The sequence below is a fragment of the Polaromonas sp. YR568 genome (assembly GCF_943371715.1).
Taxonomy (GTDB): Bacteria; Pseudomonadota; Gammaproteobacteria; order Burkholderiales; family Burkholderiaceae_C; genus Polaromonas.
The window spans coordinates 1-57671 of the sequence record NZ_CALRVW010000021.1; the positions used below are offsets into that span (position 1 = coordinate 1).

At 61.6% G+C, this 57671-nt stretch carries 52 protein-coding genes; 10 read left to right on the forward strand and 42 right to left on the reverse strand.

All coding sequences use genetic code 11. From position 1 onward, the window contains the following. The 24 genes from AAG813_RS14640 to AAG813_RS14755 form a co-directional block, all read right to left on the reverse strand. Positions 1-1412: methyl-accepting chemotaxis protein (locus AAG813_RS14640; RefSeq protein WP_341916359.1), on the reverse strand; the 1412-nt coding region annotated here is incomplete at its 3' end. A gap of 85 nt (positions 1413-1497) precedes the next feature. Beyond that, positions 1498-2253, reverse strand: coding sequence for an RNA polymerase sigma factor FliA (locus tag AAG813_RS14645; protein ID WP_341916362.1), 756 nt, complete (start codon positions 2251-2253; stop codon positions 1498-1500). A 55-nt stretch (positions 2254-2308) separates the two neighbouring features. Beyond that, positions 2309-3007, reverse strand: coding sequence for a hypothetical protein (locus AAG813_RS14650; protein ID WP_341916366.1), 699 nt, complete (start codon positions 3005-3007; stop codon positions 2309-2311). A 10-nt stretch (positions 3008-3017) separates the two neighbouring features. Next, on the reverse strand, positions 3018-5417 hold the full coding sequence (gene flhF, locus AAG813_RS14655; RefSeq protein WP_341916368.1) for a flagellar biosynthesis protein FlhF: 2400 nt from the start codon (positions 5415-5417) through the stop codon (positions 3018-3020). Further along, positions 5414-7504: a flagellar biosynthesis protein FlhA gene (gene flhA, locus AAG813_RS14660; RefSeq protein WP_341916370.1), complete on the reverse strand. Its 2091-nt coding sequence runs from the start codon at positions 7502-7504 to the stop codon at positions 5414-5416. Before flhA ends, flhF begins: the two co-directional genes overlap by 4 nt. Continuing rightward, complete coding sequence (flhB, locus tag AAG813_RS14665) at positions 7501-8643, reverse strand: flagellar biosynthesis protein FlhB (protein ID WP_341916372.1); 1143 nt, start codon at positions 8641-8643, stop codon at positions 7501-7503. Before flhB ends, flhA begins: the two co-directional genes overlap by 4 nt. A 130-nt stretch (positions 8644-8773) precedes the next feature. Further along, the gene (gene cheZ, locus AAG813_RS14670) at positions 8774-9415 is read right to left on the reverse strand and encodes a protein phosphatase CheZ (RefSeq protein ID WP_341916374.1); all 642 of its coding nucleotides are present in this window, start codon (positions 9413-9415) and stop codon (positions 8774-8776) included. A 1-nt stretch (position 9416) separates the two neighbouring features. Beyond that, complete coding sequence (gene cheY / locus AAG813_RS14675) at positions 9417-9815, reverse strand: chemotaxis response regulator CheY (RefSeq protein ID WP_300512389.1); 399 nt, start codon at positions 9813-9815, stop codon at positions 9417-9419. 78 nt (positions 9816-9893) lie between these two features. Next, a complete protein-coding gene (locus AAG813_RS14680; RefSeq protein ID WP_341916474.1) occupies positions 9894-10973 on the reverse strand; it encodes a chemotaxis response regulator protein-glutamate methylesterase in 1080 nt (359 codons plus the stop codon). 2 nt (positions 10974-10975) lie between these two features. Beyond that, positions 10976-11635, reverse strand: a complete 660-nt coding sequence (cheD, locus tag AAG813_RS14685; RefSeq protein WP_341916378.1) for a chemoreceptor glutamine deamidase CheD — start codon at positions 11633-11635, stop codon at positions 10976-10978. Continuing rightward, positions 11632-12501 (reverse strand): CheR family methyltransferase, encoded by an 870-nt coding sequence (locus AAG813_RS14690; RefSeq protein ID WP_341916380.1) that lies wholly within the window; start codon positions 12499-12501, stop codon positions 11632-11634. Before AAG813_RS14690 ends, cheD begins: the two co-directional genes overlap by 4 nt. Positions 12502-12694: 193 nt before the next feature. After that, positions 12695-13891, reverse strand: a complete 1197-nt coding sequence (locus AAG813_RS14695; RefSeq protein ID WP_341916382.1) for an HDOD domain-containing protein — start codon at positions 13889-13891, stop codon at positions 12695-12697. 280 nt (positions 13892-14171) lie between these two features. Beyond that, a complete protein-coding gene (locus tag AAG813_RS14700; protein ID WP_341916383.1) occupies positions 14172-15626 on the reverse strand; it encodes an HDOD domain-containing protein in 1455 nt (484 codons plus the stop codon). A 39-nt stretch (positions 15627-15665) separates the two neighbouring features. Continuing rightward, positions 15666-16868 carry an HDOD domain-containing protein gene (locus AAG813_RS14705; RefSeq protein WP_341916385.1) on the reverse strand — a complete coding sequence of 401 codons (1203 nt, stop codon included), beginning with the start codon at positions 16866-16868 and terminating at the stop codon, positions 15666-15668. Positions 16869-17204: 336 nt separating this feature from the next. Further along, positions 17205-18788, reverse strand: a complete 1584-nt coding sequence (locus AAG813_RS14710; RefSeq protein WP_341916387.1) for an ATP-binding protein — start codon at positions 18786-18788, stop codon at positions 17205-17207. Positions 18789-18983: 195 nt separating this feature from the next. After that, the gene (locus tag AAG813_RS14715; RefSeq protein ID WP_341916389.1) at positions 18984-19625 is read right to left on the reverse strand and encodes a response regulator; all 642 of its coding nucleotides are present in this window, start codon (positions 19623-19625) and stop codon (positions 18984-18986) included. Positions 19626-19741: 116 nt separating this feature from the next. Continuing rightward, entirely contained in the window at positions 19742-24433 is a 4692-nt protein-coding gene (locus AAG813_RS14720) for a PAS domain S-box protein (protein ID WP_341916391.1), read from the reverse strand. A gap of 239 nt (positions 24434-24672) precedes the next feature. Further along, on the reverse strand, positions 24673-25113 hold the full coding sequence (locus AAG813_RS14725; RefSeq protein ID WP_096667458.1) for a response regulator: 441 nt from the start codon (positions 25111-25113) through the stop codon (positions 24673-24675). Positions 25114-25260: 147 nt separating this feature from the next. Next, positions 25261-26274 (reverse strand): SprT family zinc-dependent metalloprotease, encoded by a 1014-nt coding sequence (locus AAG813_RS14730; protein WP_341916393.1) that lies wholly within the window; start codon positions 26272-26274, stop codon positions 25261-25263. A gap of 41 nt (positions 26275-26315) precedes the next feature. Beyond that, positions 26316-27071: a lysophospholipid acyltransferase family protein gene (locus AAG813_RS14735; RefSeq protein ID WP_341916395.1), complete on the reverse strand. Its 756-nt coding sequence runs from the start codon at positions 27069-27071 to the stop codon at positions 26316-26318. A gap of 48 nt (positions 27072-27119) precedes the next feature. Next, positions 27120-27713 carry a D-glycero-beta-D-manno-heptose 1,7-bisphosphate 7-phosphatase gene (gene gmhB / locus AAG813_RS14740; RefSeq protein ID WP_341916397.1) on the reverse strand — a complete coding sequence of 198 codons (594 nt, stop codon included), beginning with the start codon at positions 27711-27713 and terminating at the stop codon, positions 27120-27122. Between the two features lie 14 nt (positions 27714-27727). Then, positions 27728-29863 carry a glycine--tRNA ligase subunit beta gene (glyS, locus tag AAG813_RS14745; protein WP_341916399.1) on the reverse strand — a complete coding sequence of 712 codons (2136 nt, stop codon included), beginning with the start codon at positions 29861-29863 and terminating at the stop codon, positions 27728-27730. Between the two features lie 2 nt (positions 29864-29865). After that, complete coding sequence (glyQ, locus tag AAG813_RS14750; RefSeq protein WP_341916402.1) at positions 29866-30771, reverse strand: glycine--tRNA ligase subunit alpha; 906 nt, start codon at positions 30769-30771, stop codon at positions 29866-29868. A gap of 67 nt (positions 30772-30838) precedes the next feature. Beyond that, positions 30839-31456, reverse strand: coding sequence for a recombinase family protein (locus tag AAG813_RS14755; protein WP_341916404.1), 618 nt, complete (start codon positions 31454-31456; stop codon positions 30839-30841). Positions 31457-31706: 250 nt separating this feature from the next. On the opposite strand from AAG813_RS14755, the gene AAG813_RS14760 reads away from it, so the two are divergent. Beyond that, positions 31707-31940, forward strand: a complete 234-nt coding sequence (locus tag AAG813_RS14760; RefSeq protein ID WP_341916406.1) for a hypothetical protein — start codon at positions 31707-31709, stop codon at positions 31938-31940. Between the two features lie 54 nt (positions 31941-31994). On the opposite strand, the gene AAG813_RS14765 is transcribed toward AAG813_RS14760, so the two are convergent. From AAG813_RS14765 to AAG813_RS14815, 11 genes are all read right to left on the reverse strand, one after another. After that, positions 31995-33329, reverse strand: coding sequence for a type II secretory pathway, component PulD (locus tag AAG813_RS14765; RefSeq protein ID WP_341916408.1), 1335 nt, complete (start codon positions 33327-33329; stop codon positions 31995-31997). Next, complete coding sequence (locus tag AAG813_RS14770; RefSeq protein WP_341916410.1) at positions 33326-34381, reverse strand: zonular occludens toxin domain-containing protein; 1056 nt, start codon at positions 34379-34381, stop codon at positions 33326-33328. The genes AAG813_RS14765 and AAG813_RS14770 overlap by 4 nt, the downstream gene beginning before the upstream one ends. A 2-nt stretch (positions 34382-34383) precedes the next feature. Continuing rightward, positions 34384-34680 carry a DUF2523 domain-containing protein gene (locus tag AAG813_RS14775; protein ID WP_341916412.1) on the reverse strand — a complete coding sequence of 99 codons (297 nt, stop codon included), beginning with the start codon at positions 34678-34680 and terminating at the stop codon, positions 34384-34386. A gap of 2 nt (positions 34681-34682) precedes the next feature. Further along, positions 34683-35852 carry a hypothetical protein gene (locus tag AAG813_RS14780; protein WP_341916414.1) on the reverse strand — a complete coding sequence of 390 codons (1170 nt, stop codon included), beginning with the start codon at positions 35850-35852 and terminating at the stop codon, positions 34683-34685. 361 nt (positions 35853-36213) lie between these two features. After that, positions 36214-36543 (reverse strand): hypothetical protein, encoded by a 330-nt coding sequence (locus AAG813_RS14785; RefSeq protein ID WP_341916416.1) that lies wholly within the window; start codon positions 36541-36543, stop codon positions 36214-36216. A gap of 62 nt (positions 36544-36605) precedes the next feature. Then, on the reverse strand, positions 36606-36890 hold the full coding sequence (locus tag AAG813_RS14790) for a hypothetical protein (protein WP_341916418.1): 285 nt from the start codon (positions 36888-36890) through the stop codon (positions 36606-36608). 74 nt (positions 36891-36964) lie between these two features. Further along, entirely contained in the window at positions 36965-37339 is a 375-nt protein-coding gene (locus AAG813_RS14795) for a hypothetical protein (protein WP_341916420.1), read from the reverse strand. 73 nt (positions 37340-37412) lie between these two features. After that, on the reverse strand, positions 37413-37754 hold the full coding sequence (locus tag AAG813_RS14800; RefSeq protein WP_341916421.1) for a hypothetical protein: 342 nt from the start codon (positions 37752-37754) through the stop codon (positions 37413-37415). Further along, complete coding sequence (locus AAG813_RS14805) at positions 37738-38973, reverse strand: phage/plasmid replication protein (protein WP_341916423.1); 1236 nt, start codon at positions 38971-38973, stop codon at positions 37738-37740. Before AAG813_RS14805 ends, AAG813_RS14800 begins: the two co-directional genes overlap by 17 nt. Next, positions 38967-39320, reverse strand: a complete 354-nt coding sequence (locus AAG813_RS14810) for a hypothetical protein (RefSeq protein ID WP_341916425.1) — start codon at positions 39318-39320, stop codon at positions 38967-38969. Before AAG813_RS14810 ends, AAG813_RS14805 begins: the two co-directional genes overlap by 7 nt. Before the next feature lie 310 nt (positions 39321-39630). After that, a complete protein-coding gene (locus tag AAG813_RS14815; RefSeq protein ID WP_341916427.1) occupies positions 39631-39771 on the reverse strand; it encodes a hypothetical protein in 141 nt (46 codons plus the stop codon). 428 nt (positions 39772-40199) lie between these two features. Here AAG813_RS14815 and AAG813_RS14820 point away from each other — a divergent pair, with 428 nt between their 5' ends. The 4 genes from AAG813_RS14820 (at position 40200) to AAG813_RS14835 (ending at position 43593) form a co-directional block, all read left to right on the forward strand. Continuing rightward, the gene (locus tag AAG813_RS14820) at positions 40200-40412 is read left to right on the forward strand and encodes a hypothetical protein (protein ID WP_341916428.1); all 213 of its coding nucleotides are present in this window, start codon (positions 40200-40202) and stop codon (positions 40410-40412) included. Positions 40413-40665: 253 nt separating this feature from the next. Further along, entirely contained in the window at positions 40666-40929 is a 264-nt protein-coding gene (locus tag AAG813_RS14825; protein ID WP_341916431.1) for a hypothetical protein, read from the forward strand. 47 nt (positions 40930-40976) lie between these two features. Next, a complete protein-coding gene (locus AAG813_RS14830; protein WP_341916432.1) occupies positions 40977-41852 on the forward strand; it encodes a bile acid:sodium symporter family protein in 876 nt (291 codons plus the stop codon). Continuing rightward, entirely contained in the window at positions 41833-43593 is a 1761-nt protein-coding gene (locus tag AAG813_RS14835; RefSeq protein WP_341916434.1) for an amidohydrolase family protein, read from the forward strand. The genes AAG813_RS14830 and AAG813_RS14835 overlap by 20 nt, the downstream gene beginning before the upstream one ends. On the opposite strand, the gene lnt is transcribed toward AAG813_RS14835, so the two are convergent. The 4 genes from lnt to AAG813_RS14855 all read right to left on the reverse strand — a co-directional run bounded on the left by lnt (position 43573) and on the right by AAG813_RS14855 (position 48679). Then, positions 43573-45201, reverse strand: a complete 1629-nt coding sequence (gene lnt, locus AAG813_RS14840; protein WP_341916436.1) for an apolipoprotein N-acyltransferase — start codon at positions 45199-45201, stop codon at positions 43573-43575. The two genes, AAG813_RS14835 and lnt, sit on opposite strands and share 21 nt — an antisense overlap. Before the next feature lie 23 nt (positions 45202-45224). Next, entirely contained in the window at positions 45225-46079 is an 855-nt protein-coding gene (locus tag AAG813_RS14845; RefSeq protein WP_341916438.1) for a transporter associated domain-containing protein, read from the reverse strand. Between the two features lie 250 nt (positions 46080-46329). Then, complete coding sequence (locus AAG813_RS14850; RefSeq protein WP_341916440.1) at positions 46330-47664, reverse strand: sulfatase-like hydrolase/transferase; 1335 nt, start codon at positions 47662-47664, stop codon at positions 46330-46332. Between the two features lie 4 nt (positions 47665-47668). Beyond that, positions 47669-48679 carry a Bug family tripartite tricarboxylate transporter substrate binding protein gene (locus AAG813_RS14855; protein WP_341916442.1) on the reverse strand — a complete coding sequence of 337 codons (1011 nt, stop codon included), beginning with the start codon at positions 48677-48679 and terminating at the stop codon, positions 47669-47671. Between the two features lie 82 nt (positions 48680-48761). Here AAG813_RS14855 and AAG813_RS14860 point away from each other — a divergent pair, with 82 nt between their 5' ends. Further along, positions 48762-49301 carry a MarR family transcriptional regulator gene (locus AAG813_RS14860; RefSeq protein ID WP_341916444.1) on the forward strand — a complete coding sequence of 180 codons (540 nt, stop codon included), beginning with the start codon at positions 48762-48764 and terminating at the stop codon, positions 49299-49301. An 8-nt stretch (positions 49302-49309) separates the two neighbouring features. On the opposite strand, the gene AAG813_RS14865 is transcribed toward AAG813_RS14860, so the two are convergent. Together AAG813_RS14865 and AAG813_RS14870 are read right to left on the reverse strand one after the other, a co-directional pair. Beyond that, on the reverse strand, positions 49310-50035 hold the full coding sequence (locus tag AAG813_RS14865; RefSeq protein ID WP_341916446.1) for a GNAT family N-acetyltransferase: 726 nt from the start codon (positions 50033-50035) through the stop codon (positions 49310-49312). A gap of 249 nt (positions 50036-50284) precedes the next feature. Next, positions 50285-50758 carry an Lrp/AsnC family transcriptional regulator gene (locus AAG813_RS14870; protein ID WP_300560062.1) on the reverse strand — a complete coding sequence of 158 codons (474 nt, stop codon included), beginning with the start codon at positions 50756-50758 and terminating at the stop codon, positions 50285-50287. A gap of 126 nt (positions 50759-50884) precedes the next feature. On the opposite strand from AAG813_RS14870, the gene hppD reads away from it, so the two are divergent. The 4 genes from hppD (at position 50885) to AAG813_RS14890 (ending at position 54471) form a co-directional block, all read left to right on the forward strand. Further along, the gene (gene hppD / locus AAG813_RS14875; protein WP_341916450.1) at positions 50885-52021 is read left to right on the forward strand and encodes a 4-hydroxyphenylpyruvate dioxygenase; all 1137 of its coding nucleotides are present in this window, start codon (positions 50885-50887) and stop codon (positions 52019-52021) included. Between the two features lie 87 nt (positions 52022-52108). Further along, positions 52109-52960, forward strand: a complete 852-nt coding sequence (gene phhA / locus AAG813_RS14880) for a phenylalanine 4-monooxygenase (protein WP_341916452.1) — start codon at positions 52109-52111, stop codon at positions 52958-52960. Positions 52961-53274: 314 nt separating this feature from the next. Then, a complete protein-coding gene (locus tag AAG813_RS14885; RefSeq protein ID WP_341916454.1) occupies positions 53275-53760 on the forward strand; it encodes a hypothetical protein in 486 nt (161 codons plus the stop codon). Between the two features lie 45 nt (positions 53761-53805). Continuing rightward, entirely contained in the window at positions 53806-54471 is a 666-nt protein-coding gene (locus AAG813_RS14890; RefSeq protein ID WP_341916455.1) for a class I SAM-dependent methyltransferase, read from the forward strand. Here AAG813_RS14890 and AAG813_RS14895 read toward each other — a convergent pair. After that, on the reverse strand, positions 54468-57659 hold the full coding sequence (locus AAG813_RS14895; RefSeq protein WP_341916457.1) for an AAA family ATPase: 3192 nt from the start codon (positions 57657-57659) through the stop codon (positions 54468-54470). The genes AAG813_RS14890 and AAG813_RS14895 overlap by 4 nt on opposite strands. Positions 57660-57671: the final 12 nt, after the last annotated feature.

The following is a 57671-nucleotide window of genomic DNA, read 5'->3' on the forward strand; positions in this document are numbered from 1 at the left end:
TCCTGGCTGGCCGCCGTGATCTCGGCCATGATGTCGGTCACGCGTTTGACGCTGTCGACGATCTCGTCCATGGTCTTGCCGGCCTCGGCCACCTGTTTGCTGCCTTCTTCGACTTTGTCGACGGAGTCGCCGATCAGGGTCTTGATCTCTTTGGCCGCTGCCGCACTGCGCTGGGCCAGGTTTCTGACTTCGGCAGCCACCACCGCAAAACCTCTTCCCTGTTCCCCGGCTCGGGCCGCTTCGACGGCGGCGTTCAGGGCCAGGATGTTGGTCTGGAAGGCGATGCCGTCGATCACGCCGATGATGTCGACGATCTTTCTGGAAGAAGCATTGATGGCGCCCATGGTGCCGACCACTTCGGCAACCACGCTGCCGCCCTTGACGGCCACGCTGGAGGCGGTGACGGCCAGCTGGTTGGCCTGGCGGGCGTTGTCGGCGTTTTGTTTGACGGTGGACGTCAGCTCTTCCATCGACGCTGCGGTTTCTTCCAGGGAGCTGGCCTGCTCTTCGGTGCGGGACGACAGGTCGTGGTTGCCGGCGGCGATTTCAGTGGCGGCCGTAGCAATGGAACCAACATTGGCACTCACATCGGACACCACGGCCACGAGATTGGCGCTCATCTGATTGAGCGCACGCATCAATTGCCCGGTTTCATCGGTGGCCGCCGTCGGAAATTTGAGAAGCAAGGCGCCACCGGCAACGGCACGCGCGACCCCACTGGCCTTGTCCAGGGGTTTGAGGATCGTCTGCACAATGAAATAGCCGAACCCTGCCAATGCAAGCGCAGCCAGGCCGCACGCTGCTGCGATCAGCACCGGCAACGAGCTGGGCTCACCTGCGGCTTTCACCAGCGCGCTTGCCTGCCACCACCCCCATACCCCCAGAAGCAGCGCCCATGCAGCGCCCATGCCCGTGGTCCATGCGATCCGCTTCCGGATCGAAACAAGCCTGACCAAGGTGAGGGCATCACGCCAGCCACGCCGCACCACGCTGCCCTGCCTGACGGTCAAATGCGCAGATGAGCCTTCCTTGATTTCCCGGTACATCTGCTCAGCTTCAAGGATCTGGCTCCGCTCCGGTTTGCTGCGCACCGACATAAACCCCTGTGTCCTGCCGTCGACCTGAATGGGTGTCACGTTGGCAAGCACCCAGTAGAAATCGCCGTTTTTGCGCCGGTTTTTGACGAGACCGGTCCAGGGGAGTCCCTTGCCCAGCGTTGTCCAGAGATCCGCAAATGCTTCTTCCGGCATGTCGGGATGGCGCACGAGGTTATGCGCGCTTCCAATCAGCTCTTCTTTGGTGAAATCGCTAACTTCCACAAACGCGGGATTGGCATAGGTAATGCGCCCCTTGAGATCTGTCCTGGAAACCAGCGTGGCATCCTCGGGAAGTTCATACTCGGTCGTCGTCACGGGAAAATTACTGCGCACTATAGGCCTTTCTTTGACATGCACTCGGGAGGGTTGATGGGTTATTCGCAGACCGCTCGCAGCCTGCTTAAAGGGCGTTCTTCAGCGAATCCAGCGAGTCGCCCAGACTGGCGCGCAGGCGGCTGATGGCCTGGCTGTGGAGCTGACAGACGCGCGACTGCGTCACCTCCAGCACAGCGCCAATTTCCCGCAGATTAAGTTCTTCGTCGTAATACAGACTGAGCAACAGGCGTTCTCGCTCGGGCATGAGTTCGATGGCTTCAATCAGCTGGCGGCGAAAGTCGCCTCTGAGCAGCTGTGTCAGCGGTTCGTCGGCCAGGCTCTGGCCGCCCAGGGCCTGCCGGTCCAGAAAACTGTTCTCCTGATCGCCCTGGTCAAAGTCGTCGTAATACACCAGCTGGCAACCCTGGATCTCCTGCAGCAGGTGTTGATAGGCGTCCAGCGAAAGCTCCAACTCCTGGGCGATCTCGCCTTCAGTGGCCGGCCGACCCAGTTTTTGTTCCTGGGCCTGGACCGCCCGGGCAACACCGCGGGAGGACTGCCGCAAACCACGCGACACCCAGTCATTGGCCCGCAGTTCGTCGAGCATCGCACCGCGGATGCGCTGACTGGCATAGGTTTCAAATTTCGCCCCCTGATCGTCCTTGTAGCGATTGCCGGCATCGAGCAGTCCCATCATGCCTACCTGGATCAGGTCGTCCAGTTCGACGCTGGCCGGCAGCTTGGCGATCAGCTGCAGGGCCAGGCGCCGTACCAGCGGCGCGTACTGCATCAGCAAGTCAGACGGGCCGGACTTGTCGATTTTTCCCTGGGATGTGTACATCGAGGAAGCCTCCTGCATTTTTAACACTCGTGAAACTCGGAATTCGGCAGCTGCATCAATGCACCTCCAGCATGGGACTTTCGCCCTGCATGACCACTGGAGCGCGTGCCAGCCATGGCGCCTGGCCACCCCGTGGCGGCTGGGGCCAATGCAGAAAATCAGATGCGATCTGGCGAAAATCCATCGCAGAAGGACTCGTCGGAAATGCTTCAACGACAGTCAGGTTCAGTCGCTGCGCCTGGGGCAGACGCGGATCCGCCCTGACACACCCGGCGGGCTCCAACGCCACGGCAAGATAGCGGCTCCCGGTCAACGCGAGGTTCGACAAAATGCGCTGCGCCTCTGCCGCACCGGTCACATGGTTCACCAGCACGCGCAAGCGTTGCAGCGCATGCGCGTGGCAAAGCCTTTTGATACAAACATAGGCTGCCGTGATGGACGCCACATTGGGCTGCAACACCACGAAGACATGGTCTGCCTGGGCGGCCAGCGGCGAGAGTGCACCATCCTTGTCAAGCACGGTGTCGATCAGTACCAGCCGTCCCTGGCGCTGGGCCGGGGTTGAATCCACTGCGCTGCGCTCGTCGAGCAGCAACACATCCTTGCCCTGCTGCATCAGCGCCGCAGCCAGATTCAGTGCGACGCTTGTGGCGCCCACCGCCGGCCCGCTGCCGACCACAGCCACCAGCCGTCCGATGCTGCCAGCCATCAGACGGCGCAACCCATCCGCCTGATCGGCGATCACTTGCTTCACTGTGGATTCCTCATGCCTGCGCCGTTGCCCTGTGGGACTGGGGCGAGAGATCGGCGCCGTCGGACTCCAGCGCGTCCAGCAATACAAAGAATTTGCCCAGGCCTTCCAGCAGTACCGGGCCCGGCACCGGTCGGCCCGGGCGCACAGATCGACCGGCCAGCCGCGCCAGCACCTTGCGTGCCGCGTCAGCCCAGGGATCCTGCGCATATTGCAGGCGAAACACCGTGGTTGAAGCCTGCCCCGCAATCAGCCATTGCTTGCGCATGGATGCGTCGTCTGGCGGGACATCGCTTGCGAGTTGCACAATGCCCTGCTTGAGCAGTTTGAAATACGGCTCGGCTGCGGTCCGCCAGCCAGGCCACTGGACCATTTGTAGTGCTGCCACCTGGATACCGGTACTGGCCAGCAGATAGCTGTGCGCGATCGGCTTGCCGCTGTCTGCGTCGACAATACGCCGCACCACACAGCGCAGTCTGGAGACCTTCCTGTGTGCGTCGGACGTGTCGTCTCCGGCGGGAGGCCGGACAACGACCTGCGCTTCCGCCACCGACACCCACGCGGGTTTTCTGCGATATGTCGTCGCTTGCGGCGTACTGAAGTTGAGCCCAGCGGCCATTTTGGCGAGCGTTCCCGGCGTGCCATTTCCAGTGTCCAGAATGCGAAGGGCTGCGGTTGCAGATGCCGCCCACTGGATGCCGCTGGACCGCCACTGCTCGATCAACGCGAATGCAGGGAGACGGGCCAGCAAATGGACAACCGGTTTTCCGGATTTCTGGATCCAGTCACCCGGCAGCGACACCCCCGCCTGGGATGAATCGGCCAGGATCTGCTGCGGTGCAGCGAAGGGTCTGCCCGTCTGGTCCGAAAGCAGCACGGTGCTGGTGAGCACCCGCGGATCTGCGTCGTCCTCGCCTGTGAGGCTGGTATCGCCAGTCAGCGCCAGGACATAGTCGCTGCAACCGGCATGAATGTCGGCCAAAGCCTGAGCGCGCAATGTCTGTGCAAGCGCCTCCTCCCCAAGCTTGGCGTCGCAAAGCTTGCGCCAGAGTACGCGGGTTTCCTCAAAGCCGATCTGGCCACTGGCAAGCGCGCTGGCATTCGACGCCAGTTCCTGGGCGTTGTGGGTCAGTGCCCGAATCAGTTGCTGGCATTGCGCACGCAAGCGTTCGTTGATGGCCTCTGCCGCGGCCACTTCGGCCTCGTTGCCCAGAGGCGTTGGGCGCTCTTCAAGGTCTGCCTCACCGGGCACGAACAAGGCGCTTCGGCTTTTGGCATGGAACACGCTGTCCACCAACGCCGGGCGATCAACCAGCATCAAGTGCTCGGGAACCTTCTGTCCGCTGGAGATGTAGTGCACTGGCAGCTGGTGGCGAATGGCCATATCCAACAGCACACCGGGATGGGTAGCCTCGTCCACCTTGGTGAAAATGCAACCCGCCAGGTCGGCACCCTTCGCCGCCTTCCCGCCGTGGCGATAGGCCTCGACCACCTCATTGAGCGTATCGCCATGGCTGGAGGCATTAAGCAGCAGCAGGCGCTTGACCGGCCGGCCGGCACTGCAAAGCATGGCGATCTGGTCGGACACGGCCCGGTCGCGCTGACTCATGCCCACGGTGTCGATCAGCACCATGTGTTTGTCGCGCAAGCCTGCCAGCACATGCGCCAGGTCAGCCGCATCCTTGACGCCATGCACCGATACACCGAGGATCTGGCCATAAATACGCAGTTGCTCGTAAGCGCCGATCCGGTAGCTGTCGGTGGTCACCAGAGCCAGCTTGTCCGCACCGAAACGCAGGACGCAACGTGCAGCCAGCTTGGCCGTCGTGGTGGTCTTGCCGACGCCCGTCGGGCCCATCAGGGCATAAACGCCCCCCTCGTCCATCAGTGCATTTTCGTCTTCGAGCACGGGCAGGCGGCGTGCCAGTTCCGCCTTGGCATGGTCCATGCCGCAGGCATGGCTCAGGCCGGTTGGCAGGTTTTCCAGAATGTCCTTGGCCAAGCGTGCACTGAAACCTGCGCCCAGCAGCGTGCGCAGCAGGTGCCCCCGCACCGGGTCACGCCTTTGATGCTCGTTCCAGGCCATGCCGGCAAGCTGCTCTTCGATCATTCCGCGCATGGAGTGGATTTCCCGCAGCAGGCTGTTGCCGTCGTCCACGGCCGGCAGCGGCGCTACCGCCTGCAGGGGAAGGGCCGGAGGCGGGATCGGTACCGGTAGTGGCGCCGCCGGGGCGGCTTCCCTGGCAACGGGGACATCCATGGTCGCCACCACTTCAACGCCGCCCGCCGTCACGCGGTTGGACAGGACCATGGCGTCGGGCCCGAGTGTCTCGCGGACCAGACGCAGCGCCTCACGGCTGGATGGCGCTGTAAAACGGTAGTTCGAGGTGCCGGGTGTCAGATGGATCGTCATGCTTTTCCTCCAATGGTGGCCGTCACCTTGATGGTGCGGGTGTCGGGTATCTCAGCGTGGGAAAGCACCTTGAGCTGCGGCAGGCTGCGGCGCAGAAAGCGGGCCAGCAATACACGCAGCGGGTGCTGGACCACCAGCACGGGCGCCAGACCCAGCTGTGACTGGCGGTCCATGGCCAGCTGGGTTTCCCTCAGCAGGCTGTCAGCCAGGCCTGGCTCCAGTCCACTGCTGTTGGTCAGGGCCTGCAGCAAAACACGATCCAGCGAGCTGTCGAGGCCTATCACTTGCAGTTCCTCGTTGCCCGGGAAAATCTGCTGGACAATCGCACGGCCCAGCGCCAGCCGGATCAGCGACGTCAGCTCCGTGGTGTCTGTCACCGTCGGTGCGTGCTCGGCGAGCACATCCAGAATGGTGCGCATGTCGCGGATGGGAACGCTCTCGTCGAGCAGGTTCTGAAGCACCTTCTGCAGCGTCGTCAGGGTCAGGGTTTTGGGAACCAGATCCTGAATGAGCATGGGTGACTCTTTCCCGATGCGATCAAGCAGTTGCTGGACTTCCTGCCGCCCCAGCAGCTCCGCCGCATGCGCGTGAATCAGGTGATTGAGGTGGGTGGCGACGACCGTGCTGGCATCCACCACCGTGTAGCCGTAAATCTGCGCCTGTTCGCGCAGGCTGCTGTCGATCCAGATCGCCGGCAGGCCGAAGGCGGGGTCCCGCGTCTGCGTCCCGGGAAGCGTGGCACTGACCTGACCCGGGTTGATGGCCATCCACTGCCCGGGGGAAGCCTCGCCCTGGCCGATCTGTACGCCCTTGAGCTTGACCACATACGCGTTCGGTTTGATTTCAAGGTTGTCGCGGATGTGAACCACGGGCACCAGAAAGCCAATGTCCTGCGCGAATTTTTTACGTATGCTTTTGATGCGCCCCAGCAATTCGCCGTTCTGGGTTTTGTCCACCAGGGAAATCAGGCGGTACCCCACCTCGAGACCTAGCGGATCCACCAGCGCCACATCGTCCCATGTTGCTTCCTGCGACTCCACGGGATTCACCACCTGCGCAGGCGCCGCCACCGCGGCATCAGCGTTCTTCACGCCGCCTCGCATGACACGCCGGCCGAGCCAGACCAGGCCACCCGCAATGATCAGGAAGGCGAGGTTCGGCATGCCGGGAATCAATCCCATCAGACCAATCACGCCCGCCGTCAGGAACAGGACCTGGGGATTGGCAAACAGCTGGCCGGTGAGCTGCCCGCCCACATCCTCGTCAGTCGTCACGCGCGAGACGATGACACCCGCCGCGGTTGAAATGACCAGGGCCGGGATCTGCGCGACCAGGCCGTCACCAATGGCGAGCAGGGTGTAGGTCGTGCCAGCCTCCGAGAACCCGAGACCATGCTGGGCCATGCCGACAATCAGGCCGCCAATGATGTTGATCACCAAAATGAGAAGGCCTGCAACGGCGTCGCCGCGGACGAATTTGCTGGCGCCGTCCATCGACCCGTAAAAGTCGGCCTCCTGTGCCACTTCGGCACGGCGCTTGCGCGCCACGTCTTCGCCAATCAGGCCGGCATTGAGGTCGGCGTCGATCGCCATCTGCTTGCCCGGCATCGCATCGAGCGTGAAACGAGCGCCCACCTCGGCAATGCGCCCGGCGCCCTTGGTGATGACCATGAAGTTGATCACGACCAGGATGATGAACACCATCACACCCACGGCAAAGTTGCCCCCGACCAGGAAATGCCCGAACGCCTCGATCACCTTGCCGGCGGCGTCCGGACCGGTGTGGCCCTCCATCAGCACCACGCGGGTGGACGCGACATTGAGTGACAGCCGCAGCAGCGTGGTGAACAGCAGCACGGCGGGAAAAGCCGCAAAATCCAGCGCCTTCATGGTGTACATGCTGACCAGAAGCACCATGATCGACAGCGCGATATTGAAGGTGAACAGCAGGTCCAGCAGGAACGGCGGCAACGGCAACACCATCATGCTGAGAATCAGGATGATCAGGATAGGGCCGACCAGCCCCTTGCCCTGGTTGCCGGCCAGCATCTGCCTGGGCAGGCGCAACAACGAATTCGTCAATGTCATGCGGGATTTCCAAGGGGATCGAGTGATTCGGGGACCGGCAGGTCACGCGGGGGGCGCGGCAGCGCGCCACCTTCCGTGCCGGCGCGGTTCAGCTGGTAAGCCCAGGCCAGCACTTCGGCCACGGCCGCATAGAGGGCGGCCGGGATTTCATCGCCCAGCTGGGTGTGACGGAACAGTGCCCGGGTCAACGGCGGCGCCTCCAGAACCGGCACCTTGTGTACTTCGGCCATGGCGCGGATACGCAAGGCCACCAGGTCGGAACCCTTGGCAACCACGCGTGGTGCACGCATGTCCTTGTCGTGGTATTTCAGCGCGACCGCAAAATGGGTCGGGTTGGTGACAATGATGTCGGCCTTGGGCACCTCGGCCATCATGCGCCGCCTGGCCATTTGCTGCTGCTGCCTGCGGATCTGGGCCTTGACCTGCGGATCCCCGTCGCTTTCCTTCTGCTCCTGGCGCAAATCCTCGCGCGACATGCGCAGCTTGCGGGCATGGCTCCACAGCTGGTAGGGCACATCGATAAGCGCCACCAGCAGCAGTGAAGCGATGATCAGGGCACAGCTGCCTGCCACCAGATGCAGGGCATGCGGCAACGCAGCCCGTGCCGGCTCGTTCATCAAGGCCATGATCGCATCGAGCTTGCCCGAGATGACCCACCAGGCCACGCCACCGACCAGCAGCGACTTGACGATGGTCTTGACCAGTTCGGCCAGTGACTCGGCCGAAAACATGCGACCGATGCCTGCCACGGGATTCAACTTGGAGAAATTGGGCGCCAGTGATTTTCCCGAGAGCAGCCAGCCGCCCAGCATCATGGGAGCAACCAGCGCCGCCAACAGCATCATGAGAAGTACCGGCATCAGCGCCTGCATCGCGTGGAGGACGGCCGTTCCTGCCTGCACCATCATGTGTGACGCATCAAAGGCCGACGCACGTTCGAATTGCAGGCCATTGCGCAGCGCGCTGTCGAAATGCCCGCCCATCATGTCTCCCAGAGTCCAAAGGGCGCCAACGCCCGTGGTCAGCATGACAAAAGTCACCAGCTCCCGGGACCGGGCGACCTGCCCCTCCTCGCGCGCCTTTTCCAGACGCCGGGGCGAGGCCGGTTCGGTTTTTTCGAGATCACTTTCTTCCGCCATCAATGCTCCGGAGCGACAGACGCCGGAAGGCGCCTCATCTCGAAGATTATTGGGGAAAGCCCCCTGAACTGATCAGGCAAACAGGCCGGGGATAGGCCTGTTCCTTGGGCAATCAGCCGTCTGCCGCGGGTTAGAAACCGAGGCTGGCCAGCAGGTCATCGACCTGGCCCTGGTCGTCCACCGCATCGGTGTTGCCCAGCTTGATCTGGGGTCCATTGAGCAGGCCGTGGCCGGCCTCCTGCCGCTTGTCAATGGGGGCGTTGTCAATCAGCAGCTGCAGCAGCTGCGTCTCCATGTCCTTGATCACGTCCATCATTTTCTTGATGACCTGACCCGTCAGGTCCTGGAAGTCCTGGGCCATCATGATTTCCATGAGCTGCGCATTGGTCGCGCTGGTCTGCTGCGGGACGTCCGCCAGGTAGCTGCGCGTGTCTCTCACCAGCTCACGCGCATCGTCCAGCTCCAGTGGACTGGCAAACCACACGTCCCAGCGCTGTGACAGGCTGACGGCCTGCTTCGAAAGATTGTCCTGGATGGGCTGAGCCACATCGATTGCGTTGAGCGCCCGTTCCGCCGCACGTTCGGTCATCTGGGCGACATAGCTGAGGCGGTCACGTGCATTGGGAATGGCTTCGGCCGCCCGGGCAATGCCCTTGTCCAGACCGAGCTCGCGCATGCCCTCGCGCATCTGGCGCGTCAGATGCCCGATGCGATTGACCAGCTGTTCGGTCGAGTCGCCCACGGCTGCAGAGGAAGTTGTGTCGTGAGCCATGTCAAGCACCTTCTTTTTCTATTTTTTCGAAAATCTTGGTGATCTTTTCCTCCAGCGTGATGGCTGTAAACGGCTTGACCACATATCCGTTGGCCCCCGCTTTGGCTGCTGCAATGATGTTTTCCTTCTTTGCTTCTGCTGTCACCATCAGCACCGGCAGCTTGGCGAACGAGGGATCAGCGCGAATGGCCTGCAACATCGCCAGACCGTCCATGTTCGGCATGTTCCAGTCAGAAACCACAAAACCGTAGTTGCCGTTGCGGACCTTTTCCAGGCCCACAGCACCGTCTTCGGCTTCATCCACGTTAACGAACTCCAGTTCCTTGAGCAGATTGCGAACAATCCTTCGCATGGTCGGGAAATCGTCCACGACCAGAATCTTGATATTTTTGTCGATCACGTTCACTCCAAATTTTGACTACCAACACACATCCGCGGGGGGCTCGCAAGGCGCCACCCAAGCGCTCTTCCACTTCGCCTACACCCGATTGCTCCGCGCACCGAGGGACCTTAGGTAGGTCATCACGCGCTGGCTCATTTCCTGCAACGGGGCGACCTCACTCACGGCGCCGATGGCAATCGCCTCGCGCGGCATGCCAAAAACCACACAACTGGCTTCGTCCTGTGCCAGCGTATGGGCACCGGCCTGCCGCATGCGCAGCAGGCCTTCGGCACCGTCACGCCCCATACCGGTCAGAATCACGCCGATGGCGTTCTTGCCGGCGTGTATTGCAGCCGAATCAAACAGCACATCCACCGATGGGCGATGCCGGTTCACAGGCGGCTCCTGGTGGACCTGAGCCACGTAATTGGCGCCACTGCGCGTGAGAGACAAATGAAAACCACCCGGCGCGATGTAGGCGTGGCCGGGCAGGATTCGCTCGCCATGAATGGCTTCCGACACGGCGATGCGGCACAGGCTGTTGAGGCGTTGCGCGAAGGAATTCGTAAAGCCTGCAGGCATGTGCTGCGCAATCATGATGCCCGGACTGTCGGGCGGCAGCGGTTGCAGGACCTCGCGGATCGCTTCGGTTCCGCCGGTTGATGCACCAATAATGATGAGCTTTTCAGTACTCAGCAACGGGCTGTGCAGCGGCAGCACTTCCGCCGTGGTCTCCATGCCTGCTGGTGTTGCGGCCCGCTTCGCCGGCAGCAGCCGGGCCGTGGCAGCGATGCGGATTTTCCCCGCGATCAGGTCGGTGTAAGACAACAGGCCGTCGCGGATGCCCAGACGTGGTTTGGTGACAAAGTCAATCGCCCCCAGCTCCAGTGCACGCAGCGCGGCCTCCGAGCCGCGCTCTGTCAGCGAGGACACCATCACCACGGGCATGGGCCGCAGGCGCATCAGCTTTTCGAGAAATTCGAGTCCGTCCATGCGCGGCATTTCGACATCCAGTGTCATCACGTCGGGGTTGTGCAGTTTGACCAGGTCACGGGCAACCAATGGATCGGAGGCGGTCGCCACCACCACCATGTCGGGCTGGCTGTTGATGATTTCCGTCATCAAACTGCGTATCAGCGCCGAGTCATCGACACACAACACCCTGATTTTTGGCACGTTCACAAAGCCCACGCATTCTTGTTGGCAGCGTCACGGGCGACGTCCCTGTCAAAGAGTTCCACCTTGTTGCGTGCTTGTCGTCCTGACAAGGCCTGCGCCAGGGCCTTTTCGCTGCGATCGACCTGCGCAACGTCGTCCTGCTGGCTGAGCTTTCGCATGGTGACCTTGCCGGTCGCCGGGAAATAGTTGATGCGGCGAGGCAGCTTTCCCCGCAGATCCTGGGCCGCTATCCGGACCTGCTCCATCTGGAGGTAACGCAGCACAAAATCGGCATTGCGCTCGCCGATATTGAGCATGGTCATATTGGCCAGGACCGCTCCGCCGCCGAAGACCTTGGCCTCCAGTCGCTCACGCCTTGCACCTGCCTTGAACAATTCATTGAGGAGCATTTCCATGGCGTAGGCGCCATAACGCATGGCCGAGGCTGCGCCACGAGACTTTGGGTCGGCATCCTCCGGCAGCATGAAGTGATTCATCCCACCCACGCCAGCTGTGCTGTCACGCACGCAAGCGGACACGCACGACCCCAACACGGTTGTCAGCACCATGTCGCTGGACGTGACGAAGTACTCCCCGGGCAACAACTTCACCGCGGAGATGCCGAACTCACGGTCGAAATAATGGTGGGTGGCGACCGTTTCCATGTGCGCCAAACTCATGTCGCCGCCTTGGTGCTGTTGCCGACCAGCTCATAAATTGTCTGCCCGCGCAGCCGGAAAGTCTGGCTGGCGAAGGAAAAGTTCTCCGAATGTCCGGCAAACAAAAGGCCATGCGGTTTCATCAGGGGCGCAAACCGCTGCAGGATTTTTCCCTGCGTGGGTTTGTCGAAATAGATCATCACATTGCGGCAGAAAATTGCATCGAACGGATCCTTGAGTGCCCACTTTGGATCGAGCAGGTTGAGCCGCTCGAACTTCACCATCGCCGCCACTTCCGGCCGCACGCGAACCCTGCCCTCATGCGCCCCCGTGCCCTTGAGGAAAAACCGCTTGAGGTAGGTAGGCGGAAGCTTGCTGACCTGTTCGGCGGTGAATACGCCCGTCGCCGCCTTGGCAAGGACCTGGGTGTCGATATCGGTGGCCACAACACTGGCAGCGCCGGCCCGGGAACCCAGCGCGTCGATCAGCGTCATTGCGATCGAATAGGGTTCCTCCCCCGTGGACGCAGCCGAACACCAGACCGTCAGCGGCTGCGGGCATTTTTTGGCATGCGCTGCCAGCACCGGGAAGTGGTGCGCCTCACGGAAGAACGCAGTGAGATTGGTGGTCAGCGCATTCGTGAACAGCTGCCACTCGTCACCGTCCGGATTGGCTTCCAGGACGCCAAGGTAGGTGGAGAACTCCTTGAGCCGCAGCTCGCGCAAACGTCGCGCAAGGCGGCTGTAGACCATTTGCCGCTTCTGGACGCTCAGCGCTATTCCCGCACGCTGATGGATCAGCTCGCGTATTCGCGAGAAGTCGTGGTCAGTCAGAAGAAAGTCCGGTCCGACCGGCGCTGCTGTTGCGAAATCCGTGTTTGTAGTCATGTTGTTTGATGCCATCGCGCGCGCCAGGTAAATCCCCTGTGCATCGTGCCAACGGCATACGCTTCAATGTATCCAGCCCCCGCCGGTATCGATGCACGGAAAAGCGCTCCAAACAGCCTGCTCTTTTTGGTATGCCGGAGCAATCCGCAACACGAAGGCGCCCCATGGCGGGCGAACGCGGATTGGCCGGAAACTAAAGCTTTATGTTCTGCGCCCATGCCAATGCCGCCACATGCGCCTGATTCACGTCCGCGGCCGTCATGAAGAGGGCATCTGCGTGAAGGGCTGCGCACCCGTTCTCCTGTTCGCAGGCCTCCACCAGCGCAAGAAACGGTCCGTACGCACCCTCACGGGCAAGCAGGGCCTGGACCACCGCTTCAGGCAGGAGGATTCTGCTCAGCACCTCCTGCATGGGGATTCCCAGCAACCGGTCCAGCAGGGAAAACATACCGACAAAAAAGAGGTTTTCCGCCTCGCTTTTCGGGAGTGTTCCCCGGCCGAGCAATTCTGCAAAGTGCCCGCGGACAATCGCGGCCTGCATCAGCGCCGGTGAAAATCCAGTGCTGCTGGTTGCAGCCAGCAACAGCGAGAGCCAGCGAAACAGCGGCCTGTAGCCGAGCATGGCCACCGCCAGCCGAAGCGATTCGATCTCGACCTCGATGCCGAAACCAGCAGAATTGATATAGCGGAAAAGCTTGTAGGAAATGGTTGCATCGTGTTTGAGAACCTTTTCCAGCTCACGTACGTCGGCATTGTCCTGAACCATTTTCATCAGCTTGAGAATCAGCGCCGTTTGGGGTCCCAACTCTCCGCGCGGGTTCGACTCGCGAGCTGTCAGGCACAGATTCGGAAAAAAGCCGTTCAAGCCCAGTGCCGCGCACGCGTCAAACTCCCTCCATCCCGGGAACCGACTCACGATCACGGAAAACGACGACTCGCTGATCTGGGACAGCCGGCCTATTGCCGCCAGGTCCGGGTGATCGGACGCGACCTCCACCTGCGTGGCAATGGCAAGCAGGGCGGGGTTCGAGGTCAGGCGTGCAAGATCTGCATCCTGCAGCGCGACGCCAAAACCACGCTCGATCAATGACGAAACCAGGGTCAGATGCCCGGCGTCCAGCAGGTCGGCTTGCTTGAGAACCAGCACCGTCGTGGCCGGGGAAATGGTTTTCAGCGCCTCGGCGGACAGCAGCGCAGGAACGGCATCCACATACAACAAGCCCAACCGGTCTGCGGCATGCTCGCCGACAAAAGCCATCAGTTGACGCAGGTCGGCCTCGCTGGGCGAAGCGTTGTTTTTTTCCTTCTTCTGCCATCCGAGCTTGTAGCCCAGGACATTTTGCCGAGGATCAAGCAAGGGAGCGCGCACAAGGTATTTGGTTTCAAACATCAAGCTTCTAACCAGGTGGGAGGATGAAGATAAACCCGCCTTTCGTCGGCAGTGCCGACAGTGGGTTTTTCCTGAGGTAACTGTAAGGACAGCTGGCGGGATTGATTCCTGAAAGAAGACAAGAAATCATCCCTTTGTTTTTTGATTTCAAAAACTGCGGTTGCCTCCAAAATCCGGACAACCGTTTTTTATTTTTTGTCCGGACCAAGTGCTCGCTCTGCAGGATGCTCCCGGCACCGGTGGCCTGCAGCCCCGGCATCAAGTGCTTTGCGGGAAAACTCTAGAGCTTGATGTTCTGCGCCCAGACCGTCGCCGCGAGATGCGCCTGATTGACACGCTGGGCGTCCATGGACAGCGCACTGGCCAGCGCCGCCGCCTCCCCCTCGTCTCGCTCACACGCCTCTGCCCGCGCAAGAAACGGCCCGTCCACCCCTTCGCGGGAGCGCAGCGCCAGCGCGACCGGCTCCGGCCACCCCACCTGACGGAACACCTCGTCGACAGGAATACCCAGCAACTGATCCAGCAGGGAAAACGTACCGACGACAAACAGGTTGTCGGCCTCACTCTTGTGAAGCAACCCTTGGCCGAGCAGCTCGATAAAGCGCCCGCGAATAATGGCGGCCTGCAACAATGCAGGAGAAAGCCCGGATTTGCTGGTGATGGCCAGCAGCAGCGACAGCCAGCGAAACAGCGGTTTGTAACCCAGCATGGCTACCGCCTGGCGCATGGACTCGATGCGGCCGTCCAGACCGAACCTTGCGGAGTTCATGTGATGGAGCAATTTTTCGGCAATCGTCGCATCCTGGTTCAGGATTTTCTCGAGATGGCGAATGTCGGCGTTGTCCTGAACCAGCTGCATCAGCTGCAGAATCAGCACGGCTTGCGGGCTTGGTTTTTCTGCCGGGTTCGGCGGGCGCGGTGTCAGGCAGATGTTTCCAAAAATCCCATTCAAGCCCATGAGGGCGCAGGCATCAAACTCCCGCCATCCGGGAAAACGGTTCACCACCACAGAAAGCGGGATTTTCCTGTTCCTGGCGAGCTTGCTGATCGCTGCCAGCTCCGGGTGATCCGCGCCGAGCTCGACATGGGTGACCAGAGGCAGCAGGGTCTCGTCAGACTCCAGGCAGGCGAAATCTGCATCACGCAGTGCCAGACCAAAGCCTCGCCTGCGCAGCCCTGCGGCCAGCGCCACATGGCCCTCGTCCACCAGGTCGGCACGGTTCAACACCAGCACCGTGCTTGCAGGCGGCAACGACTGCAGCGCCGCGGCAGACAACACGGCGGGAATGGCGTCGAGAAAGACCAGGCCCAGCCTGGCATCGACCACATGTTCGGCTACCAGGGTCAATAGTTGACGCAACTCCGCCTCACCGGTCATGTCGCCGCTTTCGCCAGTTTTCTGCCATGCGAATTTGTAGCCAATGACCTTCTGCTTGGGATCAAGCAGGGGGGCGCGAACAAGGTAGCAGTCGGCAGCCATCAGACGCCAGGCCTCGCTGACACAAACCCGACCCAGCACTGTTTCATAACGGTCTTTTTCATTTTTTGACTGTAAGCGGCGAGAGGCACTGCCGATTGCCGGAGAAGAATGAAAATTCCCCCTCATTTTCCCGATTGGGCAGAGAAAACGACCGATCCCTTGGCCAACGCATGCCGGCGCTGATAGCGCAGCTTTTCCCGGCCAGCAAGGCGCCGGACTCTGGCGGTTCCGCGACGATGATTCCGGGTGGTGCATGTCAGGAGCGGCGCCCGGGACGCGTGCTCACCGTGCAGGTTAAAGCTTGATGTTCTGCGCCCAGGCAAGCGCCGACAAATGCGCCTCGTTCACATGGGTTGCCGTCATGGACAGGGCTTCCGCAAAATGTGCGGCGCGGCCATCCATCTGCTCGCTCGCTTCGACCAGCGCCAGCACCGGCCCATACACACCCTCGCGCGAGAGCAAGGCCTGCGTCACTGTTTCGGGCAAGGTCAGCTGCCTGAGAACTTCCTGCACTGGAATTCCCAGCAAATGATCGAGAAACGAAAACATGCCAACGACAAACAGGTTTTCGGCCTCTCTCCTCGAGAGAAAGTCCTGTCCCAGCAGTTCTGCAAACCTCCCGCGAACCATGGCGGCCTGCATCAGTGCAGGGGAAAACGCAACCGTATTGGTCCTCACCAGCAGGAGCAGAAGCCAGCGAAACATGGGTGCATAACCGAGCATGGCGACGGCATGTCGCGGCGAATCGATTTCGAACTCCAGACCAAAACCCGCCGAATTGATATACCGCAGCAATTTATAGGAAAGGGCAACGTCGCTCTTGAGTACCTTTTCCAGGTGGCGTATGTCGGCATCACCCTGAACCATGTGCATCAGTTGCAGAATCTGTTGCGCTTGAGGACCCAGTTTCCCCGGCGAGCTCCTCTCCCGGCGAGCGGCACACAGATTCCGGATGATGCCGTGGACGCCGGAACCAGTGCAGGCATCAAACTCCTGCCAGCCTGAAATGTGATCCACGACCAGGGCCATGTCCGGTTGCCTGCGTCGGGTCAGAGCGGCTATATCAACCAAGTCGGGATGACCGTGGGGGAGAAAAATGTAGCTCAGGTGAGAAAGTAGTTGCTCGTTTGCCTTCAGAAAGGCAAGGTCGGCATCGCACAGCGCCAGCGCACCGCCCTTGTCCCGAAAGCAGGCTGCCAGAGCAAGCTGGCTTTCATCGATCAGGTCCCGCGGCTTGAGAACCAGCACCGTGGCTTGAGGCGACAGGGTCTGCACTGCTTCCTCAGACAGCCCCGCGGGACCCATTTCCATAAAAAACAGGCCCGACTTGATTTCGCCGGAGCGCCCCGCCAAAAGGGCCCGCAGCTGATCCGCACCAGCCCTGCCAGAGATTTCGCTCGCTGCTCCGTCGCTCTGGCACGCCAACCTGTAGCCAATGACGTGTTGCTTCGCGTCAAGCAGCGGTACTCTGAAAAGAAAGCTATTTTCGCGTGACAATCTCGGGCGCCAGGTGGAGAGAAGAAGAAGGTATTCGCGTCTTTGATCTATCGCGCAGACAGCGGGTTTTCCAACCGAAACTATAAGCTTGGGAGACGAACCTGATCACCCAAGAAAGCCTGGAATCATCCCTCTGTTTTCCGGATTCAAAACCGAAATGCCGCGCACCGTCGGAATACGGATTCACAGAGGCGAAACGGGGACACCACTCGCCAGGAACGGGGCACCCCACCAACTGCTTCATCCAGTTGAAGCCGAAAGCCGTGCCGAGGGGCTCATCGCACGGCCGGACCGTGCAGAGTCGGCGTTTCCCGTATTCTTGCCGGCCAGGGAGGGTCAGGCTGTCGGCGGTGACCCACCGACCGGTTCCGAGTTTTGCGGCAGGGACATGAAGAAGCTGGCGCCGCCCTTGTCAGCAGCGATAGCCCAGACGCGACCGCCATGCAGTTGGGCAACACGTTTGACAATCGCCAGACCCAGCCCGGTACCGGGAAAATCCACCGCCGAATGCAGGCGCTCGAAGGCAGTAAACAGTTTGTCGGTGTAGGCCCTATCGAAACCGGCTCCATTGTCAGAGACAGACAAAACGATCTCTGCAGGGCCTTCGCCCGGCATGAGGCCCACCCTGATCCAGCTTTGCTCTTTCCGGGAGGTGAACTTCCAGGCGTTGTCGAGCAGACAGGCCAACGCAATGCACAGCTGGTCCTTGTCGCAGACGAGCGGCAGCGCAGGCTCCATCTCAAGCACCAGGTGCCGGGCCGGCTCGCGCTTGTGCAGCTCGTCCATCAGGCGCTGGCACATGGGGACCAGGTCCACCCTTTGCGGCGCCATGGGCATGCTGGGCAAATAGGTCAGGGTGCGCAAGTCATCGATCAGTCTGGCCAGCTGGAGGCTGCTCGCCTGAATGCGCGAGAGGTAATGCTGGCCTTGCGCATCGAGCGCTGCACCGTGGCGCTCTGCCAGGGTGGCGGCAAATCCGTCAATGACATGCAGTGGTGCCTTCAGGTCGTGCAGCATCGCGCTTGTGAACGCCTTCAGTTCACCCTGGCTGCTCTGCAGTTCAGCGGTGCACTGCGCGATGCGCATCTCAAGCTCTTCATTGAGCCTGGACAGATGGGCATCGGCAAGGTGGCGCGCGCCAACGTCGGTCACGCTGACCAGCACGGCCGGCCGCAGCGCCCACTGCACGCTGGAGCAGGCCAGCTCAACAAGCATGAGCTCGCCGTCGGCCTTCTTCTGGGTGCACAGCCGCATTTCCTGCTCGAAGTCACCCGGCGGCAGGGAGTCCAGCAGGGAGGCCCCGTCACCCTCGGGAAAAAGCGATTCGACGAAAAGCCCCACCAGCGCCTCCGGGGCCACGCCATACACGGCAGCCGCCGCGTTGTTGACTGCCAGCATCTGCCGCGAGCCGGTATCGAACAACCACATCGCCTGGGGGTGGGCATCGAACAGGATCTGATTGCAGGACTCGCTGTAGCGCAGCGAACGCGAGGCCTGATGGATGGTGCTGACATCCTTGAGTGTGACCAGCGCGCCGTCGTCATGTTGGCGCAGGCCGTAGTCGACCCACTGGTTCTCAAACGCATGCCAGACGACAAAGTTGTGGGTTCCCGTTTCCAGCAGCGCCTGCTCGGTGGCGCCGCGGTGCTCATCTGCGATTTCTTCAGGTACCGCCTCCCAGAAATCAGCACCCCGGAGATTGCCGAGCACGGAGTGCATGAGCGACTGGGCACAACTGTTCAAGGCCACTATCCGGCCGGCACTGTCCAGCAGGACAATCCCGTCAGATGACAGGTCGAGGCCGGCCTGCAAGGCCTCTGCGCTTGCAGCCGCCTGTCCGGCAGAGAACCCGGGAAGCGACGCCCGCCTGCTTCCCCTCCACGACTTCAGCCATTTCTTGAAAAGGGTGAGCGGAGCCAAGACCAGGCTTCTTCAAACGCTGGGGTAACGCAGACCTGTTGCTTCGTTCCAGGAATGCCTGCCCACGATGAAATCGATTGATTCGGGCCCGGGGACGGGCATCCACCCCAACCGCAGACGCCGTCCTGGCCAGGATTTACCTGGGACAGGAGAGCGAAGGTAGGCCTTCATGTATCGACAGGTCCGGGCGGAGTCCTAGCGCCACTTGCGGTTGGCCACCAGCAGTGCCGTGACGTACCCATGCAGCCAGTCGAAGTTGATCGGCTTCTCAAGGTAGTAGGAGTTGGGGGGCAGGCCGCCTCTTTCCATGATGGACTCGCGGGGCAAGCCGCTGATCACCAGGATCTGCATGGCCAGCAGCTGCTGGTTGCGCTTGAGGGCGCGCAGCATTTCCATGCCGTCCACGCCGGGCATGTTCAGGTCGGTGATCAAGAGGTCCGGGCGCATGCTGGCAATGTCCATCAGGGCCTCGAGGGCAGACGGCATGAAGCTGCAGTCCACCGCCATGTCCCATTCGTCAAAGTGGGCCTTGTAAAGCTCGCAGGTGGCCTCGTCGTCTTCGACCACCAGCACGCTCAGGCGATTGCGTGGATCCGCGTCCACCTGGGCACGTTGCGGACTGTTTTTCTGCAAATAGGCATTGATGGCTCGCAGGGAAAGCCGGCGGTGGCCTCCCAGGGTTTTCCAGGCCTCGATCTCGCCCTTCTCGACCAGTGACTGAACGGTGGCGACCGACAAGCCCAGCAGTTTGGCGGCATAGGTGGTTCCGCAATAGTCATCGCTGGAAAAGTCGCTCACAGTGATGGCGTTTTCAAAGGTCTGGGGTTCGCGGGGCATAAAAAGGGCCTAACAAAAATTACATCTGCAATTTAAACAATTTCATGAATTTAATCAATTGGATTTATTAACTATTAATTCATACACATTTTTTACAACTGGCCCCTGTGCCGCCTTCAAGCGGGGGCCCCGCTGCCGGGCAGGGTGAAAAAGAAGGTGGCCCCCTTGCCGGGTTCCGCCTGCGCCCAGACCTTGCCGCCATGGCGTCCAATCACCCGGCTGACAGTGGCCAGCCCCACACCGGTTCCCGGAAACTCGGTCACCGCATGCAGGCGCTGAAAAGTATTGAAGAGCTTGTCAGCATAAGCCATGTCAAAGCCCGCGCCGTTGTCCTGAACAAAAAACACCGCCAACCCGGCGGCGTCAATCGTGCGCCCGACGCGGATATCGGTATGGGCCTGCCCGGAAGAAAATTTCCAGGCATTGCCGAGCAGGTTTTCCATCACCACGTGGATCAAACGCCCGTCGCCCTGGGCCTGCAAGTCCTCTTCGATGGTGATGCGGGCCACGCGCTCCGGATTGCGCCCCTGGCATTCGCCGGTTATTTCCCGCGCCATCACGCTCAAGTCCACCGTTTCATGGCGCAACTGCATGCGCGAAACCTGCGCCAGGGACAACAGATCCTCGATCAACCGCCCCATCTGGGCCACACCCGCATGGATGCGCGACAGGTAGTGCTGGACTTTGGCGTTCGGGCTGGCGGCGCTGAGCTGCTTGGCCAGCAGCCGGCTGAAACCGTCCACCGTGTTCAAGGGTGAACGCAGGTCATGCGAAACCGAGTAGGAAAAGGCTTCGAGTTCCTGGTTGGACAGGCGCAGGGCTGCTTCAATGTCCTTGATTTCCGTCACGTCGGCATCAATGCCGACCCAGAACAGCACCTTGGCCTGATCGTCCAGCACCGGGGAAGCCCGGTAAGACATGGTGTGGTAGGTGCCATCCGCCGCACGCAGCCGCCGCATCCCGACGTAGGAGGTCAGGTTCTCGCGGGACATCTTCCATCTGGCGGACATGTCAGCGAGGTCGTCCGGGTGCACCACCGCGGTCCACTTGTAGCCCATCCAGTCCGCCGGCGTCCCACCCATCAACTCGTACCACTTGCGGTTGAAGTAGGTCACCCTGCCGTCGACGTCAACATTCCAGATGATCTGCGGGGCCTGCTCGGCCAGCGCCCGGAACAGGGCCTCCTGCCGCGCCAGGGCGGCGGTCCTTTCCACGACTTTTTCTTCCAGCCCCTGGTTGAGCCGCTGGACCTGCTCAAAAAGCTGGGTGTTTTCAATCGCGATGGACGCCAGTTGCGCGAGCTCGACACCCACATACTGGTCCTGCAATGTGAACTCGCCATCGTACTTGTCGCTCAATTGCAGCAGCCCGATGTTCTCGCCACTCTGGCCGGTCAGCGGCACCGCCAGCCAGCCCCGCATGGACGGCGCTGCCCCGGCCTCATCGCCAGCACTGACCCAGCGCGGGTCTGCCTCCAGCGCGGACTGGGTCAACCGCATGGGCCGGTTGGTTTCGCAGACGACGGTATCCAGGCCACAGGCATGGGTCAGTCGCACCAGATCGCGACAGTGGGCATATTTGTCCGAGTGCGACACGGCGTTGACAGTCCGTGCCTGCTCTCCGGAGACCGTCAGGCTCACCACGGCCTGGTGGGCGCCCACCACGGCCCGGACCTGGTCCACGGTTTCCTGCAGGGTTGCCTCGACGGTGCGGTGGCGCGTGATCGCGTGGGTCGCGTCGGCGGCACGCTGCAGCGTGAACAGATAGTCCTGTACTTCCTTTTCGGCCCTGACCTGTGCGGTGATGTCCAGCGCGACCGCGAAACGCGCATCCCGGCCCATGTAGGTGATGGCCCGGGCCACGGTCTCCACCGGAAATTCCACACCGTCCTTGCGCAGGTGCAGCCACCGGCTCGGCTGGCCGGTGACGCCCTGGGCAAGATGCTGCCGCAACCGGGCCTGCTCCCCCTCGGGCCGGATATCGAAGAGCGTCAGCTGCAAAAACTCTTCCTTTGAATAACCATAGTTCGCGATCGCCGCCTCGTTGACCGCAAGAAACCGGGAGGTCTCGGTATCGACGATCCACATTGGTACCGGCGCGGCCTTGAACAGGGCCGCATAACGCTGCTCGCTGTCAAGCATGGCCTGCTCGGCGAGTTTGCGCCGCGTGATGTCGCGCTCGATGGCAACGATGTGGGTGACCCGCCCCTGCGTGTCGGCGATCGGCACCATGTCCAGGTCCAGCCAGATCTCTTCACCGCTTTTTTTATAGTTGATCAGCTCCGCGCGTACGGACTCCCCCTTGCGCAGCGCCGACCCGATGCGATCGAGCTCGGCGCGCTGGGTTCGCCGCCCCTGCAGGAAACGGGGTGACCGGCCCAGCGCTTCCTCGCGGCTGTAGCCGGTGCGCCGCTCGAACGCGTTGTTGACAAACACGATGCGCGGTCCTGGCTCATCCAGTTCATCGGCATCGGTGATCAGCACGATGTCATTGAGCCGGGAAATGGCGGTCTCCAGCAACCGGAGTTGCGCCTGGGATTCATGCTGGTCGGTGATGTCCTGCAGCACCCCCATGAGGCGCACGACCTTGCCGTCCCTCAGCATGGCATGTCCCCGCGTGCGCACCCAGATGCGGCGTCCCTGCGCCGTGACCAGCGGCACCTCCATGTCCCAGGGTGTGCCGTCGGCCAGCGCCGCAGCCAGCGTGGCGCGCGCCAGCGGCTGCATTTCCGGCGGGTGAAAACCGAGCGCCTGTTTCGTCCCCAGCACCACGGACGGATCGAGGTCAAGAATCCGGTACACCTCGGCGGACCAGTAAGGCGTCATGTTCTCCACGGTGAACTCCCAGCCCCCGATGCGGGCCATCTCACCGGTCTGCTGCAGCAACTCCGTGTGACGGGCCACGGCGAGTTCCGCCTGCTTGCGGGCCGTGATGTCCTGGACCACGCCGGCACGCCACACGACCTGGCCGCTGCTGTCGGCATGCGACTCCCCGAGCTGGTGTATCCAGCGGATCTGGCCGTCCACGGTGCGGATGCGGTACTCCACGTCCATGCGCTGGCCCTTCTGCATAGCAGCCTCCCGCACACGGATGTAACCGTCACGGTCTTCCGGATGGATCATCGCAATCACGGTATCCGGTCGCCCGTCAAAGCCCGCCCGGGTCAACCCGAAAAGTTCGTACACCTCGTCGGACCACCAGAGCTGGCCGGAGGCCAGGTTCAGTTCCCAGTTGCCTATCCGCCCCAGCCGCTGGGCATTGAGCAGTTTGCGCTGGACCTCGCTGAGCTGCTCGTAACTGCGCATCTGCTCCAGTTGCAGCTGCTGCATGTGGGTGATGTCCGAGAACACCATCAGGGCGCCCACAATGCCGTCCGCGCCCTGCATCGGACGGTAGGTGCAGCGGATCAGGCGGCCCACCGGCTCGCGCTCGTTGCGCACCAGCATCGGCAGGGGACCGCCGCTCTCGCCGCGCAGGGCCTTGTGCAGGGGCAGGTCCTCAAAACCATACAGGCACTGCGTGTCCGGAACAAACAGCCCCTGGCGCTCGGGCCACAGCGGCGCCAGCACCATGGAGTTGTCATCAATGTCGAACAACTGGGAGGCGGTGTGATTGACGAGGATCACCCGGCCGCTGGCGTCCACCGCCAGCAGGCCTTCCTGCATGCTGTTGATGGTCAGCTCGAGCGCGGCATAGGCCTGCCGGTTTCGCGCCAGTTCATTTTCCAGTGACCTTTCGCGATGCTGCAGCGAGTCGGCCATCAGGTTGAAGCCCGCGGCAATTCTGGAGAATTCACTCTGGGCTTCACCCGGCCTCAGGGGCACGCGCGCATCCAGGACGCCTTTTTCCAGCTCCCGCGTGGCGTGAAGAAGCTGGCGGGCCGGTGCCACAATCGAACGGCTGGCAATCAACCAGGCAAGCCCCCCGCCCAGAAGGGCCACCAGCGCGAGCGCCGCCAGTTCCAGCCACAGCTGGCGCCGGACAGGCGCAACGATCAGGTCGCGGTCCATGCTGACCGACACAAAAACCGCCGCGCCCGTGTTCAGGCTGCTCGGCATGAACGCCCACAAACGCTCATGCCCACGACCGTCCAGGCCTTCGCGCACCCCGCTGCTCATGGACTTGACCGCTTCCTGCAACACCGGGCTGCGCACCTTGTCGCCCACACGGATGGGCAGGGCCGGTCTGCCCGCCAGCAAGGCGCCCTCCCGGTCCTGAACGCCCAGCGCGGCGCCCGACGGCAGCTGGATGCCGGCAATCGTGTCGGCCATCCGGGCCAGATCGAAGGCGGCATACACCACGCCCGTCACCTTGTCCTCCGCGCCCATGACCGGCAGCGCAAAGGTCAGCACCGGCGTGCCGGCAAGCCGTCCCACCGCATAGGTGCCGACCACAAAGCGGCGCTGGGCAATGGCATCGCGGAAATAGCTGCGGTCACCGAGAAAGGCTTTCTTGGCGCTCCCCAGTGCGTGACAACGGGTTTGTCCGTCCATTCCCAGGACGCCGAGATTGGCGTACTCGGGAAGATGGCGGGTCAGGCTCGAGAAGTGGTGGTCACAGTCGGCACTGTTGCCGTCCTGCACCTCCGGCAAGGAGGCCAGCAGGGTCAGCACCTGCCGCGCGGAGTCGGCCACCCGCTCCTGGCTGGCGGCGGCCAGTGAAGCGGCAAACTGCAGGTTGGCCTTGGCGCGCTCGAGCTCGGCGTCGGCATTGAGCAGCGCCTTGAACATCGACAGGCCGAACAGCGGAACAATCGCCACCAGCACCAGGACAACAATGCGCGTGCGCAGGCTGACGTCCGCCCTCATGCGGTGATCCGCTGCGGCAGGGGCCGATGTGGGCGGGACGCGCCCGGACAGGCGCACTCGAGACAGGGCTGAGGGGTCTGGAAAGAAATCAGGACGGTGTTCATGCGGTCGGGTTTTCTGAAACGGACCGCCAGCGGCCGCTTTCAGATGGACTCTCCCAACTGTAAGTCATCTGCGGAAGCCCCCGCATTATTCCAGCGACGGGGTCCGCTTCGTCGCAAGGGCCGCCCAAGCGGCCGTCAGGCGGCGGCGATGGACTCGTTGACCCGCAGCCAGTAGTCCTGCAGGCGGCTGAGCTTTTCCGTGAAGTCGCCGAAATCGACGGGCTTGCGCACAAAACCATTGGCGCCGCTCTGGTAGCAGGCAATGATGTCGGACTGCTCGCTCGACGAGGTCAGCATGACCACCGGAACCAGGGCCGTCAGCGGGTTGCTGCGCAGGCTGCGCAGGACATCCAGGCCGGACAGCTTGGGCAGCTTCATGTCGAGCAGGACAAAGGCCGGCTGCTTCTGTGTGTCGCGCCCTGCGTGGGCGCCCTGTCCAAACAGGTAATCCAGCGCCTCGGCGCCATCGCGCGCGGTCACGATGGCCGTGTCCGCGCCCTGCTCCTGCAAGGTCAGGACAGTGAGCTCCAGGTGGTCGGGGTTGTCCTCCACCACGAGAATGGGTTTGTCATGCATAAAAACCTTTGTGTTCATCGTGCTCCGGATGGCACTTTTATCATATTTTTCATATTACACAAATTTACATATTTGTCCAGTAGTCAAGGCAAGTATTTTCCAGCATCCACAGTGCGCGCGAAGCCCTCCTGGCCGGTCCCTGCGCAACTACCACCTCGGGACCGCCTCTTCCTTCAACTGGCTGCGCAGCTCGGCATAGTCGGGAACCACCGTTCGCACAGTGTCCCAAAAACGCGGGCTGTGGTCCATCACCCGCAAATGGCTCAGCTCGTGCACCACCACATAGTCGATCACGGACTGCTTGAAGTGAATCAGCCGCCAGTTCAGCCGGATGGCGCCATCAGCGCTGGCGCTGCCCCAGCGCGTGCCGGCACTGCTCAGGCTCAGCTTGCGCCACTGCACGCCCAGGTGGGGCGCAAAATGGTTGAGGCGTTCGGTGAAAAGGCGCTTGGCCTGGCGCATCAGCCAGGCCTGCACGGAATCGCGGATCTGCTCGGCGGTCGCATCGTGGGCCAGGGCGATGTGCAGCGTCAGACTCGCCCCGCCGGGCAGGTCGCTCGCGCTCGCGCCGGCGCCGGTATGCAGCACGGGTCCGGACCCGACCAGATTCCTGAGTTCACCGCCCACCGCAGCAAAAGCATGCCGCGGGTCGATCACCACCGTCACCGGCTCACCGAGGAACGGCAGCGTGGCGCCGTCTTTCCATTCGATGCGCGCCGACTCGAGCCGGTCATGGCGGGCACGGGTTTCCTGCAGCTTGCGCACGATCCAGCCGGATTTTTCCTGCACGGCCTTGTCGATGTCATACAGCGGCACCCATTTGGGCGCGCTGACGACCAAGCCTTCGGCGCCGACTGAAAAACCGATGGTGCGCCGCTTGCCGCGCCGGAACTGGTACGCCACGACAGCACCCTCCAGCAGGGCTTCGCGCGTGGCAGCCGGGTGGCGGTAGGTGGCCGGCGCCAGCACCTGCGCCAGGGTTTGCGTCGGCAGTACGTCCGGCCCGTCGTCTGCTACGTGTTTTATAGCTCCCTGCGCAGGCTCGGCAAGGGCTGAAGACCGATTTGATTTGGAACCGGCACGTTTATCGGGAGGAGAGGCGGCGGGCCTGGCGGGCTCCAGATCAAAAAGATCAAGCGTGAACTGGAGAAACCGTTGCATGCAAACAGTTTAGCGCTGTGGCGGCTTGCCCGGGGTGGGCTCTACGCGCCGGCGCTGGCGGTTTCGGGATAGGCCTCGGGGTCAAGCCGGCGCATTTCGGCTTCTATCCAGGCCTCGACTTCACGCATCAGTTCCTCGGGCTTGCGGCCCACACTGCTGATGGGTTTGCCGATCGAGATATCGACGATGCCCGGCTTCTTGATGAAGGCCTTGCGCGGCCAGCACTTGGCCGAGGTCACGGCCACCGGAATCACCGGCGCGCCCGTTTCAATGGCCAGCCGCGTGCCACCGGTCTTGTAAACGCCTTTTTTTCCCCGCTCGATGCGCGTGCCCTCGGGAAACATGATGACCCAGACACCCTGGCTCATCAGGCGGCGGCCCTGCTCGACCACCTTGTTGAAAGCCTGCGTGCGCTGGCTGCGGTCGATGTGGATCATGTCCATGCGCGCCATGGCCCAGCCAAAAAACGGCACGTAGAGCAACTCTTTCTTGAAGACGTAGGCCAGCGGATGCGGCATCAGTGTCGGCATCGAAAACGTCTCCCAGGTGCTCTGGTGCTTGAGCAGCAGGACGGCCGCGCTGGTCTCGCCGGTCGGCAGGTTTTCCATGCCGGTCACGCGGTTGCGGATGCCGAGGATCACCGTGCCGCCGCTGACCGCCAGGCGCAGCCAGCCGGCGCACAGCCAGTAGATCTGGGTGCTGCTGCCGAACAGCGAAAAGATCAGGACAGCCAGCCCCCAGGGAATCACGGTGAGGATCATCCACAGAAGGTGCAGGACGGAGCGAAGCAGGGGCATGGCGTGTGTCTTCAGTCGAAATTTCGAGTGTTTCAGGGCTGCAGCCCTTCAAACATCTGCACGAACAGCTACGTTTTTCATAGCATCGGCCGGGGCACCGCGGTTCAGGAGGAATTCCACAAAGGCCGGCAGGTCGGCATGCAGCTGCGTGCCCGGCGGCAGGCCTTCCGGCTGGCCGCCGTCCCGGTACCTGGCCGATTTTCCGGTCAGCACCAGGTGCGGCTCACAACCGGCCGCAGCGCCGGCCAGCAGGTCACGCACCGAATCACCAGCGGTCGGCACACCCTTGAGCGGCACGCCAAAACGCGCGCCTATCTGCTCGAACAGGCCGGGCAGGGGCTTGCGACAGGTGCAGCTTTCTTCCGGGCTGTGCGGGCAGTAAAACACCGCATCGACGCGCCCGCCCACGGCGGCGAGCATCTTGTGCATCTTGGCGTGCATGGCGTTGAGCGAAGCCACATCAAACAGGCCGCGCCCCAGCCCCGACTGGTTGGACGCAATCACCACATGCCAGCCGGCGTGGTTCAGGCGCGCAATGGCCTCCAGCGCACCGGGCAGCGGCACCCACTCGTCCGGCGTCTTGACGAAATCCTCGCTGTCGCTGTTGATGGTGCCGTCACGGTCCAGGATGACAAGTTTCATGATGTGCACAGGCCCTAGCTGGCGAGTCTGGACAGATCGGCCACGCGGTTCATCGCGTCGTGCAGGCTCTTGAGCAAGCCCTGGCGGTTCAGGCGCAAATCCATCTCTTCAGCGTTGACCATCACGCCGTCGAAAAACGCATCGACCGGCGCGCGCAGCGCGGCCAGCGTCTGCAGCGAAGCCGTGTAGTCCCCGGCTTCGAACTGCGTGTTGGCCTGGGGTACCACCTCTTTCATGGCGGCATAGAGGGCGACTTCAGCGGGCTCCTGGAGCAAGACCTCGCTGACATGGGCATCGACCTCGCCCGCCTTCTTGAGAATGTTGGCGATGCGTTTGTTGGCGGCGGCCAGGGCCGGCGCTTCGGGCAGCGCGGCGAAGGCGCGCACGGCGGCCAGGCGCTGGGGAATGGTGGACCACAGCCCCAGCTTTTGCGCATAAATCGCCGCATCGACCTCGGTGACGGAATAGCCGCTCTCGCGCAAGTAACCCTTCAGGCGCTCGATCAAAAATTCGTCCAGCTCCACGGCCTTGTCCTGCAGCAATCCGGCGGGGAAAGCCGCGAAAGCCAGTCGCGTGAGCGCGTGAAACTGAACCGGCAGGTCGCGTTCAATCAACATGCGGATCACACCGAGCGCGTGACGGCGCAACGCAAACGGATCCTTGTCGCCGGTCGGCAAGTTGCCGATACCGAACATGCCCACCAGGGTTTCGAGTTTGTCGGCCAGCGCGACGATCACACCGATGGTGTTGCGCGGCAATTCGTCGCCGGCAAAACGCGGCTTGTAGTGGTCCTCGATCGCATCGGCCACCTCGGCACTCAAACCATCGTTGAGCGCGTAATAACGCCCCATGATGCCCTGCAGCTCCGGGAACTCGCCGACCATGTCGGTCACCAGGTCGGTCTTGGCCAGCTCGGCGGCGCGCTGCACGTCGGCCACATCGGCACCCAGCAGTTGGGCAATCGACTCGGCAATGGCGCGCACGCGTTGGACGCGTTCCCCCTGGGAGCCCAGCTTGTTGTGATAAACAACCTTGTCCAGCCCCGCGACCCGCGAAGCCAGCGTCTTCTTGCGGTCCTGGTCAAAGAAGAACTTGGCGTCGGCCAGGCGCGGCCGCACCACACGTTCGTTGCCGCCGATCACCGCGCTCGCGTCATCCGGGCTGATGTTGCTGACCACCAGAAACTTGTTGGTGAGTTTGCCCGTCGCATCGACCAGCGGGAAATACTTCTGGTTGGCCTTCATCGTGAGGATCAGGCACTCCTGCGGCACATCGAGGAACTGCGCTTCGAATTCGCACACCAGCACATTGGGGTGCTCGACCAACCCGGTCACCTCGCTCAGCAGGTCCTCGTCCATCAGCACCTCGTAGCCCGGCCCCAGACGCTCGGCCGCCTGCGCGAGCTGCTGCACGATGGCAAAGCGGCGGTCGTTGAAGCTGGCAATCACCGCGCCGTCGCCCAGCAGGGTCTGGGCGTACGTATCGGCATCCTCGATCACCACCGGCGACACCTTGGCTTCAAAGCGGTGGCCCTGCGTGGTGTTGCCCGCCTTCAAACCCAGCGCCGTGACGGGCACCACGGTGCTGCCGTGCAGCGCCACCAGACTGTGCGCGGGACGCACGAAGTTCACACTGCTCCAGCCGGGCAGCGCGCAGTCGGTCTCGAGCTGGTAAGTCATGACCTTGGGAATCGGAAGTTTCGCAATGGCTTCTTCGAGCGCCTTCTGCAGGCCGACGTCGAGCGTTGCGCCCGTCACCAGGCTGTCGTAAAACAGCGCCTCGGCCTTGCCGTCGGGCGCGCGCTTGAGGGCGGCCACCGCAGCGGCCGGGTCGGACACGTCGGCGCCGAGGGCCTGCAGCTTCTTGAGCAGCGCAGGCGTGGCCTTGCCGGAAGCATCCAGCCCCACCTGGACCGGCATGAGTTTTTGCTGAACCGCCTTGTCGTCGGCCTTGCGCCAGACATGGGTGACATGCGCAGCCAGGCGGCGCGGCGAGGCATACGCCGTCACCACCGAGGTATCGGCGCTGGCCAGACCCTGGGCCTTGAGCTGCTCGAACAAGACGCCGGCAAAGGCATCGCCCAGCTTTTTGAGCGCCTTGGGCGGCAGCTCTTCCACAAACAGTTCGACCAGAAGGTTTTGCGTGGTCATGTTTATGCGGCCTTCTTCGTCATCTGTTCCACCCACTCGCGCGGCGCCATCGGGAAGCCCAGGCGCTCTCTGGATTCGTAATAACTCTGCGCGACGGCACGCGCCAGGTTGCGGATGCGGCCGATGTAGGCGGCACGTTCGGTCACTGAAATCGCGCCGCGCGCGTCCAACAGGTTGAAGCTGTGCGCGGCCTTGAGCACCTGTTCATAGGCGGGCAGCGCAAGCTGCACTTCGATCAGGTGTTTGGCCTGCTTCTCGTAGGCGGTGAAGGCGGTGAACAGGAAGTCGGCGTCGCTGTGTTCGAAGTTGTAGGCCGACTGCTCCTTCTCGTTTTGCAGGTAGACGTCGCCGTAACTCATGCTGTCTGTCCACTGCAGGTTGTAGACGTTGTCCACCCCCTGCAGGTACATGGCCAGGCGCTCCAGGCCATAGGTGATCTCGCCGGTGATGGGCCGGCAGTCGATGCCGCCGACCTGCTGGAAGTAGGTGAACTGCGTGACTTCCATGCCGTTGAGCCAGACCTCCCAGCCCAGGCCCCAGGCGCCCAGCGTCGGATTTTCCCAATCGTCTTCCACGAAGCGGATGTCGTTCTTCTTCAGGTCAAAGCCCAGCGCCTCGAGCGAGCCGAGGTAGAGCTCCAGGATGTTGCTGGGCGCGGGCTTGAGCACGACCTGGTACTGGTAGTAGTGCTGCAGGCGGTTCGGGTTCTCGCCGTAACGGCCGTCTTTCGGGCGGCGGCTCGGCTGCACGTAGGCGGCCTTCCAGGGCTCGGGGCCCAGCGCTCTCAAAAACGTAGCAGTGTGCGACGTCCCGGCGCCCACTTCCATGTCATAGGGCTGCAACAGTGCGCAGCCCTGGGCATCCCAGTAGGACTGGAGCTTCAAGATGATTTGCTGAAAGGTCAACATAAATTGGGTGTGCGGCGACGCAGGGCCGCGGTAAGGGACCGCACGGGCCTGAACCCGCGAAAACCCTTCATTTTACGCGGCTAAGGTACGGTCCCAGAACAGGCTTGATAAGTCGCTTCGGGCGATCAGTTCTTGGCTCAAAACGCTCGATTGCTGCATCAATCGTGGTGGAATGAGCATTAAATTTTCTTGAAAGTGTCGCTTTTTTGAAACGTCCAGTTTTGAATAATTCATAAACTTGGCGATCCTGTTCGGGCGTTAACCGCCGGGGACGGCCAATAACAACGCCTCGTTCAATTGCCGCGACCAACCCAGCAATTGACCTCTCCCGAATCATTGATCGCTCCAGCTGGGCCACAGCGCCGAGTATCTGGAGCATGAAAATCCCCATGGGGGAAGTGGTGTCCAGTGGCTCAGAGAGTGACCTGATGCAAGCGCCAGAATCGGCAATCCGGTCAAGAATGGACAGCAGGTCCTTGAGAGATCGTGCAACGCGGTCGATTTTGTAAACGACCAGGACATCGCCAGGCGACAACGCAGCAAGGCAGGTTTGCAAGACTGGGCGGCGCCCGATAGAGCTTGTTTTTTCCTGATAAATCAGTGAAACACCAGCGCGATGAAGTGCATCGATTTGAAGATTTGTCTCTTGTTCGAGCGTGGAAACTCTCGCATACCCAATCAGCAAATTGCCTCCTTGATTACTACGTTGGTCTTATGGGAACGCAGTAGTCTAGTGAAGAAAATACAGGCTTTTCATGGCGCGAAACGAGGGCCGACAGCAGATTGACGACTGCGATCGCGACGAAGGCCGACCCTGCGGGATCGGCTAAGGTGTGCGAGCTGCTTAAGGCGGGGTCAGCTTCGCTTCGCTTACATGGGGCAGACCCCATACCCCAAAACCAAGGGCACATGGCTGTTCGGAGTAGACTAAGCATATGGAACTCGAAATCTATAACGCATTTGTCAAGGCCGGCGTGCCAGAAGCCGAGGCGAAGGCTGCCGTCGAATCGATCAACAAGGAAATCGACAAGCGGTATTCGCTGCATGCTGGTCAGTTGGCGACTAAAAGCGATTTAGCCGATGCGAAGGTCGAAATCATCAAGTGGACGGTTGGAAGCATGTTTGCGGCAGTCGGGCTTTTTGCGGCCATTGTGAAGCTGTTGCAGTGATCTAAAACGCTCCGTAGAAAAGGCCCCTTGAGGGCCTTTTTTATTGGGGTGCCGTCAGGGCATCTTCTGCACCTGGAGCACCAGCAGAATCTGCGTTTTGCTGTTGTCGCTGGCCTGGCTCTTTGTCCAGGAGGGAAGGAACGCGAAGCCGTTGCTATCGTTCGAGGCCTTGTCCTCATCCAGTCCACCAATCACGATCAAATCGCCGTCGGCAGCGCCTATGCTGGTCGATATCTCCCGCTTGATGAGCGTCGGGCTGTTGTTGACGCCGGTAGTTGTGGCCACGAAGCTGGAGAGCTGCTGTGAAATGGCCAAGTCAATGACGCTGTCGCGGATCTGCGGCTTGATATCGAAGATAGAGCCGCTCGGCTTGTATTCGATGGACTGGACAGGGTTGCCGTTCTTGTCGAGCTGGACCGCGCCGAGGACAGGCACATCAGAGCCAACACTAAACCGAGCCGACGCGCCGCTTTTGACGCGCAGCGAGGGGTTGCTGACGGACTTGAAGCGGGCATCGGTGGACAGCGCAGAAAACACGGCGTCGATCTGTGCGTTTTTGAAGCTCACGGTGCTGCCGACCAAGGTCTGACCGAAGGTCAGCCCAAAACGGCCTTTGAGGATGCTGACAGCGAGATTAAAGGCACTGCCCTCCTTCATGCTGGTGGTGACCTCGTAGACCATGCCTTTGACAAACACCTCAGGAACAGGGGTGTCCACCTGGGCCAGCAGCTTTTGCAGCAGGGCAATTTCCTTTTCTGTGCCCTCGAAAAGGAAGCTATCGGTCTCGCCCTTGTCGATCTGGGCCGTGGCGCTAGTGCTGGACTCTTGGCCCTGCCTCTGCCTTTGGGCTGGAGATGGAGGCGCGGTAGCGGCGGGTGCGGCCGTGGGCATGCCCAGGGGGACGGGTTGAATCAGCTGGCTTGACTGGGTGTCGGCAGCGCGGATATTTCTTTGCACGCTGAATCGGCCAGTTTTGAAGAGAGAGGACGTGATATCCATGAGAGAGCTGACCGGGCGGTATTTAGCACGGTAGAAAAATATCTCTTTGTCGGGCACTTCCCCAAGTTGGGGAACGTGGGGACGCAGGAACACATACCCGCGCTTTTGTTCGACGACGACACCGACACCGGCCAACAGATCGACCATGAAGGTGGACAGCTTGCCCTGGTCAAAATCTCCCTGGAAGTGGACGGTGACTTGCTTAGGCAATTCGACCAGGTCAGGGTGCACCGCGAAATTGGTTTTGAGAATGTCGCCATACACAAAATTGACCAGGGTGACGACTGAGATTTTGTCGAAATTGAGGTTGATTGCTTTGTCGTTGACAGTGGGCGCAGCGGCGGCCAGCGAGGCCAAGAAGAGCCAGAGCAGCGGAAGTAACTTTTTCATTTTCTGGCATCCGGTAAGAGCGTGGTGGCGTCGGGCGAGCCGGTGTAGTTGGCAAGCAATTTGCCATCAAGAGAGCCATAGGCCCGCAGGGCGTCGTAATAAAAACCGCGGGGGTTCATGAGGGTACGGACGGCCTGACCGCGGGTGATGATGACGTAGTGGTCTGGGCCGAAGCTGTAATGACCCACGACGCGCCAATCGGATTCACCGGGCTCAGCGCGGGGCGGCGCAGCACCAGGCAGGCCAGGAGCTGTCACGGCAGCGCCTGGTGAGGGCTTGGGCGGCGGCGGGTGAAAGAAGCGCCACAGGCCCCACACGGAGAAGCCGAAGAACAGAAGCATCAAGGGCAGGCCGATGGTGAACATCGCGCCTTTGAGCATATTGGCGCGGTCATCGATGGCGACTTCGTTGCCGCTTTGCCCGCCGCCCTGGCTGTAGGAGCGGTAGAGCTCGAAAATTTCTTTGTTGTACTTGCGCTGCAGGGAGCGGTAGGGGTTGCGAACCTTGACGCGGGCGTAGATATCGACGCGGTAGCGTGTGGTCAGGCCGAGCGCCTTGAGCTTGGTCATGACGTAGGTGTTTTCTACGACCGCTTTCAACTTGCGGTCAAGGTCACCAATGTCCTGGACGACCAGGACGATATCGCAGGTTACCGAGGTTTCAGGATTCATGAAATGCCGGTGCATCCGGAAAAATTCCATGTGCGCAAGGGGCATCTTGCCGCCGCTGGGCCAGAAGCGCCAGCACTCATCAATCACGACCAGATCGCCGCCCTGCACAACCGGCAGCACATCCGCTGGGAGGCCTTTGCCGTCCTCAGGCGGGAAGAAAAACGGTTTGGTGACGTCTTCGTGCTTGATCTGGACAATGGTTCCGATCTTGGACGCATCCGCGCCAGATTTGACCAGGTAGGCGGTTATCTCGGCCACCTGCAAATTGGAAACGTTGGTGACAACGCGGCGACCGGCGATCAGGGCCGGAAGGATAACGTTCTCAACAACTTCGTAGGACTTGCCGGAGCCCATCAGACCGGTGTAGGCGTTGATTGCCATGGTCAGCCGATGACGGGAATGCGGCGGATCAGGAAACGCGCCACATGGGCGGATATGAGCAGCGGCAGGCCGATATCGAGGGCGAAGAAGTCCAGGAAGAACCAGACGCCGGAGGGAATGCCGGCAAAGGCGCTGGTCAGACCGCCCGGGCTGATAAAGGCGCCGAGGTACTCAATGACAAGAGGTGCAAGCTCTGACACCAGGGCGAACACAGCGCCGAGTACAACGGCCTTGATAACCACGTCCTTGATGACCCATGAAGCGATGGACCAGGCGATGCCAGCAAGAGGTAAAGGCATGGTCAGGCTTTCAGGACGATGAACATGGCCGACAGGGTGAAGGCGGCAGTCATGACGGCACGCAGCTGGCCGAAGTGGTCTTCGACGAGCTGGCAGTGGGCATCAATGACGAAGGTGCGGTTGTTCCAATCGAAGGAGCTTGTCGGGCAACTGGATGAGTGCGCGGGCAGGCTCCAGCCGAGCAAACCGCCGAAGGGGCCATTTGCGTTTTTGTTCAGGCCTACGCCTTTGATGTCGGCTCCGGTTTTGGCTTGCGGATCGGAAGGGGTGGACGAATCGCCCGTGAGAAAGTCCTTGATCTGGGTCAGGAGTCCTTTGTTGGCCTGCTGGGTAGACTCGCAGGCATCGCCGTTTGCGCAACTGCCTCCGCCCGTTCCAGTGCCACTGCCGGTGCCTGTCCCTGTACCGGTTCCCGTACCGCCGCCAGTGCCTCCACCAGTGCCTCCGATGCTGATAGAAAGGCCTTGGCCGGCGTTGCTTGATGCACCGTTGCCTAGGGTGTCGGAGATGAGGACATTGTCTGTACCAGGAACGCGTGTACCGGTCTGGTCGTAGGAGGAAACGACGACGCCCGTCGCGGTGGTTGCAGCGCCGCCGGAGGTGGTGACATTGAGCTCAGCGGATTGCGCGACGGTCACGGAACCGTCAGAGGCGCGGGTCACAACGAGGTTCTTGCCAGAAGTGCCGGATGTGGTGGGCGCGAGCTGCTGGGACATGGTGTAGCCGCCGTCGGTGATGGTGGCGGTGGGCTTGGGCGCCGGATTGGATGCGGTGGCCGGGGGCGTGTATTGCCACTCGCCGGTAGCACCGCCAGCCGATGGAGCCCAGCCGCCAGTAGCGCCATCTCCTGCGAATTGACCGCCGCCACCTGGCACAAATGATCCGTCCGGGTTGGTGGCAATAGAGGGCGTGGAAGTGTCACCGGGTGCGGGGGATGGCGTGGCATTGCTGGAGGGTTCGAGATTGACCGTGAGCGGCGGGGAGGATGCGTCTACAGCAGCTTGAGCGGTTGCGGGTGTGGGGGCATCAGCGCCCATCACGAGACTGGCAACTCCCAAATGCAGCGCGGCAGCAGCGAGCAATGGGACAACCAAACCTCCAGTACCGACAACAGCACCAGCAATCGCACCAGCAGCAAGCACCTTGGCTCCGATCTCTAAAGCCTTCTGCAAAGGAATAGGGCTTTGGGTTGCAGGCGGGGGATGAGGTGACAGGTTTAAGGATCCAACAGCGCAGGATTCGGGAGCGCCAGAAATGACCCGACAGGCGTAGCTGGGGTATGCGTCGAGAATTGAAGCGCAGGAATCGGTGCAAATAGTTCCAACGGCAGCAGCGTTGCCGGCGCAAACAAGAACATTACTGCCGCAGTAAACATCTGCGAACGCAGGGCGAGAGCACAAGAACACAACAGCGCAGCAAACGGCGGCTAAACGGCGGGAGGTCATAGACGCAAACCCGCGATAACGGCGCAGGCGCACACAACGCCGAATGCAAAAATTGACAGATTCCACAGATCGACGGCTGACGGCATGATCAGATCCTTGGGGTACGGATTCGGTTTGACGATGAGCGGCCAGTGCGGCCCTCGAAGAGGAACAGGGCGCGGCGGGATTCCATGTCGACAAGATCGCCGCTGCGAACTTTTTGCTTGACTTCGCTCAGTGCGGTGAAGTAGTCGTCTTTGTCCCACCACCTGCCGCCGTAGTAGACCTGACCGCGAACCATGCCGAGGACTTGGCGAACTGCAAAGATGGTGACGAATACGCCCATGAGAACGACGCCACAGGCGAGGACGGCAACGGTTGTTGTGGAGAAATCGATTGCGGCCAGAATGGGCGCAAAGTTGGGAGCGACGGTAGCCATGAGCATTCCTGGTGAAGGTGAGGACGTGGAGCGCAGCGCTACGCCCCACACCTGGTTAAAACTTAACCGCGCTTGACCATGCCCAGCACGAGCTGGGAAGCCTTCACCACGATGTACACAACCATCAACGAGCCGGCGACCAGCAGGAGCGCAGCAATCGCTGTGGAGAAATCGACTTCATTGGTCAAACCGCTCATATCGGGGGGCACGGCCAGAGCGGGCGTTGCAGCGGTCAGCGCGAGAGAACCGGCACCAACAACAGCGGCCACGCGAACGGATGCGCCGGAGAAGGCGCTGGAGACAGCAGCAACGGCAGCAAGGGCGAACACCATAATTTTCTTGAACATTTTGCGAGGTCCTTTCGAGACACTAAGTCCGGGAAACTGCCCGGCCAGATTCGTCGATAAACGAATGTGTTACGTCAAAACTCCCTGACGGCTTTGACGACCAACCCAATCACATGGGAGGAAAAATAGAGCAGCATCACGCCTGTGAAACCGAAGGCCCAAAAGGAACCGAGGGCGGCGTAGTCGTAGGACTCTGCGGGGGTGGTGCTGGCGGTTGTTGTAGGTGGTTCGCAGACCTGCAAGATCGGCCAGACCTGTGAGCTGTACGACCAGTGGCAATCGTTTTGCGTGGACCCTGCGTAAAAAATCGAACCAGGCGAACCGTTGTTAATTGCCAAATTTAGGCAAGCCTCTGCGGGAGTGTTGCCCGTCGCGCCGGGAAGGTTGGCGACGATAGAGGCATGCGCGATCTTGTACGGCTTTTGGTTTTCAGTGCAGGTCGGGAGCATGGCGCAGTGATTCGGGTGTTGTTTGCGTGTGAACGAATTCAGTAGCGCCCTTGGGAGGCGCTGGAAAATTCGATCAGGCGGCTTTAAGTTGCGCGGCTTCGGAACGCCCGCGTTGAGATGCAGACTCCATCGGGCGGGCGCTCATCACGACTTCCTTGCTTTCGGAGCCGTTGGAGACTCGCTCGACCTCGAGCTTTGCCACGAAGGGGTAAGGCAGGTGCTGCATCGAGAACACCGAAGCGGCATTCGGCATCTTCCACTCCTCGACGCACTCGCCGCCTTTGAAGTTCTTGCCGTCCTCGTTGTTTTTCGTGGCGAGCTTGACGCGGGTGTAGAGCGTGCCGCTGTCAATTTCTTTGCCGTCGATGTTGCCTTTGAAGGCTTTCATGCCGATAACTTCAACTGTGAGTTCCATTTAATTTCCTTGTGATTGCGGGCAGCTCGTACCATTCAGGTTGAGACGCAGGGCCGAGCCGGATTACCCTGGTTTTCATTTTGAGAGGGACTACGTTGCTTTTGATGGCTATGTCGCAGCCATACGGGAGCAGCTCCTTTCTGTGACGGAAGAACGTTGCGCGGGACAGCTTCTCAGGCAGCGCATCACCGGCCTGCCACATGCGATAGGTGGACAGCAAGTGCTTCGGCAATTCCGTGATTTCCTCGACCTCGGCGGATGCACGCGTGAATACTTCACAGGCTTTTTCAAATTCGATTTCAAGCTGTTTCATGTCATAGCCTCCGAGGTAGTTGCACCCCAACGCGTGCAGCTTTGTGGACTTGACGGTTAGCTCAGCACGGACCAACCCCACTTCATCGCACCAGTCAGCCAGCTTCAACAGGTAGTCATTCGACGGTGGCTGTTTGCGTAGTGACGGATCAACATCGAGCAGTCCAGGAAGGTGCGGAATTGTTCGCGGTGCCTTGGCTCCTGAGATGTGTTTGCGAAGCTCTGGGCCTTTGCTGTAGACCTTGAAATACATGTTGCGGGAACCACGGCCAAAATCGACGGTTTCGCCGTCACCAATGGTTTGCGTCTTGATCCGGCTGGCTTGCTGACCTGCCAGAAACCGCATGAAGTGATACGCGTTTTCCTTGGAACCGGTGACGAAGTTTTGCGTGATGTCCACCCGCGTGACGCGTGCGCCGGTCCACACGCTGCGGGGATTGCCTTTGAAATTCGTCATGAACCGGTCGCCCTCGGTGAACGCTGGCAATCCAAGTTCTGAGAGGATGTTGTTGATCTGGCCGATGCACTGGATGAAGCTGTAGCCGAAGACGTTGTCGGGCCGTCCGAACTTGGAAACGTTGCCGTCGAACCGGACCGTGTCACCGTCACACCGGATAAAAATCGCGGACTCGTGCGAGCCTTCGACCTTGACGCTTTTGAGGGTAGTGGTCACAACTTCACCGTTTTTGTCGATACGCAGCACAGCGCCGTCGGCAAAGCGTGGAAGGTTTCCGCCGTGTTGCTGGTAGATCGAAATCCAGTCACAGAAGCCGACCATCTGGGCTTTTGTGGCTGGACTGACTCGCCATTTTTCGGCAAGTCTTGGAAACAATTGCCGGACATCCGGAACGTGGCCGGGAAGCTGGTTTGTCTCACCGGTGAGACTAGATTGACGTGTTACTAGCACGTCAATCCTTTTTGACCTTCGGCAGCGATCGCGGTTGCCTCCGGCTTCGCTTCGCTCCAGGCGGGGGCAACCGGTACGCAGCTACAGGTTTTGCCGCCGCATGCGATCACGTTGCGGACTGGAACCGTAATGCGGGTTTGTTCAGGCCAAAGGGTTTCAACTGTCCAGCAGTTGGGGCCACCAGGAACGGTATAGGCGTCTTTTATGACGGCGCAGTACACCACCATGCCGCGCTTGGCTAAAACGTGCTGGGCATGCACATGGCGAAGCTGAGCAGCGTCATAGCAACGCCGGAAGTGTTCTTCGTAGGTATACGGCTCGGATGAAATTGAGGGCTTCAGGCTCATGCGTTCACCTGACCAAATGAGGATTTCCCCATGTTGAAGAATTGGAGGGATGCGAGTACACCAGGCACAAGGTCCAGCAGATCGAGCTGGTTGACCTGGTGGGGTGTTCCCCGAGTTGGGGAGGGGATCGAGTGAAAGGAGGTGCAGATCCCGCCGCTAGTGACTTCAACCGAGTACCTGGAGCAGTACGGACGCGGCGGCAGGCCTATGCCGTTTTCTGGCTGGGCGTCGGTGAGGTACCTACAGTTCCTGCACCCGGTGCGGTCTTTGGGGGAGAGGTAGCCGATTTCGGCGTGGCGAGCGACTAGTCTCATTTACGCAGCCGCTCCAAGAAGGGCCAGAGGATGCGGTCACAAAAGACCATGCCAACAATGCATGAAGCGATGCCGACAACGACAAAGCAAAGCGTCAAAAATGCGCCCTGCCAATAGGTAATGCCGAGAAGACTCATTCGCAGTGCTCCATGAGCGATGGCTCGACGATGAGAAAATAGATGACTTGGGCGGCAACTGTTAAAGCGAACGAAATGACGCAAAAACAAGGCAGCAGGACCCACAGAGCAAATTGCATAAAACTCATCTGGAGGCACCCATGGGGGAGTATTGGCAGCTGGTCGAAACGGTGGTCTGGTTCGCTTTTTTCGCGCTGGTGGCTTGCGTAGCAGCAGTCTTTGTGACGATCTGGCTGAAATGGGATTCGAACAACGAGACCGAAAGACACCCACCAGAGCGCAAAAGACGCAGACCGTTCTGATGCGAACATTTGCGGTGCCCAGTCAGCCGAATCACTGGTAGAAGACCTAAGCCCAAACAGCCTCGTCGATCGAGAACGCAAGATCGACCGAAGGTAAGAATAAATTCAACAGAAATTGCAGAACAAATGGACAAACAACTTGCCATGGGAATGGCTTTCGTGGCTTTTTTCTCCATCGCATTCGCGGCTATGGGAATGTGGGTTGCGTACCTGGTAATCAAGGAAGCAATCAAAGTCGCTCTGATCGAATCAGGCTTACTTGATGCCCTGGACAAGATTGCTACCTGGCAGCCAAAAGACGAATCAAAAGGCAAATGGCCTGAGCTGCCCAAGCAGTGAATGCACGCCCCCAGCCCGAGAGATTCGACAGGTGGCACCCCATCGGGCTCCCTTTCGTGGACTGGGGGAGTGCAAGCGGTGTAGCTCATCGCGCCTGCGGGTGAGCCTGTGTACGAGGTTATTGCCATGGAGTGCCATCCGGTTGAAGTCATGCACCTTGCATGACGAACAGAAGCTTAGAAGGCATTCACCTTGCATGTCAAGCGCTTGTTAACATGCATGCACCTTGTAGACAAATCACGTAAAGGCTGATATGCAAAACACACTAGACCTACTGAAAAAGGCAACGGAAGAACAGCCGCTGCCGTACTGGACTAAGAAACTTGAACTCTCGAAAAACACGCTTTCGACGTCGAAAATTCGTGGGCACCTGAGCCCTGCAATAGCAGGGCGTTTAGCCGAGTTTCTAGAGGAAGATGTCGAGCACTGGGTAATGGTTGCCGCGCTTGAATCTGAGCGTGACAGTGCGTGCAAAACGCACCTGCTGAAACGGATGAAAGACCGCGTAAAACGTTGATTTTACGGAGCTTTCACCGGGTTACCCTGAGACACAAGGAAAGTGTCATGACAACCCAACAATTGATTCTGAGCCTGGTGCTGGCCACCATGGTGTTTTCGGTCGCGCTGGAACTCAGGGTGAGCGACTTCAGGCGCGTCGCGCAAACACCCAAAGCGGTGGTCTGCGGGCTGATCCCGCAGTTCATCCTGCTGCCGGTGGGCACCTGGCTGGCCACCCTGGCGCTGGACCTGCCACCCAACGTCGAGGCCGCGATGATCCTGGTGGCGGCCTGCCCCGGCGGCAGCCTGAGCAACGTGATTACCCACCTGGGCCGCGGCAACACGGCGCTGTCGGTCAGCGTGTCGGCCGTGGCCAGCGTCATTGCGCTGGTCGCCACACCGTTCAACTTCAGCTGGATGGTGGCGGCCAACCCAGCCACGGCCGGCTGGCTCAAGACGCTGGACATCGACCCCTCGGGCATCTGGATCAGCCTGTTCCTGCTGCTGGCTCTGCCGATGGCCTTGGGCCTGCTGTTTTCGCACCAGTTGCCTGCGCTGACGGCGCGCATCCGCAAGCCACTGGGCAACTTTTCGCTGCTGGCCCTGCTGGCTTTCATCGTGCTGGGGCTGATCAAGGAGCGCCAGTTGCTGACGCTGGGCCTGCTTCCCATGCTGGCCATCGTGATCGCGCACAACGCCAGCGGACTGTTTTTCGGCTGGGCCACCAGCAAGGCCATGGGTGTGAGCGAACGCGACCGGCGCGCCGTGATGATCGAGGGCGGCATGCAGAACTCGGGCCTGGCGCTGGGCATCATTGCCGTACAGTTCAACTCGGACCTCGGCATGGTCATCATTGCCAGCCTGTGGGGCATGTGGCACATCGTCAGCGGCCTGTCGCTGGCCTACTTCTGGAGGAAAAAAGATGCTCGACTTGCTTATTAAGGGCGGCACCGTCGTCGACGGCAGCGGCGCTGCGCCCTTTGTGGCCGACGTCGGCGTGCAGGACGGCCGCATCGTGGCCATCGGCCCGATCACCGCGGCGGCGCGCGACACCGTGGACGCCAGCGGTGCCTGGGTCACACCGGGTTTTGTGGACATCCACACCCACTACGACGGCCAGGCCACCTGGGACGAAACCTTCAGCCCCAGCATCCACCATGGCGTGACGACCGTGGTCATGGGCAACTGCGGCGTCGGCTTCGCGCCGCTGCGGCCGGGCAGCGAGGACCGCCTGATCAAGCTGATGGAGTGCGTGGAAGACATCCCTGGCGTGGCGCTGACCGAAGGCGTGAAATTTTCATGGGAGAGTTTTGGCGACTACCTGAACGCACTCGACGCCATGCCGCACAGCCTGGACTTCCTGGCCATGGTGCCGCACGACCCGCTGCGCATGCTGGTGATGGGCGAACGCGCCGAGGCACGCGAAGCCGCCAGCGCGCAGGACATTGCTGCCATGCGCGAGCACCTGCGCACCGCGCTGGCGGCCGGGGCGGTGGGTTTTTCCACCGGCCGCTCGGACAACCACCGCACGGCCGAGGGGCACGACACACCAGCCTCGATTGCCAGCGCGGCCGAGCTGACCGGCATCGCCGCGGCCTTCGAAGGCCTGAGCCACGGCGTGGTGCAGGTCGTCAGCGATTTCGACCTGATGCAGGGACCGCAGAACTTCGATGCCGAGTTCGACCTGGTCGAGCAGCTGGCGGCGGCCAGCGGACGGCCGCTGTCGATGAGCTGGCTGCAGCGCGATCCGGGCGGCGAGCAATACCTGGCCATGCAGGCCCGCGTGGAAGCGGCCGTGGCGCGCGGGCTGCCGCTGTACCTGCAGACCGCGGCGCGCGGCATTGGCGTCATCAACGGGCTGGACGCGAGTTTTCACCCTTTCATGGGTTTTCCCGGCTACAAGGAAATTGCTACGCTTTCAGTAGCTGACCGCGCAGCCGCCATGCGGGAACCAGCCCGAAAAGCCCGCATCCTGGGCGAGAAGTCGGAGCGCCTGGCGGGCGATGGCACACCGATTCCGCCGCTGGTGGACATGCTGCTGGCGCGCATTGAAATGATCGCCGGGCGCATGTTCCCGCTGGACGCCACGCTCAACTATGAACCCAACGTGATGCAGAGTTTTCTGGTGCGCGCCAAACAGCGGGGCATCACCGCGCTGGAGGCGCTGTACGACTACTTCAGCGAAGGCGACGGCAGCCAGTTGGTCTACTTCCCGATCTTCAACTACAACCAGGGCTCGCTCGACACCGTGCGCCAGATGCTGGGCCACCCGCGCGCGCTGTTCGGCCTCGGCGACGCCGGCGCGCATGTGGGTACCGTCTGCGACGCGAGTTTTTCCACCTTCATGCTCACGCACTGGGTGCAGGGCCGGGCGCAGGACCGCCTGCCGCTGGAGCAGGCGGTGGAAATGATGAGCTCGCGCAATGCGCGCTACCTGGGGCTGAGCGACCGCGGTCGGCTGGCGGTCGGCCTGCGGGCCGACATCAACGTCATCGACCCCTTGCGATTGAGCGTCGGGCTGCCGCAGCTGGTGCGCGACCTGCCCGCCGGCGGCAAACGTTTCCTGCAGAAGGCGCAGGGTTACATCGGCACCTGGGTCGCAGGCCAGTGTGTGGCCCGCGAAGGTGAAGTCACGGCCGCGCGGCCGGGCCGGCTCGTGCGTTCAGGCCAGGGCGCGGCCTGAACGCAGGCGAAAGGCCAGCGCCAGCCCCGCGACACCCAGGCCCAGCGCCCACCACGGCCACAGGCCGTAACGCGACACCCACCATGCGTAAGGCGTGATGCCGTTGCGGCCCTCGACCTCGCCGACCAGCACGCCGCGCGTGTGGCGCGGCAGTTCGTGGGTGACCTTGCCGCGGTGGTCAATGATGACCGTGGCGCCGGTGTTGGTGGCGCGCAGCATGGGCCGCTCGAATTCGAGCGCGCGCATGCGCGAGATGGCCAGGTGCTGGTCGATGGCGATGGTGTTGCCGAACCAGCCGATGTTGCTGAGGTTGACGAGCACCGTGGGCGCCGTGGCAAGGTTGGTGAAACTGGCGCCCAGCTCTTCGCCAAACAGGTCTTCGTAGCAGATGTTGGGCGCCAGCCGCTGGCCCTGCCAGTCAAACGAGGGCTGGCCGAGCGGGCCGCGCTTGAAGTCGCCGAGCGGGATGTTCATGAGGTTGATGAACCAGCGAAAGCCCGGCGGGACAAACTCGCCAAAGGGCACCAGGTGATGCTTGTCGAAACGGAAGGCCTGGGCCTGGCCGGGCTTGAGCCCCACCGCCGAATTGGCGTAACCCGTGCTGTAGCTGCCCAGCGGCATGCCGATCAGCGCCGCCTGCTGGCCCGAGGCAAAACGCGCCTGCACGGCGCTCCAGTAACCTTCGGGCAGTTGCTGCGGCAGCAGCGGAAGGGAAGTTTCCGGCGCCACCACCAGCGCGGTTCTGGCGCCCTGCAGTTGCTCGCCATACCAGCGCAGTGCCGTCGGCAGGCCGGTGCCAGGCTGGAATTTTTCGTCCTGGGGAATGTTCCCTTGGAGCAGCGTCACCTGCAGGCTGCCGGCCGAGGTGGAGGTCTGCTTTCCGGCCACCAGTGCCCCCGCCACGATCAACGCCGCCAGCACCGGGAACACGACCAGTTGGCGCCGTGACCGGCCCAGGCCAGCCAGGCTGGCGGCCAGGAAAGCGGCCAGGAGGGTGATGCCGTGCACCCCGATCCAGCGCGCATAACCGTCCAGCCAGCCGTCCAGGTGCGCGTAGCCGGCCGCGCCCCACGGAAAGCCGGTGAAAAACTCGACACGGGCCAGTTCGGCCAGCAGCCAGAGGGCCGCAAAAACAAGCGCCCGGCGGGTTCGCCCGGCGGGCGCCAGCCGGACATAGGCCGCGCAGGCCAGCGCGTAGTAAGTGGCCAGAAAAATCGCCAGGCCGCCCACGGCGAGCACTGTCAGCGGCGCGGCCAGGCCGCCGTAGACATGCAGCGAGATGAACAGCCACCAGAAAATGCCGCTCAGCCAGGCGCTGCCAAACAGCCAGCCCAGCAGCAGCCCCTGCTTGAAGCGGGCGCAGCGGTCCAGCGAGCGGACCAGCGCAGCCAGCGCCAGCAGCTGCAGCCACCAGACCGGCTGGCCCTGCGCCAACCCCGAGGAAAAAGGCCACGCAATGCTCAATGCGTGGGCGCAGCCAGCTATTAAAACAATAGCGATGTCGAGAAAGGAAAGCCCCTTGCGCGCTTGCGGGTGCCGGACATGCTCCAGCAGGGCTGGCAGCGTGGGCAGCGCCGACATCATGCTGTGGATCGAGTTCCGTGCCATCCGCTGCTTCTGCCCGCCGCGCCTCAGGTGCCCGTGCCGACGGGCGAAACCTTGAACCAGCGCACCGCGCCGCCTTTGGTGTGCAGCACGGTGAACTGCAGGCCGGCCAGCGCGTAGAGTTCGCCGCGCTTGGGCACATGGCCCATCTCGTGGGCGACCAGGCCGCCAATCGTCTCGAAGTCGGTTTCGGGCAGCAGCACACTGAAGGCCTCGTTGACACGTTCGATCGAGGTGTCGCCGCTGACGCGGTAGGTGTGGTCGGTCAGGCCGAAGATGTCGCCCTCGTCCTCGGCGATGTCGAACTCGTCCTCGATCTCGCCGACGATCTGCTCGAGCACGTCTTCAATCGTGATGAGGCCGGCGACACGGCCGAACTCGTCAATGACGATGGCCAGGTGGTTGCGGTTGCCGCGGAATTCGCGCAGCAGGTCGTTCAGGCCCTTGCTCTCGGGCACAAACACCGCCGGCCGCAGCAGCGCACGGATGTTGAGCTCGGGCGCGCGCTGCAGCTTGAGAAGGTCCTTGGCCATCAGGATGCCAATGATGTTTTCCTTCTCGTTTTCGTAAACGGGAAAACGCGAGTGGGCGGTGTCGATCACCAGATGCAGCAACTCGTCGAAGGGGGCGTCGATGTTGATGACGTCCATGCGCGGTGTGGCCACCATCACGTCACCGGCCGTCATGTCGGCCATGCGGATCACGCCTTCGAGCATCTCCCGGCTTTGCGCGCCGATGACATCGTTGTCCTGCGCCTCGACCAGGGTTTCGATCAGCTCGTCTTTGGAGTCGGGCCCGGGGTGAAGCATTTCAGCGAGCTTCTGGAGGAAGCCGCGCTTGTCTTCGGGCTTGGGCGGTCTACTGGGAGGGTTGTCGGACACAGAGGTGTTCGGTAGTTGGCAAGCTGCCAAGGATAACGTATTCAAGTGGCGCGCAGCGCGGCGTCACAGGCATTCTTCGACAGGCTCGGGAAGAACGGTTAAAAGTTGAGCGAGCGTGAGGCCCTCTTGTTCAAGCGGAGGCCGCGGGTCCGGCTTTGCCGGCCCGCAGGCGCAGCGCCCCCCCCTGCACTGCAAGGGGCAGGGAGCTGCCGCAGGCTCGCAGTGAGCGACCGTGGGGGTCGACATCTATCTAGCGCTGCGGCATGTCCTTGACCGAATAACCCAGGCTCACGGTGGCATCGGCCGGAATCGGCGGCATGCTGTCGTTCCAGCGCTCCCATGCCTCGCGCATGGCCCCCAGGCGCGCCGGTTCGCGGGCTGACAGGTTGGCGCGCTCACGCTCGTCGGCCGGGATGTTGAAGAGGTAGTCGTTGCCGTCCACCCGCAGATACTTCCAGTCCCCGTCGCGCAGCGCGCGCTGGCCCCGGTGGTTCATGCGCCAGTAGAGCGGCCGGTGGAAACCGTGGCCGGGCTGCTGCAGCACCGGCAGCAGCGACACGCCGTCCAGCGGATAGCCGGGAGCGGCTGGCACGCCGGCCGCGTCCAGCAGGGTGGCCGACCAGTCCATGGTCATGCAGTGCTGCTGGCTGACCTGCCCGGGTGCAATCTGCGCCGGCCAGTGCGCAATCCAGGGCACGCGGATGCCGCCCTCGGTGAGGTCCATCTTGCCGCCGACCAGCGGCCAGTTGTCGGAGAACCGTTCGCCGCCATTGTCGCTGGTGAACACCACCAGCGTGTTGTCGGCCAGCCCCTGCCGGCGCAAGGCGTCCATCACCTGGCCGATACCTTCGTCCATGTGGTGGATCATGCGACGGTAGCTGTGGATGTTGCCGCCGTGCAGGTGAAACAGGTTGCCCCTGATCTCCTGCGCCAGCGCCTCATCGTCACGGGTCTCCCAGGGCCAATGCGGTGCGGTGTAGTGCATGCTCAGAAAAAAGGGCGTGCCCTCCCTGGCGCCGCCGGCCATGCGGGTGACGAAGTCCACCGAGCGCTGCGAGATCAGGTCGGTCAGGTAGCCGTCTTCCTTTTTTTCCTCGTCGCCGAACCACAGGTCGTGGCTGCCGCCCGAGCTGCAATGTGTGAAGTAGTCCACCCCGCCGGACATGGGGCCAAAGAACTCGTCATAACCCGAACGCAAGGGGCCGAAAGACGGCGGGTAACCCAGATGCCATTTGCCAATCAGCGCTGTGCGGTAGCCGCTCGCCTTCAGCAACGAAGGCAGGGTCGGGTGTTCGGGCGGCAGGCCCAACGTGGTGCTGCCGCGGCTTTTGCTGTTGATGGGCTCTTCGGCGGCGCCGCGCAGGCGGTACTGGTAACGCGCGGTCATCAGCGCAAAGCGGGTGGGCGAACAGACCGGGGAGTTGGCATACCCCTGGGTGAACTTCATGCCCTTGGCGGCAAGGCGGTCGAGCACGGGCGAGACGGGCGCCCGGCCCCCGTAGCAGCCGAGGTCGGCATAACCGAGGTCGTCCGCGACGATGAAGACGATGTTGGGGCGTGGCGAGGCGGCCAAAGCGGTGTGCACCGGCTCAGGATTCGGGCTTGAAGCCGGAGCGCCGGATCACCGGTGTCCACTGTGTATTGAAGGCCTTGAACGAGGCCTCGGTCTGCGCCTGGGTCATGGCCACCGGCACCATGTTGGCGGCGGTGAATTTGGCGCGCGTGTCGGGCTCCGACATGATCTGGAACACCGCCTTGCTGAGCAGTTCCACGGTGGCCCGGGGTGTGGTGGACGGCGCGAAGAACGTGTTCCAGCCCGTGGCACTGAGCGGCAGCCCCTGCTCCTTGAAGGTGGGCACCTTGGGCGAAAACGGCGAGCGATTGAGGCCCGAGGTGGCCAGGATGCGCAGCTTGCCGCTGTCGTGATGCGGCAGCAGCGAGTCCAGGGTGTCAAAAGCCAGCGGAATCTGCCCGCCGATCAGGTCGGTGATCAGCGGCGCCGAACCCCGGTAACCCACCACCTCGATGTTGACCTGCGCCATGTAGCTAAGCATCAGTGCGAAAAAATGCGGCAGGCTGCCGGTGCCGGGCACGCCGGCATTGGCCTTGGCCGGATTGGCGCGAATCCACGCCAGCATGTGCTGCACCTCTTTCACCGGCAGCGCAGAACCCACCGCCACGCCGAAGTCGTAATCCGTGACGGCGGCGACCGGGACGTAGTCTTTTTGCACGTCGTATTTGAGGTCCTTGTAGATCAGGGGCGACACGCTCATCACGGCCGGGTTGGCGAGCAGCAGCACCGTCTGGTCCGGCGGTGTATTGACCAGTTGCTGCGCCGCCAGCCGACCACCGGCACCGACACGGTTCTCCACAATCACCGTCCGCTTGAGCACCTGTTGCAGGCGGTCGGCCACCAGCCGGGCGGCCCGGTCGGTACCGCCGCCCGGTGGATAACCCACCACAATGCGCATCGGCCCGCTCTGCCCGAGCGCCAGGTGTGGCAGGCCCATGCTGGCAACCAGCGCTCCGGCGGCGGCGGTGTGAACCAGTACTTTGCGGCGGTTCAGGTCGGGGGGTGCAGTCACGAGGCGCTGTGGCATGATGATTCTCCGGTTTGTCAGCGACGATTGTCCCGACACACCCATTGATTGCGGAAATCAATCATCCCCGGTGATAACCCTGATGCCCAGCCCCTCGCCCGCCGTGCCGCGCCTGGCGCAGCCAGAAATTCTCGACGACCTGCTGCTCTACCGGCTAAGCCGCCTGCAGGCGGCCGCCGGGGGAGTTGTGCTGCGTTACTGTGAAGGCCAGTTCGGGATCACCCGGCGCGAGTGGCGCGTCCTGGCCGTGCTGGCTGCACGCGGGCCCATGGGCTCGTCTGCGCTGGCGGAGCAGGCGCATCTCGATCGCCCGCGTACCTCCAGGGCCGTCACGGCGCTGGCCGGCAAAAAACTGGTCAGCCGCACCAGCCGCGTCGGGGACGCCAGACACATCCAGCTGGCGCTCACGTCGGCAGGCAGGGCCATGCACAGTGCGTTGTTTCCCCTGGTCAGCCAGATCAACGGCGACCTGCTTGCCGCCCTCACGCCCCAGGAAACGGCACAACTTGGCGAAATGCTGGAACGTCTGCAACTTCGTGCGGACGTCATGGCCGACCAGACCGGCCTGCCGCTGGCTGACCGGTGTCATGGGAGCAGCGCCCGCCACCTCGGGCGGCCGTAACGACAACGCTACATCGGCATGCGGTCGCGGCTGTCACGCACGCCCTGCCGCACTTCCTGGACCATGGCCAGGATGTTCCAGAACTGCTTGGCCTGGACTTTCAGGCGGTAATCGGTCTGGGCAATCTGCTCCTCGACCATCTCGGTCATGCGCGAGTCCAGATCGGCCGGGGGCAGCTTGAGGTAGGCCTCGCTTTCCGAGCCGTCGCGCTCGATCACGGCGCCAGCCTTGCGGGCGATGTTGAGCATGGCGGTGTTTTCGCTGAGCGCGTGGATGAACATCATGCTCACCCCGTCATTGCGGGAATGCATCACCGCGCGGTCGAACAGGCGCGCGCCGTAGCCGCGCCCGCGTGCGTGCTTGAGCACCGACACGCCAAACTCGGCGCAGCTTTTCAGCTCGGGGTCGATCGACAGCGCCAGGTGCGCCATGGCGATCAGCTCGAGCTTGCGGTTGTAAATGCCGAAAATCTCGTCGCGCTCGAAGTTCAGGCCGGCCACATAACGCTGGATCTGCTCGTCGCGGGCGGCGTAGCCAAAGCGCAGGTAACGGTCATGCGCATCCAGCGCCAGCAGGTGTTTTTCGATGCGTTCGCCGTGGGTGGGACCGATGGAGCGGATGGGCACCAGCACAGGCGGCCTGTGCGGCGCGCGCGTTGCGTCGTCCACCGGTGGGCGGAAAAACTCCTTGCCCGCAGAAAGGGACGCCTTGATCAATGTGCCGGGGGTAACCATGGGTTCAATATAAGGGTTTTCCCTAGAATGTCCAGCCCTGAAGGCTATTTAATCGGGCAAACCCGGGGGTCGCCCGAGTTTATAGTCAAAAACGGCTTCAACCCTTTGGGGACGGGCGTCAGCAGCTATGAATACCGTAGCAAATGTCCGCGTCGGGCGTCCACCCAGCCGGGACTAATCGACATCAAAAGGGGGACACCCCCCTAAATCAGCGCCTGGACTGGTCCAGGCCCACCCCGGAGGCGCCCATCAAACCGGCACCGCCGTCGTCGTTTTCACCCGGTCCAGCACAAAACTGGTCTTGCAGTCCTGCACGCTGGGATGTTTGAGCAGCGTGTCCATGATGAAGCGGCTGTAGTGGCCCATGTCGGCCACCACCACACGCAGCAGATAGTCCATCTCCCCGGTCAGCGCCGCGCATTCCACCACTTCGGGCCAGGTCTGCACACTGGCGCGAAACAGGTCCATGGGGTTTCGCTTGTGTGATTCCGTGTGTTTTTCCAGCCGCACGTTGATATAGGCGGTCAGCCCCAGCCCGACCGACTCGGGCTTGACCAGCGCCACATAGCGGTCGATCACGCCGCTTTCCTCCAGCCGCTTGACGCGCCGCAGCACCGCGCTCGGCGAGAGGCTGACCTGCTCGGCGATCTGTTCGTACGTCGCCCTTCCGTCAGCCTGAAGGCTGCGCAGTATGAGCTTGTCCAGCTTGTCGAGTGCTTCCACGCGTCGTATTTTGCAGGTTTGATGCGCATTCATCAAGTTTGGCGCCGTGTTTTGCATAAAAATTGATCCGCACCGCGTCTAAAGTGGATGTGCCGCTATTTTTTTCTGAACCGCCTGGAGACACACATGAACGCCGCCACCACCCAACCCGCCCCTTCTTCAGCCCCCACCGCCGCGGCTGCCTGGGACAACCCCATGGGCACGGACGGCTTCGAGTTCATTGAATACGCCGCGCCGGATCCGGCCGCCATGGGCGCCCTGTTCGAGCGCATGGGCTTCAAGCCGATTGCCAAACACCGCCACAAGAACGTGACGCTGTACCGCCAGGGCGGCATCAACTTCATCATCAACGCCGAGCCCGACTCCTTTGCCCAGCGGTTTGCGCGCCAGCACGGCCCCAGCGTCTGCGCCATCGCCTTTCGCGTGCAGGATGCCAAGGCCGCCTACGAACGCGCGATTTCGCTGGGCGCCTGGGGTTACGCCCACACCGCCGGCCCCGGCGAGCTGAACATCCCGGCGATCAAGGGCATTGGTGACTCCATCATCTATTTCATCGACCGCTGGCGCGGCAAGAACGGCGCCAGGGAAGGCGACATCGGCAACATCGGTTTCTTCGATGTGGACTTCGAGCCCCTGCCCGGTGCGGAACTCAACCCGGTCGGCCACGGCCTGACCTACATCGACCACCTGACGCACAACGTGCACCGCGGCCGCATGGCCGAGTGGTCGGGCTTTTACGAGCGCCTGTTCAACTTCCGTGAAGTACGCTACTTCGACATCGAAGGCCAGACCACCGGCGTCAAGAGCAAGGCCATGACCAGCCCCTGCGGGAAGATCCGCATTCCGATCAACGAGGAAGGCAACGAAAAAGCCGGCCAGATCCAGGAGTACCTCGACCGCTACCAGGGCGAAGGCATCCAGCACATCGCGATGGGGTCCGACGACCTGTACGCCACGGTGGACGCGCTGCAGCTGAGTGGCATCAAGCTGCTCAACACCAGCGATATTTACTACGAGCTGCTCGACAAACGCATTCCGGGCCACGGCGAAAACGTGGCCGAGTTGCGCTCGCGCAACATCCTGGTGGACGGCACGCCCGGCGAATTGCTGCTGCAGATCTTCAGCGAGAACCAGCTCGGCCCGATCTTCTTCGAGTTCATCCAGCGCAAAGGCAACCAGGGCTTTGGCGAAGGCAACTTCAAGGCACTGTTTGAAACCATGGAGCTGGACCAGATGCGCCGCGGCGTGCTGCAGACAGCCTGACCGATCATTCCCGTTCGGGCTGAGCCCGTCGAAGCCCCTCACCCGGCCCTTCGACACGCTCAGGGCGAACGGTCAACAGAGAAATATATGGCCATCGAACCAGTTGTCTACGGCGCCAGCGAGCGCCCGCCGCGCGGTGATTACACACGTGCCGGCGCAGACTACACCTGCCCGCAGGACTACGACAGCTACACCGCCGCCGACCACGATACCTACCGGCGCCTGTACGAGCGCCAGGCGGCACTGCTGCCCGGCCTGGCCTGCGACGAATTCATCGCCGCCCTGCCATCGCTGGGCGCCAGCGACCACATCCCGCGCTTTGACGACATCAACGAACGCCTGCACAAAGCCACCGGCTGGGAAATCGTCACCGTGCCCGGGCTGATCCCGGAAGTGCCTTTTTTCACGCTACTGGCCAACCGCAAATTTCCGGTGACCGACTGGATACGCAAGCCGGAAGAGTTCGACTACATCGTCGAACCCGATGTATTTCACGACCTGTTCGGCCATGTGCCGTTGCTGTTCAACCCCGTCTTTGCCGACCACATGCAGGAATACGGCAAGGGCGGACTGAAAGCCCACGGCCTGGGCACCTGCGAACAACTCAGCCGGCTCTACTGGTACACGGTCGAGTTCGGGCTGATCCAGCAGAAAGACGGCCTGCGCGCCTATGGTGCCGGCATCCTGAGTTCATCCGGAGAACTGAAGCATTCCGTTCAAAGCCCCGAGCCGCAACGCCTGCCGCTGGACATTGAACGCGTCATGCGCACCCGCTACAAGATCGACAGCTACCAGCAGACCTACTTCGTCATCAACAGTTTCCAGGAACTGTTCGACAAAACCGCGCCCGACTTCACGCCGATTTACCAGCGCCTGCGGGGCTTGCCCGACATCGCCGCCGGCGCAAGGCCGGCTGAAGAAGCAGCCGTTCAACACTGAAACAACATCGCGCGGCGCAGCGGGGCGCGACAGCCATTGAATGGTCGTCGGGACGGTTTCCTCCTACAAATGAGGAGAGAAAAGTTCTGTTACACCGTTTACGATGAAGACCCATCGCGCTGCATAGACAACGCCAAGACGGCCAACACCAGCTTCGGCACACTGGCCGCCCCCCATGACGAAGCAATAGGCCAAGCAAGATTTCCCCTTTTCAAGCCGAAAAGTTGAGCCTAAACTCGTCATGCTTGAACATTGCGTTGCAATTGTTACCGGCATACGGCGATTTCATCAATCCGAACTGAGGAGAGTGTTTTATGGGCATTTTTATGAAAGAGCACGACATCTACGTCGGCAGCCTGCAGGAGAAACTGAACCTGCGGTTTGCACCGTCTCTGGGCACCAAGGAGCTGCATGGCGGGCTAGACGAAATGGTGGAGCTGCAAAAAGAATTCGAGATCTTCAAGTTAGGCAGAAGCTTCGCAACCAGTATTGCGGCATTAAACCTGACGGGGCTCTCGAATGCGGAGACGAAGAATCGCTTTCAGCGCTACCTCACCAGTTTGAGAAAAGTGAAGTCCAATGTGGCCACGAAAAGCGGCGATGCAGCCATCGTGGACGCATTGATCCGGAATCTGGCCGCGAAAAAACCACTGCCGGTTTACTTTGAACTGCACGACCTCAATGCCTCCAAAGAAGCCGGTCGCGTCCTGATCACCGAAAGAGGTCGTCCGCTCTTTTATATGAAACAGGATTACCTCGTTGTCTCGTTGCCGCTCGGGCTGGATTCCAAGGCCAAATAGCCGTCAGCAATGCAGCATGGAAGAAGCCCACTGGCGACCGGTGTAGTGCCCCGTGCTTCACCTCGGTTCGCGGGCTTGTGCTCGGATATCGAGCGTTACTACACAGCCAAGATCGGGCTTTACGGGACCAGTCCACTGGGAGTGGACTGGTCTTGTGAACCTACACAGAAACTGCGATTTATCCAAGTCCTGAAGGTCTGCGACTTCGATTCGCCATTTTCTCTCGCCGATTTGGGCTGCGGCTATGGTGCACTGCTGGGATTTCTGGCCGAGCGATTCCATGACAAACAAGTGCGCTACAAGGGCATCGACCTGTCTCCCGCCATGATTGTTCAGGCGAGCCGGTTGTGGGGCAGGAGGACGGATACCGAGTTTACGGTTGGCAATGAACTGAGCGGCCTCTCTGACTACACTGTCGCCAGCGGCATCTTCAACGTAAAACTTCACCAGCCTGAAATCCGGTGGAGACGATTTGTTCAGGCCACATTGGCCCATATGCATGCCCATAGCCGGCGTGGCTTCGCAGTCAACTTTCTGGCCCCGCTCACGGACACCGAGAAAACCCGTCCGGAGCTATATCGGGCTGAGCCAGAGCTGTGGTGCGACTATTGCGAGCGAGCGCTGGGTGCAGATGTCACGCTGCTGACGGGCTACGGAATGCGGGAATACACCTTGCTTGTGCGACATCGCGCCAGCTTGCCCGCGCGCTAGTCGCCGCTGAGTTGCACGATGTAGGCCTCTTCACGCAGCAAGGCCGCTTCACAAATTTTGGCGCCGGTCATCCCAATCAGCTCCCGAGCTTGCCCAAAAATGACCTCGGCGTCGCTCACTCTGTTCTTGACACCGCTCCGCGCCAGGGCACCACCCCAAACGATCAGCGCCCGGCATTCTGTTACCCGGTTGCTCCGCTGCCGCGAAGTTTCCACAGCCGACTGCGCATCAGCCAGTGATTGCTCAAAATTTCCGGCGCCATACCGGCATTCGGCAAGGCTCGCCAGGATTTCTGCCTCAAACTCGACGGCAACCTGGGTACTCCTGATCAGCGCCAGCGCCTCGGAAAATTCAAATGCGGCCTTCTCAAAGTTTGCAGCAGCAGCTTGGGCCAACCCATTGGTCCACAGGTGCGTCGCCCTGGAGTAAGCGTTCCGACTCGTTTGGGCAATGCTAGCCACATGCTCCGCCTGTTCAAGCACCAGACCGGTATCTTTCAGGCTCCACGCCAACTCCGCCTTCAGGTGATGCGCCATCTGCCGAATCACCGGATCGTGGCCGGGTTCAATCGACTCAAACAAAACCTGCAGGTACCGGCCTGCCTCATCAAAACGCATCATACGGATGAGCAGACGCACCCGGACACCCAGGACCCACTGCTTGATGTCGAAGCCAAAAAATTCGCGGTCCAGCTTGTCGATACTCGCCGCCCCCCGCAACGCGATGTCATTCGCAGCCAGCCCCTGCTCAAGCAGTCCGGCCCATGTATAGGCATGACTAAGGGCCGCATTCATCGTTGCAGTACGCCCGATATCACCGTCGTGAACAGTCAGGGCGAGAGCCTTTTTGATGCTCTCCACATACGAGTCTGCCTGGCCTCCACCCCCCTGCAATATCCGTCCCTCGGCAAGATACAGCAACTGGATCAGCCGACCATCGACGTCGGTGGCCAGTTCGATGGTTTCACGCACGATGAGTTGCACTTCCTCGGGGCTCAATCCTTCGCGCCATCCAAGGTAAACAAACCCGCCTCCAATTTGCACGCGCAATCTGTCCACCTCCGGCGAGCGCGGCTGGTCAAGCAAAAGCGCACGTGCTTTGCGCCAATGTTTCATGGCCTGGGTTGAATTAGTGGCTCCCAGCCACTTGGCCGCGCGGGCTTCGTGCTGTGCCGCATTCACAGGCTGGCCAGCCGCCTCGTAGTGGTGCGCAATCAACGCCGCAAATTCGTCCGGTTGCGAGCGGTAGTGGGCTTCGATGGCCACAGCTACCGCCGCATGCAGCCCGGCACGACGGGCCTTGAGTTGGCTGCTATACGCCACCTCCTGAATAAGGGGGTGGCGAAATGCGAACCTGCGCCCACCGGCAATTTCCCGTAGCAACTCCAGCAACTCGGCCTCACACAGGCTGTCAAGTCCGCTTTCAAGCTGATTGGCCAGGTAGACAGCGACCTGCTGCAACACCGGCAACGGGATTTCCTTGCCAATGACGGCACAAATATGCAGTAAAGCCTTCTGGCTGGAGACAAGGCGATCTATGCGCTCGGCAATAACCGCCTGCACCGTAGGAGGAAGTGCACGCGCAATCGTTTCGGCGCTGGGTTTTTTGCCATCGGATTGATCCGACAGAATGCCGCTTTCCGAGAGCGAATGAACCAACTCTTCCGCGAAAAATGGATTGCCGGCACATCGCTCAACAATAGGCAGAAAAGCGTCTCTTGACTCGCCATGACGGCCCAACAATTCAAGCACAAGTTCCTGCGTATCCTCGGCGCTCAACTGCCCGAGATTCATTTGCTGAAAATGGGGCAGCGTTGCCCAGGGCGCGCGATAGTTGGGGCGGTAATTAAGGAGCAACAAGGTACGCGCCCTTGCGACAGTCTCCACCAGCACCTGAAGGAATTCCTCGCTTGCTTCGTCCAGCCAGTGCAGATCCTCAAAAACAATGACCGAGATGGACGCTCCGTTGTATGTCGCCAGTTCGCGCACGATCTCCAGTAACCTGGTGCGCCGCGCTTTGGGAGGCAGCGAGCAAGGCGGCGCATCGGCCGCCGAGACTCCCAAGAATTCGTTCAGAAGCGCCAGATCGTCGAAAGATGTCGGTCCAATCTCCGACATCCGGCGGGTGATGAGCGCCCTGGCTGTTGCCTGATCGTCCTCTGCGGAAATATCGAAAAAGCAGGTGCGCATGAGTGCCAACACCGGTTGCAGCGGGGTAGCATGACCGTAAAGAGGCGTGCGCACCTCGTGGACGGTGACGCCCTGCTCGCGGCACCAATGGGCAAACTCGTGGCCGAGCCGGCTCTTGCCAGTACCCGGAGCCCCTGACAGGCCAATAGCGGAACCAAGCCCCGTGCCGGCCCGGCGCAACGCATCCTGAAGCATCAGAACCTCACGCTTGCGGCCCCGGAATGACGAAAGCACCGCCTGATGGAAGTGAACACGCTCAACATCGCTCTTCATCCGCAGCAGTGCATAAATCTCAACAGGCTCTGCAATTCCCTTGAGATCCTGTACTCCAATGGCACGTACCTCGCAGGCAGGGCGCACGAGTGCAAGACATGCCGCCGTCATGCACACACCACCCGGTTCAGCCAACCCAACTACCCGGCTGGCAAGATGAATGGCGCGGCCGTGAACGCCGCCTCCAATATTTGCATCCACTGCCTGCGGATCGGAGGCCACCTGCCCCGAATGCAGCCCGACACGAATGGACAGCCCTTGCGGGTGGTTGGTGAATGCCGCCTGCATGGCAAGCGCCGCCTCGCAAGCAAGGCTGGCATGTCCCTCAAGTGCACGGGGAACACCAAAAACAGCCATGACTCCATCGCCCAGCGTGCGAACGACGGTGCCGCCAAAATGTTCGATGGCATTGCACATTCGCGCAACCGCCGGTCTGAAATGTCCCATGGCCTGCTCGGCATCCAAGCCGGCAATTCGCTCCGTGGAACTGACGATATCTGCAAACAGGATAGTCGCCAGTTTGAGTTCTCCCCAGTTCGCGGCGGGTGCTGTGACCACCCCAGGCATGATCGCCCGCTTCTGCGCAGCACCGCAACTCCCACAGAATTTGGCCGCAGGTCCGCATTCGTGGCCACAGGCGACGCAGACTTGCGCCAACCCCATACCGCAATTCTCACAATAGCGGTTGGTCTCGGCGTTGACGGCGGCGCAGGTCGGGCAATTCATGACCAAATGTTA

Coding starts and splice junctions, on each gene's coding strand:
- AAG813_RS14820 (WP_341916428.1), top strand. CDS start 40,200: ATGGACAAACAACTTGCCATGGGAATGGCTTTCGTGGCTTTTTTCTCC.
- AAG813_RS14785 (WP_341916416.1), bottom strand. CDS start 36,543: ATGGCTACCGTCGCTCCCAACTTTGCGCCCATTCTGGCCGCAATCGAT.
- AAG813_RS14770 (WP_341916410.1), bottom strand. CDS start 34,381: ATGGCAATCAACGCCTACACCGGTCTGATGGGCTCCGGCAAGTCCTAC.
- AAG813_RS14825 (WP_341916431.1), top strand. CDS start 40,666: ATGCAAAACACACTAGACCTACTGAAAAAGGCAACGGAAGAACAGCCG.
- AAG813_RS14765 (WP_341916408.1), bottom strand. CDS start 33,329: ATGAAAAAGTTACTTCCGCTGCTCTGGCTCTTCTTGGCCTCGCTGGCC.
- AAG813_RS14725 (WP_096667458.1), bottom strand. CDS start 25,113: ATGCATGACAAACCCATTCTCGTGGTGGAGGACAACCCCGACCACCTG.
- AAG813_RS14695 (WP_341916382.1), bottom strand. CDS start 13,891: ATGTTTGAAACCAAATACCTTGTGCGCGCTCCCTTGCTTGATCCTCGG.
- hppD (WP_341916450.1), top strand. CDS start 50,885: ATGAACGCCGCCACCACCCAACCCGCCCCTTCTTCAGCCCCCACCGCC.
- phhA (WP_341916452.1), top strand. CDS start 52,109: ATGGCCATCGAACCAGTTGTCTACGGCGCCAGCGAGCGCCCGCCGCGC.
- AAG813_RS14645 (WP_341916362.1), bottom strand. CDS start 2,253: ATGTACACATCCCAGGGAAAAATCGACAAGTCCGGCCCGTCTGACTTG.
- gmhB (WP_341916397.1), bottom strand. CDS start 27,713: ATGAAACTTGTCATCCTGGACCGTGACGGCACCATCAACAGCGACAGC.
- AAG813_RS14835 (WP_341916434.1), top strand. CDS start 41,833: ATGCTCGACTTGCTTATTAAGGGCGGCACCGTCGTCGACGGCAGCGGC.
- AAG813_RS14860 (WP_341916444.1), top strand. CDS start 48,762: ATGCCCAGCCCCTCGCCCGCCGTGCCGCGCCTGGCGCAGCCAGAAATT.
- AAG813_RS14885 (WP_341916454.1), top strand. CDS start 53,275: ATGGGCATTTTTATGAAAGAGCACGACATCTACGTCGGCAGCCTGCAG.
- AAG813_RS14700 (WP_341916383.1), bottom strand. CDS start 15,626: ATGCACCACCCGGAATCATCGTCGCGGAACCGCCAGAGTCCGGCGCCT.
- flhB (WP_341916372.1), bottom strand. CDS start 8,643: ATGGCGGAAGAAAGTGATCTCGAAAAAACCGAACCGGCCTCGCCCCGG.
- AAG813_RS14830 (WP_341916432.1), top strand. CDS start 40,977: ATGACAACCCAACAATTGATTCTGAGCCTGGTGCTGGCCACCATGGTG.
- AAG813_RS14895 (WP_341916457.1), bottom strand. CDS start 57,659: ATGAATTGCCCGACCTGCGCCGCCGTCAACGCCGAGACCAACCGCTAT.
- AAG813_RS14760 (WP_341916406.1), top strand. CDS start 31,707: ATGGAACTCGAAATCTATAACGCATTTGTCAAGGCCGGCGTGCCAGAA.
- flhF (WP_341916368.1), bottom strand. CDS start 5,417: ATGACGATCCATCTGACACCCGGCACCTCGAACTACCGTTTTACAGCG.
- AAG813_RS14855 (WP_341916442.1), bottom strand. CDS start 48,679: ATGCCACAGCGCCTCGTGACTGCACCCCCCGACCTGAACCGCCGCAAA.
- AAG813_RS14800 (WP_341916421.1), bottom strand. CDS start 37,754: ATGGAACTCACAGTTGAAGTTATCGGCATGAAAGCCTTCAAAGGCAAC.
- cheD (WP_341916378.1), bottom strand. CDS start 11,635: ATGAGTTTGGCGCACATGGAAACGGTCGCCACCCACCATTATTTCGAC.
- AAG813_RS14720 (WP_341916391.1), bottom strand. CDS start 24,433: ATGAGGGCGGACGTCAGCCTGCGCACGCGCATTGTTGTCCTGGTGCTG.
- glyS (WP_341916399.1), bottom strand. CDS start 29,863: ATGACCACGCAAAACCTTCTGGTCGAACTGTTTGTGGAAGAGCTGCCG.
- AAG813_RS14865 (WP_341916446.1), bottom strand. CDS start 50,035: ATGGTTACCCCCGGCACATTGATCAAGGCGTCCCTTTCTGCGGGCAAG.
- AAG813_RS14715 (WP_341916389.1), bottom strand. CDS start 19,625: ATGCCCCGCGAACCCCAGACCTTTGAAAACGCCATCACTGTGAGCGAC.
- glyQ (WP_341916402.1), bottom strand. CDS start 30,771: ATGTTGACCTTTCAGCAAATCATCTTGAAGCTCCAGTCCTACTGGGAT.
- flhA (WP_341916370.1), bottom strand. CDS start 7,504: ATGACATTGACGAATTCGTTGTTGCGCCTGCCCAGGCAGATGCTGGCC.
- AAG813_RS14810 (WP_341916425.1), bottom strand. CDS start 39,320: ATGAGCCTGAAGCCCTCAATTTCATCCGAGCCGTATACCTACGAAGAA.
- AAG813_RS14730 (WP_341916393.1), bottom strand. CDS start 26,274: ATGCAACGGTTTCTCCAGTTCACGCTTGATCTTTTTGATCTGGAGCCC.
- cheZ (WP_341916374.1), bottom strand. CDS start 9,415: ATGGCTCACGACACAACTTCCTCTGCAGCCGTGGGCGACTCGACCGAA.
- lnt (WP_341916436.1), bottom strand. CDS start 45,201: ATGGCACGGAACTCGATCCACAGCATGATGTCGGCGCTGCCCACGCTG.
- AAG813_RS14795 (WP_341916420.1), bottom strand. CDS start 37,339: ATGCTCCCGACCTGCACTGAAAACCAAAAGCCGTACAAGATCGCGCAT.
- AAG813_RS14775 (WP_341916412.1), bottom strand. CDS start 34,680: ATGCCTTTACCTCTTGCTGGCATCGCCTGGTCCATCGCTTCATGGGTC.
- AAG813_RS14815 (WP_341916427.1), bottom strand. CDS start 39,771: ATGAGTCTTCTCGGCATTACCTATTGGCAGGGCGCATTTTTGACGCTT.
- AAG813_RS14690 (WP_341916380.1), bottom strand. CDS start 12,501: ATGACTACAAACACGGATTTCGCAACAGCAGCGCCGGTCGGACCGGAC.
- AAG813_RS14735 (WP_341916395.1), bottom strand. CDS start 27,071: ATGCCCCTGCTTCGCTCCGTCCTGCACCTTCTGTGGATGATCCTCACC.
- AAG813_RS14790 (WP_341916418.1), bottom strand. CDS start 36,890: ATGTTCAAGAAAATTATGGTGTTCGCCCTTGCTGCCGTTGCTGCTGTC.